Here is a 57,671-nt window from a genome sequence, read left to right on the forward strand (position 1 = left end):
TCGGCGGTTTGCAGCGCGTCGAATGCTGTCATCATAGACTGCCCGAGGATAATCGGCGAGCGTATCAACCCGACTGGCAAAAAGCGTTTCAAGCAGGCGCTCCAGGAGCACGACCTCGACTATATCTGCAATCAGGCTATCGAGCAGATAGACGCGGGTGCGGAGATACTCGACGTGAATGTCGGTCTGCCCGGTATCGACGAGCGCGAGATGATGATGAGCGCCGTCAGAGCCGTTCAGGGCATCTGCGATACGCCATTGCAGATAGATTCGTCCATCCCCGAGGTGCTCGATTCCGCGCTGAGGATATACAGCGGCAAGCCTATCGTCAACTCGGTCAACGGCGAGGAAAAGTCCCTCTCGACTATCCTGCCACTCGTTGCGAAGTACGGCGCGGCTGTCGTTGGTCTTTGTCTCGACGAGAACGGCATCCCGAAGACCGTTGAGGGCAGAGTGGCTATCGCCGAAAAGATCTGCAAGCGTGCCGACGCCCTCGGCATCCCGAGAAGCGACATCTGTATCGACTGCCTGACGCTTACCTGTTCGGCTGAGCAGGAAGCCGCCATGCAGACCATCGAAGCGTTGCGGATATGCAAGGAAAAACTCGGCGTGCGCACGGTTCTCGGTGTGTCGAACATCAGTTTTGGTCTGCCCCAGAGGGAGATCGTCAACCGCACATTCCTGACCATGGCGCTGACAAAGGGTCTCGATCTGCCGATCATGAACCCAAACATCGCGTCGATGACTTCGGCGGTCAGAGCCTACAGACTGCTCGCGAATATCGACAAGAACGCCAAGGAGTTCGTCGAGAATTACGGTGCCGACCCTGCGGCGGCAGCCGCACCTGTGGTCAAGCAGGAAGAGATGACTCTCGGCTATGCCATGAGTCACGGTCTGAAAAACGACGCGGCGCAGATCACCGCAAAGCTGCTCGAAACTATGGATTCGATGGACATCGTCAACAATATCCTCATCCCCGAGCTGGACAAGACAGGCGCGGAATTCGAGAAGGGCAAGATATTCCTGCCGCAGCTAATCATGACCGCAGGCGTTGCCCAGAGTTGCTTCGAGGTCATCAAGCAGAGTGTCCTGTCAAGCGGCGGAGGCGGAGTTTCCAAGGGCAAGATCGTGCTCTGCACGGTCAAGGGCGACGTTCACGACATCGGCAAGAACATCGTGAAGGTCATGCTCGAAAACTACGGTTTCACAGTCATTGACCTCGGCAAGGACGTCGATCCGCAGCTTGTTGTGGATGCGGCTATCGAGCACGATGTCAAGCTCGTCGGGCTGAGTGCGCTCATGACCACCACCCTCAAGGGCATGGAGGACACGATAAATCTGCTGCGTCAGCACCACGAGTGCAAGATCATGGTGGGCGGCGCTGTGCTGACTCCTGATTACGCCGAGCAGATCGGCGCGGACTACTACGCGAAGGATGCGAAGCAGTCCTGCGACATCGCAAAAGAGGTCTACGGCGATGAGTGATTTAATGGTAAAGCTCTGCGGCATGACCCGAGAAGAGGACATAGCGATAGTCAACCGACTCCGTCCCGAGCTTGTTGGCTTCGTGCTGTTTTTCCCGAAGAGCCGCAGGAATGTTACTGTTGAGAGGGCGGCGGAGCTGATCTCTCAGCTCGACGGTATCAAAGCTGTGGCTGTGACCGTTTCGCCGACTCCCGAACAGACAAAGGAAATATGCGGCGCAGGTTTTGACTACTTGCAGGTTCACGGCGAACTATCCAAAGAAACGTACAATTGCTGCACTATCCCGATCATCCGCGCGTTCAATGATCTCCCTGCGGACGAGCTTGACAGATGCTCGAAGCTCGATAAGGTATGGGCTTTTCTGTTCGACGCAGCCGAACCCGGAAGCGGCAGGGTCTGCGACTGGGACAAGCTGAAAACGCTCCCGAGATCGGGCAAGAAGCTGTTTCTCGCAGGCGGACTCTCACCCGATAACGTTTCGCGTGCTATCGAAGCCGTTCACCCTGACGGAGTGGATGTTAGTTCGGGCATTGAACGTCCCGAAGGCGGCAAGGATGAAGCTCTTGCCGAGAGATTCGTTAATAACGCCCGTTCTGTTAACGGGTAAAAAAACGGACTGCCGTTAAAAGCAGTCCGTTTTTTAGCACTCAAAATATCTCTGCCAACAGCTCCGCAAGCCCGAAAGAATATGTTATTTTCGGCTTTGCAGTCTCCGTTTCATGGTCTTTGCCGGATGATGCGGCTGTCACGAACTGCGGAAAGATCATGCAATACTCATCCGCCGACACATCCTTCGGATGCGAAAAGGACGAGAAGATAAGTGCGCCGATCATTGTCAGCATGAGAAAAAGTTTTGCAGTATCGAATTTGTCCATATTTTTGTACTCCTTTTACAGTGGTGTTACAGTGATTATTGACACTTTGCAATAAAATAAACACCAACTTTACCGATTTTTTTATGGATGAGGAAATAATGAGCGACAGCACTTGACATATAGCGGCGGATATTGTATAATTACTATGAATGATTGTCTATTTTGATAGTTAAAGAGGATGATAAAATGAAAAACAGGCTTCTTGCGGTATTCAGTGCCTGCCTGCTTGTTTCTGCACAGGCTGTTTCCGCTTCCGCCGACTGGAATGACTACGGTTATACCGATTACGACTATACCGAATACGACTATAACGACTACGGCACTGCCGATAACGGCTACTCCGACAACGGGAACTGGGATTACAATTCCATCACCATTGACCAGAATACGGACGACGACACAGGCTACTATACGGGTACCGAGTCCGCCGATTCAAGCTCTCAGGACGATGACGTCCCGCTGGTCGATCCCTTTAAGGACGCTCCTGTCACCGTTAAGCTGCTGCCCACCAAGATCGTTGACAAGAAATTCAGTGCCGAGCTTTTCATCGACGCGAATACCGACATCACCGCTGCCGACCTGACCATCAGCTACGACAGCAAGGTGCTGAAGCTCAACAAGTCCACCATCAGCAAGGAAGTCAAGGGCACTCTTGCAGCTGCCGAGACCGCTCCCGGAACGATCCAGCTCCAGTACACCAGCGACGGCAGTTCACAGTCGAATAATGACAGCAGCGAGGAAAGCACCGATTCGGACAGCAGTTCCAAGGCTGAGGAAAAAAAGCCGAGCTACCTGACGCTCGATTTCGAGATCACCGATGTCACCGAACGCTCGACTGTGCTTTACATCACCGTGAATTCTCTACGCGACCTCAGTTCGACCGAGGTCACCTACCGTGCAGACGGTACGATAATCCAGATCGAAGGCGCAGTACCCGTTGATGCTTCGGCCGATGAGTCGATGTATTCCGAGCTCAGGGTCGCAAGATCCGATTCGCTTATCGCTTACGATTCGATCGGTCTGACCAATGTAAAGCAGGTCACTGTTTCCGATACGAATGTTGCAACGGCCGACGAAAAGGGTCTTAAAACTCTTGCGGACGGTCTCACCAACATGACCGTTGAGTTCACAGACGGCACTGTGAAGTACTACAGGCTCGTAGTTTCCGAGACCGCTCCCGTGATAACGACTCAGGCTGCCGACGGCAACGCTCAGCCCGTGATCTCCAACGGACAGGTCGTTTCGGATCCTGCGGCGGCGGACAACGGTGCTGGCGGCATCACAAAGACCGAGACCAAGAGCAGCGCCAAGGTGAAGTATTTCATCATCTACATCGTCGCTCTTCTGGGTATAATCGCGATCTTTGCCGAGTTCTTCTTCTTCTTCGGCAACCCCTACAAGAAAGCCTTTGCGGTAATGAGAAAGCGCAAGAGCGAAAGGGAAGCCATGCAGGAAGCGCTCTACGGCGAGGAAAACGGCTTCTTCCCCGAGGAACAGCCCGAGGAAAACAGCGAGGAGTATTATGACGAGACTCAGCCCGAAGAGTATGAGGGCGAGCCGCAGGAGTATTCCGACAGCGAGTATCCCGAGGATGAGGACAATTACGACGAGCAGTACGAGGACGAACAGCCTGAAGAGTACGGCGAGGAAGAATACACCGACGAAAATTCCGACGAGACCGAAGAAAAGGATGCTCCCGAAACCGACGAATAAACAAAAAACAGAACCGACTTCGCATAAACGGCGGAGTCGGTTTTTATCTGGCGAATAGACCTGAAAACAGACAAGGCATCCATCTATTTGATGAATGCCTTGTTTTTTAATCAATGTCTATGCAAAGATCGTATTTCTGCTTATCCTCGGAATTGATCTCCTCGCCAAGCTGGAGCTCGATAAGCTGCAAGCCCTTTTTTCCCGCGATGACCGTGTGTTTGCATCCTGCGGGGATACTCAGCGTCAGTCCGGGGGTCACCTCGATCTTTTTGTCGTCGATAACAGCGATGCCGCTGCCGCTGATGATCGTCCACACCTCGTCGCGTTTCATATGGCTGTGGTAATACATCTGATGCCCCGGGTCCAGCGAGACTTTGACCGTCATGGATTCTTCCTCGACATCGAGCACGCGGTAGCTTCCCCAGCTCTTTTCCGCGAACATGATCTGCTGATCTATCGCATCCACGTAGGGTTTGATGAAGCTCGACTGCTCCATATCCGACACGAGTATGCCCTCGGGACTTGCCGCGATAACGGCGTTTTTCATGCCCATAGCAAGAATGGGCACGTCAAGCTCGTTGATAATATGGACGTTCTCACAGATGTCGTCGAGCCTTGCGTCGCCGACGGTTTTCTCTTCCATAGCCTCGGTGAGGGTGTTCCATGTGCCGAGATCCTTCCACTCGCCCGCAAAACGAAGCACAGCGATGTCATCCTCGTGTTCGACCACTGCATAGTCGAAGCTGATCTTTTTCAGCGAATCATACTTATCGAACAGATCGTAATAGTCGGTAAAATCAATAAGCTCGTGCGCTCTGTCAAGAACATATCTGAGCTTGTATGCAAAGACGCCGCCGTTCCAGAGTCCGCCCGCGTCGATGTATTTCTGCGCAGTTTTGGTGTCGGGCTTCTCCTTGAACTCGCTGACCTTGCTTATCTTGTCCTTTGTCACGGGCATGATGTAGCCGAATTTCTCAGAGGGATAAGTCGGGTCAATGCCCATCAGCGTGAGATTTGCGGTGTCATCCTGTGCAAGCTCCCAGAGCTTTTTCAGCGCCTCAAAATAGTCATCGTTTACATAAGGGTCAACGGGGCACACAACGACAGCTTCATCTTTTCCGATGCCCTGAACATAGTGCAGATATGCTGTAGCGAGCGCTATCGCCGGGAAAGTGTCGCGTCTGCAAGGCTCGACCGAAATGCCGACATCGTTGCCGAGCTGGTTGTGGATAGCCGATACCTGCGACTTGCTGGTAGCGATCGTAACAGTGGCATCCTTGTCAACAGTCTTTATCTGCCGATAGACCCTCTGCACCATAGATTCGTACCCGTCCGAGCTTTCCGAGCCCATAGGGATACTGTGTTCGGGTCGCCTGAAGATCTTTATAAATTGTTTGCTGCGGATATCGTTGGAAAGCGGCCAAAGCCTTTTCCCCGATCCGCCCGAAAGAAGAACTATATTCATATCTTACCTCTCAGCCATCATAGGATCGTTGAGTAAAGGCAACACCGCGCAACCACCGGCTTCGCTGGTGCGGCGCATCTGACGCACAATGGTTGTGCGGTATTGCCTAAATCCTCATCAGCCGATTTTTATTGTCCGAACTTGAGTTGTGTACAACTTCAGTACGGTAAGTTATCATTACTATTATAACACGTATTGAACGGGATATCTACTGTAATATGTTAATGATAATCTGTTTTTTTCTTATTTTACGACTTATTCAAAAAGTGATACTGCAAAACAAAGCAGACCGAGGGACAAAGCCTGCACGGTCTGCAAACAGTTAAAATTCAACTATTTTTCCATAACAAAAGGGAAGGGTCGGTCACTTTGCGGGTGCAGAAGCATTTCTTTCAAGGCTCTTTCCGAGTTCTTCAACATATCTCTCGCCAATCTCGCTGAGCGAACCGTGTTTTTTTCTGATGTAGCCGATCTCCATCACACTGTTGTGATTGTCGCTGTCCTCGCGGAAGGGAACAACGATATAATCTGTACCATTGAGCTCCTCGCAGAGTATCCCAGAGCAAAGGGTATAGCCGTTGAGCCCCTTCATCAGCTCGCCCATAGCGGCGCGGTCGGTGGCTTTTATCATGCGGGGGTAGGTGTTCTCGCTGAGTATCTCCTCGGCGAACATATAAGCGTTCTCGCCGTTCTGTACGAACGACAGGCAGGGATATGGTTCAAGCTCTTTGAGCCCGATAGATCTTTTCCCTGCAAGTGGATGCCCTTTCCACATATACACATAGGCGCGGCACTCGATCAGCCCGAAGAATTCGAGCTCATTCTCGTCGAGCAGTTTGGTAATGGGCTTTCGGTTGAAGTTCGAGATGTAGAGTACGCCTATCTCGCTCCTCAGATTCCCGACGTCTTCGATGATACGAAGCGTCTCGGTCTCGCGGATGGCGAATTCAAATTCGAGAGTGCCGAACTGCTTTACGGTCTCGATGAAAGCACTCACCGCGAAAGAATAATGCTGGGTCGAAACACTGAACTTACGTTTCATGTCGCGGTCGATGTATTTTTCGCACACGAGCTCGTACTGGCGGTAAAGCTGTCCGATGCTGTTCAGAAATTCCGCGCCCTCCACAGTCGGCACCGCGCCTTTATGAGTGCGCAGGAATATCTCGGTTCCGATCTCCTTTTCGAGCTCTCTGATAGCGCTGGTCAGGGTCGGCTGTGATGTTCCGAGCCTTTCGGCTGCCTTATTCATAGAACCGCACTCGGATATCGTTATGGCATAATTGATCTGCTGAAGCGTCATATTCATACTCCTTTGCTATGGATTGATTTGATTATATCATATATAAACCATTTTGTCAATCGGGAAGATTGTACATAGTTTTTTTCGATAGATATAAAAATCCTTTATAAAATGACCATAGTGTGATAGCGTTGTCTTATCATCGCAAAAACGCTCACGAAAACCGAACTTTCACAACGCTTACGAAACCCCGAAAACGCAGCAATATCCGCATTGGCAACGTTGTCACAAATTGAAGAGAAAGGCATTTTCAGCCGTCTGAAACCTTCTGAAATACCGCGTATTTACGGGTGGTTTTGTCATGCGGTTTATCGGATGTGCGAACGTTATCACAACTTTTCGTTGACGTTTTTATAATTTTGCGGTAAACTGTACACATCGAAAAAAACGTGAAACGAAAGTAACGATCACGATGTCGGAGATTGATCTGACATAACAAAAGAAGGAAGGTCACGAGAACGCAGACGACCTTGTAACAGACTTCAAAGAAGCGTTCAGAACATTACTAAAGATCTCATAACGCAAAAGGAGTAAAAGAGTATGAAAAAGAATAGTATCATGGCAGCTGCGGCTGCTGTAGTTATCGCGGTAGCATCCCTCGCGTCCTGCTCTGTAAGCGAGGCAAACAGCAGTGAGACTTCGGGCAGCAGCGGAAATAATAACACCAGCACTGCCGCAAAGGCCACCGACTACAAGTACGGCAAGATCGACATCCCGGGTAAGGACGGCGCTCTTTGCGGAGCTCCCATCTACATCGCATACGAAAACGGCTACTTCGCAGAAGAGGGCTTCGATGTGAACCTCATCTCTGCTGACTTTGAGACAAGAAAGATCGGTCTGAACAACGGCACTATCCCGATAGTAAACGGCGACTTCCAGTTCTTCCCCTCGATCGAGAACGGCATCAACGTAAAGGTCGTTGACGGTCTGCACGAGGGTTGTATCAAGTTCGCTGTAAAACCCGACTCGGACATCAAGACGGTCGAAGACCTGAAGGGCAAGAAGATCGGCGTTGACGAGATCGGCGGCACACCTCATCAGGTGGCTTCGCTGTGGCTCGAAAACGCAGGCATTTCCGCCGATCCTTCTAACGGTGAGGTAACATTCCTTCCGTACTCGGACGGCAACCTTGAATTCGAGGCTCTTGCAAACGGCGAGATCGACGTTGCGGCTCTCTGGGATCCGCTGGGTTCCATTCACGAAAAGGCGGGCGACGTGAAGATCATCTTCGACCTCGGCAAGGATCCCTACTTCGCAGATCACTTCTGCTGCTTCCTCTACGCTTCAAACAAGGTCCTCGAAGAGAACCCCGATGAAGTAGCGGCTCTGCTCAGAGCTTACAGAAAGGCTCAGGAATGGATCTACGAGAATCCCGAAGAGGCCGTTGACATAATCGTTAACAAGAATTACGCTTCCATCGAAGACAAGGAGCTCGCAGTTGACCTTGTAAAGAGCTACGGTTATCCGTCGGCTGACGAGCACAGCGGTGAGTGGGATTCTCACGTTGAGACTGACGTCAAGTACTTCGTTGACGGACTTGCAAAGATCGGTTACCTCAAGAGTGATCCCGATCAGTTTGCAAAAGACATCTATCAGAAGGTGGATGTAAACTAACACAAGAATAAGCCATTGATAAATCTTCTTTTTTGAAACGGGGCGGCGTAAGACCCGCCCCAAAACTTTTTGACGGAGGAAAGGTATGAGTGGAGAAATAGCGATCAGGGGCGGTATACAGACCCCTGTAAAGAAAGACACCCCCGGAGAAAAGCCTAAGACTGTATGGGGCTATCGGCACAACGGCTATTACGCGCTGAAAGTGCTGTTTACCATTTCTGGCTTTATCGCCGCGATAATCACAAACATTGTATTTCCGCAGAAAGCGGCAGTCGAGATAAAGACATACATCCTCAGCGGATTCGGTCTGAACATCAGCCTCAACATGAACGACGCTTACATTTTCGTGCTGACGGCGCTTATCCTTATTTATCTTATTTCGGGTATCAGATCGATCTCCGATAAGGCGAAGCGCAAGCTCTACTGCAAGAATGCGGCGTTCCGTTTCGCTCTGGGTATCGCACTGGCAGTCTGGGACATAGGCGGAACGAAGCTCCAGGTTTTCGCACAGCCCTTCTTCCCCGGACCTGCACAGGTCATCGAAGCGTACCTCTCGGACAGCACATATATCGTTCAGAACACGCTCTATTCGCTCAGACTTTATGCGGCAGGTTTCTCCTGCGGTGTACTTCTCGGCGTAGGCACGGGTATTCTCATCGGCTGGTTCCCGAAGGTATATTACTGGGTATTCCCGATACTGAAAATAACAGGCGTCGTTCCTGCGGTAGCATGGATGCCTTTCGCACTGACACTTCTGCCGACTTCTTTCACAGCGGCGGTGTTCCTCATCGTTATCTGCGCATGGTTCCAGATCGCGTTCCTGACAGCACAGGGAATTCAGTCCACCCCGAAGCAGAACTACGAAGCCGCACGGATCCTCGGCAGCTCGCAGCTTGACCTCATCTTCCATGTGGCTATCCCTCATGCGATGCCCGACATTTTCACGGGTATCACATCCGCAAACGCTATGGCTTTCACAACCCTCGTCATGAGCGAGATGCTCGGTCAGCCTGGCGGTCTCGGCTACTACATCAACCAGTCGAAGGTGTGGAGCGCATATTATAAGGTGCTGGCGGCTATCGTCATCATGGCAATACTTTTCTCGCTGATAAATCATTTCATCGGACTTGTGCAGAAGCGCACTCTCCGCTGGCAGGAAGGAGTGGTAAAAAAATGAGCAGTTCGATCAATATCAATAATGTAAACAGAATTTACACCGACGTTGACGGAAATAAGGTAAACGCGCTTTACGACGTTTCCCTCGACATCCGTCCCGGTGAGTTCATCTCGATAATCGGACCTTCGGGCTGCGGAAAGACCACTCTGCTACGTCTCATCGCCGGACTTGACAAACCGCAGTCGGGCGGTCTCACCATCGACGGCGACCGCATAACGGACGTTTCCCCCGAACGCGGATATGTTTTCCAGCAGGGCGGACTGTTCCCCTGGCTGACGGTCGAGGGCAATATCTCCTATGGTCTGAAAACACGCAGGGTCTACAAGCAGAAAAAGGACAGCGTCGGAAAGTACATCTCGATGGTGGGACTTGACGGCTTTGAGAAATCCTATCCGCACCAGATCTCGGGCGGTATGGCACAGCGCGTCGCCATCGCGAGAGCGCTCATCAACGAACCGAAGGCGCTCCTCCTCGACGAACCGATGGGAGCTCTCGACTCCTTCACCCGCGCAGATCTTCAGGATAAGCTTCTGGAGCTGTGGAAGGAGAACGGCATCACGATGATACTCGTCACCCACGACATCGACGAGGCGATATACCTCAGCGACCGCATCGTGATAATGACTCCTCGCCCCGGCAAGATCAGCAAGATAATCGATGTTGATCTGCCGCGTCCGCGTCACCGCGGCGGTGTGGATTTCCTCACCATGAGAAAAACTATACTCGAACTGTTCGAGCTTGCGCAGGCACTCCCTCAGCCTGAGTATGTTATCTGAAAAGAGTTAAAAAGGTATGAAAAAAGGAAATTTAGCGGGAATTGCAGAAGCGGCGGTATCTATTTTCCTGACAGTCGGCGCACTGACCATCTTCAAGGTCTGCGAGGGCGGAGTAAACGGAAAGTACATGACCTGCCACTGGGCGCAGAACGCCGTAGTGCTTGCAGGCATCGTGCTTTCAGTGCAGTCACTTCTGCGGATACTGATCCCAAACAAAGGCGTAAAGACGGGTCTGTCGCTGAGCATATTCCTGCTTGCGGCAGCGGTGATATTTATTCCGAACACAGCTATCAACCTCTGCATGATGGAAACGATGCGCTGCCATACGGTGTTCAAGCCCGCAGTCATCGTCACCTCTTCTGTGCTGACCGTCATTTCGGGTCTTGACGCTGTGATCGGACTGATAAGGACGGGAAAAGAATAATGAAGCTCAAATATCTGCCGTTCAAAAACCTCATCAGAAAACCATTCCGAACGGCAGCTCTCTTATTGATCGCAGCTTTCATGACTGCGGCAGTATTCGGCGGAACAGTCGCGGCGGCAAGTCTGAAAAACGGTCTCGACAGTCTCGAACAGCGTCTCGGCGCGGACATTATCGTAGTTCCCGAGGAAGCCGAAGCAAAGGCTGACCTTGAAAATATGCTGCTTTCGGGCACTCCAGGTTACTTCTACATGGACAAATCTGTCGAGGACAAGATAGCGGCGGTGGAAGGTGTCGAACTCACCTCGCCCCAGTACTTCCTCGTTTCCGCTAATGCGGAATGCTGCACTGTTCAGGTACAGGTCATCGGCTTCGATGAGAACAGTGATTTTTCAATCAAGCCGTGGCTGAAACAGTGCTACAGCGGTACCCTCGGCGACAACGAAGTGATCGTAGGTTCGTCCCTTTCCACAAGGGTAGGGCATACGCTCATGCTTTACGGTACCGAATGCAAGGCGGTCGGCAAGCTCGACGCAACAGGCACGGGCCTTGACACGGCCATCTACACAACCCCCGACACTGTCCGCAGGCTTATCCGTGCGTCTCAGGAAAAGGGGATAGGCGTGCTCGCCAAGCAGAGCCCCGATGATGTGATCTCCTCTGTCTACATCAAGGTCAAGGACGGTTACGACATCGCGGACGTTGCGGCGGACATCAACCTCAACATTGACGGCGTGCAGGCAGTCCGCACCCGTTCGATGATAACGGGAACAGCCGATAAACTCGCTGTGATCTCGGGAAGCATCAACGTTCTCATTATAGCAGTGTGGATCCTTGCGGCCGCCATCATGACGGCGGCATTCTCGGTGCTTGCAGGCGTACGCAGAAGGGAATTCGCAGTGCTCAGAGTCGTAGGACTTTCCCGCAGACAGCTCGGGAAGATCGTATTCAGTGAATCGGTCATCATCTGCGTTGTCGGCGGAGTTATAGGTATCGCGCTTTCCGCAGCGGCGGTGTTTGCCTTCGGCAACGCCATCGAGACCAACAGCGGACTGCCGTATCTGGCACCGTCGGCAGTTCAGTCGCTGAAATATCTTTTATTCGCGCTTGCGGCTGTGCTCGTGACGGGTTCGGTGTCGTCGGGATGGTCGGCTTACAGACTGAGCCACGTTGACACGGGAAATATTCTCAGAGAGGGTGATTGATATGCAGATCTCCGCAAAAGGAGTAAGCAAGAGCTATACCAAACATAACCGCAGCATCTCCGCATTGAATCCCACCGATATCGAGATACAGAGCGGCAAGCTCACGGTTATATTCGGGCGTTCGGGCAGCGGAAAAACTACGCTGCTGAACATCCTCTCGGGACTTCTGAACCCGACTGAGGGAAGCGTCAGCTACGACGACAAGGACATCTACAGTCTGACCGACAGCGAGCTTTCACAGCTCCGCGGCAGGGAAATTGGATACATCCCCCAGGGGCAGAGCGGACTTTCTGTGCTCACGGTCAAGGAAAACGTACTGCTGCCGACAGCGGTCGCAGGCAAGAACAACGCACAGCAGAGAGCGGACGAACTGCTCCATCTGGTGGGACTTGACGAGTTTTCACAGGCGTACCCGAATGAGCTTTCGGGCGGCGAGCTCCGTAGGCTCGCGATCGCAAGAGCACTGATAAATTCGCCGCAGGTGGTTTTTGCGGACGAACCGACCAACGACCTCGACGACGAGAACACACGTCTTGTGTTCGGACTTCTGAAAAAAGCCGCGGCGGACGGTGCGGCAGTCGTGGCAGTCACGCACGACAAAGCTGCGTCGGAATTCGCGGACATCGAGTACCGCATGGACGGCGGAAATCTGACACAGACAGAAACGGAGGAACAGTAATGGCAAATGCGGCTGATGAAGTCCTGATAAGTCAGGCGAGCCTCGATGACATCAGGGAACTTCACGAAATAGAAAAACACGCTTTTTCCGCTGAAAAGGCGGCGACCTTCGAGGCGTTCGAGTATCGGATCACGAACTTTCCACAGTGGTTTTTCAAGGCGGAATCAAACGGAAAGATTGTCGGTCTTATCGACGGCAGCAGTTCGGATCAGCCCTACATAACCGACAAGCTCTACGAAAATGGCGGCGGTTACGACGACAGCGGCGAGAATCTGCTGATCTACGGTCTGGCAGTCGCCCCCGAAAGCCGAGGAAACGGCATCGCTCACAAGCTGATGAGCCATCTGCTTACCGAAGCGAAAAAGGCAGGCAAGAAACACGTTTCTCTCACCTGTAAGGAATCGCTGATCGGGTTTTACGAGGGCATGGGCTACTCGAATCACGGACTGTCCGAGTCGGTGCTCGGAGATGTGGTCAGCTACGATATGGAACTCTATCTTTAAGTCGAAATATATAAAAAACCGCAGGTTTGTAAAGACCTGCGGTTTTTGCTGTTTCAAATTTACAAAGACTTGTTGCGGATCCTGCTGATAGTCCGCTCGAACTCGCCGCTGTCCAGCCACTCGGCGAGGAAATACTGTTCAAGCATCGGCACCGTGCAGGAATAGAACCCAACAGTCCTGTCGTAGAGCGGCAGCAGCTTTTTCGGAAGTATCATGTAACCTGCGCGGATGGAAGGCGCTATCGTCTTTGAGAACGTGTTGATGTAAATGACGTTGCCATCGGTGCTCTGTGCGAACAGCGTCTGCGGAGTTTTTCCGTTTAGAGAGTACTCCGAATCGTAGTCGTCCTCGATGATGACTGCACCTCTTGCACCTGCCCAGCGAAGGTACTCCGAACGCCGTTCCGACGAAGCCGTGATACCGCTCGGGAAGCTGTTGAAAGGTGTGACGTGCAGAATATCCGCATCCGTCCGCCGCAGTTCATCGACCCGAATGCCTTCTTTGTCCATCGCGAGCATATCGCAGACAGCGCCGTTAACGGTGTAGACCTCCCGTATCTTCTCATAGGAGGGCGACTCAAGCGCGACTTTCTTATCTCTGCCCAGCATCTGGATGCATATCCCGTACAGATACTCTGCACCCGAACCGATGATTATCTGTTCGGGTGAGACAGAGATATTGCGGCATCTCGAAAGATACCGCGATATTGCCGAACGCAGTTCGGTACATCCTATATTCGGGGATTTCATCAGTATCCTTTCGCCGTGGTCGAGGATGACTTTTCGCATCATTCCCGCGAAAACCGAGAACGGCACCTCATCGCAGCTGACAGCGTCGGTCTCGGTGCTGTCGGAGGATTTTTCACGGTCAGCGGAAACGGGGAAGAAACTGTCGGGAGAATACTTCACGTAGCATCCGCTTCTCGGACGCATCTCGCAGTAGCCCTCGTCGCACAGCATCTGATACGCATGATCGACCGTGATGACGCTCACAAGGCAGTCTTTAGCCAGCTCGCGTTTTGAAGGCAGTTTTGAGCCGCTGATGAACGCCCCTGCTATTATCCGCTTCCGCAGTTCGCTGTAGATCTGCAAATACGCGGGACTGTCCGAGCCGCGGTCGATACTGATGTACATTTCCCCATCTCCTTTCCTGTCGTGTTTATCTCAGTCCTTATCTTCGATGAGGCTGAAAAAGTGTTCGTAAATCGTCGGGTCGTCTGTCAGCTCAGGGTGAAAGGCAGCCGCAAGCTGTCTGCCCTGTCTGACCGCAACTATCTTACCGTCGTGGACTGAAAGGACTTCCGCACCTCCCCGCGCTTCGGTAACATAAGGCGCACGGATGAACCGCATCTCGGTCTCTGTGTCCGCAAATTTCTCCCTGCACGAGAAGCTGCCCAGCTGCCGACCGTAGGCGTTGCGCCTTACGGTGATGTCCATCGTCCCGAAGCAGGGCTCCTCGCCGCCGTCTATCCCTGACGCAAGAAGTATCATCCCTGCGCAGGTGCCGAGAACGGGAAGTCCGTCGGCTATAGCGTCTCTCAGCGGCGTATACAGCCCCGACCTGTGCAGGAGCTTTTTCATCACGGTGCTTTCGCCGCCCGGAAGGATGAGCCCGTCGAAACTGCCCGAAATGTCCTTCAGACTGCGTATCTCGAAGGCTTCCGCTCCGAGCCGTTCGACAGCCGCGATATGCTCCGCGAATGCCCCTTGCAGTGCAAGAACGCCAATACGCATATCAGATGCCCCTTTCCTCCATGATGATCTTGATCTCATTCTCATTGATGCCGACCATAGCTTCACCGAGGTTTTCGGACAGCTCTGCCAGCTGCTTTGCATCGTTGTAGTTCGTAACTGCGCGGACGATAGCTTCAGCACGCTTCTTCGGGTCGCCCGACTTGAAGATACCCGAACCGACGAACACGCCCTCAGCTCCAAGCTGCATCATGAGCGCCGCGTCGGCAGGTGTTGCAACGCCGCCTGCTGCGAAATTGACTACGGGCAGTCTGCCGCTGTCGTGTACCTGCTTTACCAGGTCGTAAGGCACGCCGAGCTGCTTTGCTTCCTCATAAAGTTCATCCTCATGCAGGGAAACTACGTGACGAATCTGGGAATTCATCTTTCTCATGTGGCGGACAGCCTGCACGATGTCGCCCGTTCCGGGTTCGCCCTTTGTACGTATCATCGAAGCGCCCTCAGCGATCCTGCGGAGTGCCTCGCCAAGGTCTCTCGCACCGCATACGAAAGGAACCTTGAACTGTGTTTTGTCCACATGATAAACATCATCGGCAGGGGAGAGCACTTCGCTCTCGTCGATGTAGTCTATCTCGATCGCTTCGAGTATCTGTGCCTCGGCAAAATGTCCGATACGGCACTTCGCCATAACAGGGATCGAAACAGCCTCCTGTATCGAACGGATCATAGCAGGGTCGCTCATTCTCGAAACGCCGCCCGCAGCGCGGATATCGGCAGGGATCCTTTCGAGAGCCATAACAGCGCAGGCACCTGCCTCCTGTGCTATCTTCGCCTGTTCGGGGGTCGTAACGTCCATGATGACGCCGCCTTTCAACATCTGGGCGAGTTCCTTGTTGAGCTGATATCTGTCTTTCATAATGATTACCTCTTTCTTTTCAGAAGTCCGCGTGTCTGCAACTTTTTTGCTGTGCGGCTTCAATTTTTTATCATTATAACAGATATTCTCACGATTGCATATAACCAGTTTGAGATTATTTTATAATACCAGATAACCTATCTGATATGTAAGGCTTCTGCTGTCCTTGCTATTATTTTATCATTCCTGCGGTTCAGTGTCAAGATTATTTCGGTGAATATTTATTATTTGGCAAATACTATCATATTAGTAGGAATAAACACTGTTATTTCTCGGAAATTTACTGGAATATCTATGAAAATCACGTAATACCGTACTGACAACGTTGCCACATATTTTATGAAATACCGTTTTAAAGCAGTAAACAACAGGTGGATTTACCGATAATTTATGCTTTATCCGTTCTATGCTAACACAAATTTAATCATAATGGAAAGGTTTAGGGGAACAGAGCCACATTTGTGACAACGTTATCTGAATTTCTACTTGACAAATAGGGATTCAGATGCTATAAATAATAACATTATATACACATAATGAGTATAAATACAGATTATATCATCCAAAGGAGAGAAGTACTATGAAAAAAGAGCTTCGTGACGCGATCTACGAAAAATACATTCTGCCGACCAAAGAAAAACGCGAAAGAAAGATCGGCATCGAGATAGAAATGCCTGTCGTCAGGCTTGACGGCAGACCCGTTGACGAGAGAGCCGTTCTTGACGCAGCGCTTGTTTTCGGCGAGCGTTTCGGGTTTGAGCCCGTGGGTCATGACGCGGACGGAAACGTATCTTCGATGCTCAAAAGCTCGACAGGGGATGATCTTTCGTTCGACTGCTCCTACTCAAATCTCGAATTTTCCCTCGGTACAGGCAGCGACCTTTTCGAGATAAAGGCTCGTTTCGACACCTATTTCGCGGCGATAAACGAACTTCTCCTGAAATGCGGCCATACCCTCACAGGCATGGGCATCAACCCGAATTACAGGATAAATTCCAACAGGCCGATTCCCAGCGAGCGCTATCATATGCTCTATCGTTACCTGAGAAAATCCGCAGAATACAAAAGCACATCCGACGGCAGACTTCTGCACGGAAGGTCGGATTTCGGCTTCTTCACCAGCGCTTCACAGGTTCAGCTCGATGTCGGTTACGACGAACTTACAGACGTACTGAACGTGTTCGGAAAGCTCGAACCATATAAAATGCTTCTGTTTGCAAACTCCTTCTGCGACGAGTTCCCCCAGTATCTCTGTTCGAGAAATTTCCTGTGGGAGAACAGTATGCAGGGCTACGACCCACACAATGTCGGACTGTTCGACACGGAGATAGATGATGCCGAAGATATCGTGGAGTACATCGCATCGCAGTCGATGTACAGCGTTATGCGCGACGGAAAATGGCTTGATTTCACCCCGATGAAACTGACCGAATATTTCGATGCCGAGTACGTGAATGCCGAATACTGGGACGGCAAAGAGATCAGATGCACCAGGATAATTCCCGAACCGGCCGACCTGAAATATCACCGCAGCTACAAGTTTGAAGACCTGACGTTCAGAGGAACGGTGGAGTTCCGCAGCGGCTGCACCCAGCCTATCGCCGACAGCATGACCATCGCCGCATTCCACGTCGGTCTGATCGAAAGGCTCGGGGAGCTCAAGGAACTGCTTCTCGGCGACAGGGTGATCTATCATCACGGCTACAGCGCTTCGGAGCTTCAGCGGATGCTCTCTAAAAGGGAGCTGCCGTCCTTTGCCGACAGAACCGCCGTCAGGTCGCAGCTTATCAGGATACTCGACATAGCCGCAAGCGGTCTTGAAGCGAGAGGCAGCGGCGAAGAAAAGCTGTTAGCACCCCTTTACGAACGCGCACAGAAACTCGAAAGCCCTGCACAGCGTATGCTTTCGGGGATCGAAAACAGCAAGAGCCTTGCATACTACATCGAAGAATACGCAAGACTCTGATCTTTACTTATTTTTTATCTGTCTAAATCATACTAAGCCTGTAGAAAGAATATGCTATAAGGCAGTATCAGAAAGCACATTCATCCAATGACATACCGACTCCGAGTTCACCGCCGAGCGAATAAAGCTCGGCGGTCGTTTCGTCATAGATCACAAGACCGTTTTTCTCGGCATCGTCAAAGCTGAGATATTCCTTCTCGCCCGGAATGAAAATGCGCTCCTCGCCTGCCTGCGGCGAATCGAGCATCCTCGCCGCAAAGCTGTCCGCCGCCGCGCCAAAAACCGACGGGTCGATGAACCGCGACACATCTATCGCGATGAAAAACTGCCCGATGCTGTCAAGCGAAGGAGAAGAAGCGGTGTTTTCGGGCGTGATATTGCTGCCGCTGAGTATCCCTGTCAGAAGTTCGATAATGAACGCGAGCCCGTAACCTTTGTAGCCGCCGTAGGGCAGCAGCGCACCGTTGTCGATAGCAGCAGATGGGTCGTCGGTAGGTCTGCCGCTGCCATCAACTGCCCAGCCGAGAGGTATCTTCCTGCCTTCTTTCCGAGCGAAAAACAGCTTGTTATAGGCCGCCTGACTGGTCGCCGCATCGAATATGATCGGTCTGCCCGAAGCAGACGGAAATGCCGCACAGATCGGGTTCGTCCCGATCTCTTTTTTATATCCGTCAAAAGGCGCAACAAGCGGCGGAGTGTTCGTGAATGCGAACCCGATCAGCCCCTGTTCGGCGGCTTCGGCAGCGTAATAAGCTGCCATCCCGAAGTGCGTCGCGTTCTTCACGGATACAGCGGCGATACCCGATTTCTTCGCCTTGTCGATAGCCTTTCTCACGGCAAGTCTTCCAATGGGAGCGCCTGCACCGCGGTCGGCGTCGATGATGGCGGTCGTGTCGTCCTCCCTGACGATCCTGACCTTCGGGGAAATGTTGTAAACACCGCGCTTATACAGCCCCACGTAGTTGCCTACCTGCACAAGCCCGTGCGAACGGACACCGCGCATCTCTGCGGACACAAGATTATCGGCGACTGTTTCGGCATAAGCCTGCGAAAGCCCGACTTTGAGAAAAATTTCCGTGATATAGCCGCGAAGTCTGTTGTGTTCTGCTCTGAAACTCATATCTGTCCCTCCTGTAAATAATACACTGTTCCGATATGTCTGATATGATATTTATGTATTATATCACAGCGCTTCCGAAAAATCAATAGATGCGTACTGCAAAAACCATTCACAGAAAACGTTGTCACCAGACGGGTAAGATCGTGCCGGTCAAGGGCAACGACCATAGCGAATCTTACGATATATCGTAAGATAACGTTATCGCAAAAGCGGAACTCGGTGAATATCCGTTAACAGTTTCACAAAAAATGCGTTGATTCTCCGAAATACAAGACGCATTTTTTTCATGATATGTTTAACAGTTGAGCTGTCAGAGAACACGGGTATGATAACGTTTTCTTCTTTTTGTGTTGACGAAGTGCATTTTTCATGGTATAAATAATATCAATAAATGAAGTAAACGGTTATAAGCATCACGTATAATGCATGATAGATTTTATCTATTACGAAAGGAAAATAGAAATGAGTCTGATAAACATTCCTATTAAATACGAAAATGAGATAAGTCTGGAACAGTCGGGGGAGTTGTTAAGACCGCTCGGCAAAAAGGCTTTGATAATCGCAGGACGGACTGCTTTTGAAAAGGCAGGCGCGAAGCTCGAAACGGCGCTTAAAGACGCAGGTATCGAATACCGAATCGAGATATGGGGCGGTTACCCCACTCAGCAGAAGGCCGCAGAGTTCGGGAAGCTCGCGCAGGAGTACGGCGCGGACTTCGTGATCGGAGCAGGCGGCGGACGGATCCTTGACCTCGCAAAGGCGGCTTCGGAGAACGCATCGCTCGACGTTGTGACAGTCCCGACCATCCCCGCGACCTGCGCGGCTTGGTCAACGCTCTCGGTTCTCTACACCGACGAGGGCAAGCAGGACGTATACGTTTTCAGAAAGCGCTCGCCCGTGCTGATACTCGCCGACAAAAAGCTGCTGCTTGAAGCTCCCGAACGCTACCTCATCGCAGGCGCGGCGGACAGCATCGCCAAGTGGTACGAGCTCAACACCAATTTCAACGCCAACAAAAACGACTTCGCGCTGCGGCTCCAGCTGGCGGTCAGCAAGCTGATTCTGGAGTTCAACGAGACCGAGTTCATCGACGCCTATATAAAAGGAGAGACTAACGAACAGCTGCTCTCCAACACCATAGACTCGAACATTCTTCTGGCGGGTCTTTCGGGAAGCATCGAGGGAAAGGTCGCTTACGGCGGACTGGCACACCACTTCTACAACCAGTCCACGCAGATCGACAATCCGAACAAGCGGCTCCACGGCGAGGTGGTCATCTTCGGACTGAACGTTCAGTTCGCGGCAGAGGGCAAACCCGACGGCGAGATACGCGAATATCTCAGCAGGCTGAAAAAGCTCTGACTTCCCGTAACGCTTGCGGAACTTGGGCTCGACAGCGCTCAGGCGGTCGCAGAGATCGCACGCCGAATGTCGGCGCGGATAACCGACTACGCAGGCAGCGGCAACACCCTCGCACCCGAGCTGCTTGAAGCGGCTATCTTAAAGGTCGATTCACTCGGAAAGGAGCTGTCTTGATATGAAGGGACTAAGCAAGCGTTCTGCGCTCTTCACCGAGTCGAGGATACGCGAGATGACGATACTCGCGAACCAATACAGCGCGATAAACCTCTCGCAGGGGTTCCCCGAGTTTGACCCGCCCGAGTCGCTGAAAAAAGCGCTCGAAGCGCAGGCAAAGACTACTCATCACCAGTACGCACCAAACTGGGGCATCGACGATCTGAGGGCGGCGATCGCTGAAAAGCAGTCGAAGCGGTTCGGTCGGGAGATCGACCCGGTGCATGAGGTGCTCGTGACGGTCGGCTCGACGGAGGGCATGATAAGCACGATGATGTCGGTCCTCGACCCCGGGGATAAGGTGGCGATCTTCTCCCCCTACTACAACAGCTACGCACTCAACGCCGCGATCGTGGGCGCTGAACCGATCTTCGTGCCGCTCAAAGGCAAGAACTTTGACTTCGACGAAAAGGAGCTGGAGGACGCGTTCAGGCAGGGCGCAAAGGCGCTCATCCTCTGCAACCCGTCCAATCCCTGCGGCAAGGTCTACACCCTCGCCGAGCTCGAAACGATAGCAGGGTTAGTAAAAAAATACGACGCTTACGTCTTTACCGACGAGGTGTATGAGCATATCATCTTCGGGGAGAACAAGCATATCAGCCTTGCATCTCTGCCCGGGATGTTCGAGAGGACGGTAACCTGTACCTCGCTTTCAAAGACCTACTCGGTGACGGGCTGGAGACTCGGATATGTGACGGCGCCCTTCGAGATACTCGAACAGATCCGCAAGTTCCACGATGTTTTCACCGTCTGCGCACCGACACCGCTCCAGTACGCGGCGGTCAACGCGCTTCGCTTCGGCGACGAGTACTACGCGGAGCTCAAAGAAGTCTACTCCGCGAAAAAGGAGCGGTTCATCAAGGCTCTCGACAGTCTTGACATCGCCCACAATGAACCGCAGGGCACATACTTCGTCCTGACGGATATCTCAAAATACGGCTACAGCAGCGACCTCGAATTTGCGAAGCTGCTGGTAAAGGACTATGGCATCGCAGGTGTGCCGGGCTTCTGCTTCTTTGCGAAAAAGGAGAACAGATACATCCGTTTCCACTTCGCTAAGAACGACGACACGCTCGACGAAGTGGCACGGCGCTTTGAACGGCTCGAAAATGACAGGATACACGGACGTATCCCGCCCGAGCAGAAAGGATAGAAACTATGGCTACTATAGAATTCAAAAACGTAGACTTCAAATACAGCAATAATTCGACGGAAAATATCCTGAACAACGTCAGCTTCACCATCAAGGAAGGCGAATTTGTCTCGATAATCGGCGGCAGCGGCTGCGGAAAGAGCACGACCCTCAGTCTTCTCTCGGGACTGAACCACGCAAGCGGCGGCAGCGTCACCATCGGCGGCAAGGCTGTCACGGGTCCCGGAAAGGACAGGGGAGTGGTGTTCCAGCACTACGCACTGTTCCCGTGGATGAGGGCAAAGCGCAACGTTGAGTTCGGCATCAGGCAGGTACTCAAAGCCGACAAAAAGACCATCTCCGAGAAAGCGGAGAAGTACTTGAAGCTCGTTGGTCTTGAGGGTTCGGAGCATCTGTTCCCACACCAGCTTTCGGGCGGTATGCAGCAGAGAGTCGCCATCGCGAGACTGCTGGCTATGGAGCCCGACATCCTGCTGATGGATGAGCCCTTCGGCGCTATCGACGCGAAAAACCGTGTTGCTTTGCAGGAGCTGCTGCTCAACCTGCTCGACAGCGAGGATGAGAAAAAGTCGGTGGTGTTCGTGACCCACGACATCGACGAGGCGATTCTCCTCTCCGACCGCATACTGTTCATGCGCGACCACGAGATATACCGCGACCTGAAAGTACCCTTCGAGCGTCCCCGCAGCCGCGAGGAGATCACCGCTTCGGACACCTACCATGAGTTCAGACGCGAGCTGTTCGACCTGTTCTACGACAACGACATCCCGAGACAGGATAAGGAGCCCGAACAACAGAAATCTCCTGTACTGAACTTCGGCTTCGGCAGCCCGATCGGAGCTGTCGGCTGATGAAGAAGATTTTCGACAGGATATATAAACTGCTACCCCACGTACTTCTTGCAGGACTGCTTGTGAGCACGGCTGTTCAGGCGCAGTTCCCGAAAGACACAGTCGGGTATATCACGCTGGCGGCATTGATGCTGGCTGTCGAAGCGGCGCTCATCATCAGGCGGAGAAAGTGGTCGGCATACGGCATCACATCTATCGTCTACGGACTGGTGCTGATCTGGTCGCTTTACCCCGTCATCAACGGCAGAGAGAGCTTTCTGTTCCCGCCGCCCCAGCGCATTTCGGCGATTTTCGTCAGCGATGTGCTGGTGTTTGTCAAGTCGATATTCTCGTCGCTGTGGCTGCTGGTGCTGTCCTTCGTTGTGGCGATGGTCCTCGGGATAGGCTTTGGACTGCTCTGCGGAAAAAATAAGCGCCTGCAAAACGTAGTAATGCCCATCGCAAGAGTACTTTCACCCGTACCTGCGCTGATCTACGCCCCGTATGTGGTGGCAGTCATGCCTAACTTTACGGCGGCGGCGCTGTTCATCATCACGAGCGGACTGTTCTGGCCGGTACTCATCAACGTTATCGTGACGTTACAGCGTTTCGACCCTAAGCTGAAAGACGCGACCGAGGTAATGGATCTCGGCCTGTTCAGCACCATCGCGCATATCTACCTGCCGTACTGTATGCCGTCACTGTTCAACACACTTGCGATGCAGATCTCGAATGCGTTCCTGCTTCTGATCGGCGCAGAGCTGATGGGAATGGACAGCGGACTCGGCTGGTATGTTAAGTACAATTCCGATTTCTCGGATTATGTGAGAGTCATAGCGGGATTCATAGTGATAGGAGCAATTATCGCACTGGTGAATTCTGGGCTCGAAAGAGTAAGAGCGAAGGTTCTTCTCTGGCAGCAGAGCAACTGACCCAAACTGCTTTGCAAATATGAAAAATGTCAACATTAAAGGTGGAGACACCACCTGAAAATACCGAAAGGAAAGTAAGATCATGAAGAGAAAGAATGTTTTGAAGTTTATTTCAGCAGCGGCAGCGAGCGTGCTGCTCATGACCTCATGCGGCTCGTCGGCAGGAAAAGCAGGCGAGACTCACGAGACCACGGATGACGGTCTCACTAAGGTCAGCATCGTTGCAGGCACCGCAGGCGGCGCAAGTGTACTGTCTGTTGTGGCGGCATACGGTGAGTTCGACAAGGAGTACGGACTTGAGTTCGAGCTCCAGACTATCGACACCGCGGCCGACACCCTCGCTGCTACCGAATCTGGCAAGGTGGAGATCGCAGGTTACAGCTCGGCGGCTCCGCTGTCCTACATCGCTGAGGGTCACGACCTTCGCATCATCGGCGGTCTGATGCTCAACTACGAGACGATAATCACCACCACCGAAAACAAGGAAGAGTGGGAAGGCGATATCACCAAAGTCGTTGAGGGCAAGACCATCGGCGTTAACCGCACAAACAGCGGCGATATCGCTCTCCGCGGATGGCTCGTGAACCACGGCGTTGACCTCTCGAAGGTCACCTACAAGGAGCTCGACAGCCCCGCTACAGTCGTTGAGGCTGTAAAGAAGGGCACTGTCGATGCAGGCATCATCAACGGCGGTTACTACCGTCCTGCTGAGGAACAGGGACTTGTCAACGTGAGGTTCATCAAGGATATCATCGGCTCGGATTTCATCTGCTGCCGTCAGATCGTCAGCCCCGAGAACGCCGAGAAGAACCACGACCTCTACGTCAACGTCGAGAAGGCGCTCATCAAGGCTTATGAGCTCTACCAGACCGACCCGAAAAAGACCCTCGAACTTGCAAAGAAATACATCGTTACCGACGAGGACGAGCTGAACTTCATTCTCTACGATTGCGGCGACCTCTACCTCAGCCCCGACCCAAACATCCAGGGCATTTACGACTACTTCAACGGCATGAAGGCTTCGGGCTACATCGACCCCGACAGCGACGTTGACATCACAAAGTACGTCGATACCTCCATCTACAAGGAGGCTCTCGACCAGCTCCTCGCTGAGGATCCCGACAACGCACAGCTCCAGAGACTCAAGTCCGAGTTCAAGGAGACTGCCGAAAAAGCATAAAGTACGGTGAGTTTCTTGACTGAAAAACGTATCAAACCAAGTTATTTCCTTGTTCACATACTGTTTCTGCTGCTGATGGGTGCGGTGTTCGCGCTCCCCGACAAGGTGGAAGTGCCGAGCCATATCCCGTTCGCGGCAGCAGCGGCAGTGATAGAAGTTATCGTGCTGATCCTGCACAAGCGTGAAAACGCACGCGATATCGGGTGCGTGGTGTTCGGGTTCTTCATCGTGTGGGAGCTGTTCACCTCAAAGCTCGTGGCACAGGCGAACTACCTTGTGCCGTCCCCCGAGAACGTGCTGGACATCTACATCACCGACCGCGAGCTGATACTCAAAAACATCGCGACCTCGACAGGATTTCTGACAGCGGGTTTCATCACCGCGGTGGCGTCGGGACTGATACTTGGCATCATCGTCGGCTGGTACAAGGGACTGCGCGAGATATTTATGCCGATAGTCAAGGTCATAACGCCTATCCCGCCGCTGATCTACTCGGCGTACCTGGTGGCGCTGCTTCCGAGCTTCCGAGACGCGTCGGTGGCGATAATCTTTCTCGGCGTGTTCTGGGGAATGTTCCTGAGCGTCATCTACACTGTCAGCTCGATAGACCGCAAGCTGCTTGACTCTGCGGTGGTGCTGAACCTTTCGCAGCCGTCGATATTCATCCATGTGCTGCTGCCGTACAGCCTGCCGAGCGTGCTTTCAAGGCTCAGCAATTCGATATCGGTGGCGTTCATGGTGCTCATCTCAGCCGAGATGCTGGGCGGCAGCTCTGGAATGGGCTGGTACATCAAGTACTCCACCATCTACGGTGAGTATGACAAGACCATCAGCGGCATCATCCTCATAGCCGTTTACGTGACCGTGCTGAATTTCCTGATAAACAGGCTCAGAAAAGTGCTTGTAGTCTGGGAGAACGTCGGCAGCTGACGGATGAATAAAATTATTGAACTCCTTTCTAAACATATGCATTATACGAAGAAGACTCTGTATCGTTTCGGTGCAGGGTCTTCTTTGTGTTATGTTAAATTCGGTTTTGCTTGCCATGCTTAACAATATGGCTAAACTAATAAAAGATAATATTCACAATACAGCCACACAATAAACCAAGCAGGGATAAGGCGTTACCAAAGGCTTTATCCGCATTTTTGCGAAATACTGTTATAATAAACAAATCATCTTCCGATATTTATAATGACAAAACATAATAGGTTATTGACAAATTCTGTATTATTTGTTATAATATTTACAGCTATTACATTATTATAATGTACAAGGAGGGAACGCAGGATGTGTAAACCTTTACCGCACGAAAGAAAAGGCGTATGGAATTATCTGCGCTTCTTTTTCGGTTTCTATAAAAATCCGCCCCACGTTGAAGAACATCTGAAAAACGCAGATGTCAACAGCATGATGTGGCTGAGTTCGATCACCGTTTGTCTGGAGATATTCTTTATCATCCGTTTTATCAATAAATATATGCTCACGGGCGTTTTTACAACAGCGCGTGAATTCATTCAGTACTCCTACGGATACTGGATACTTCTTACCTCAAGTCTGCTGATCTTTTTCTATTCTTTGCTGTACCGAAAGGGCAGGCTTAGGCGGCTGAAAAAACTTAGCCGTCCGTTCGCACTGATCTACACACTCATCGGCATCTATTTCGGTGTCATAACTTCCATAAGTGACCTGCACAAAGGACGCATGATACTTTGCTTCCTGTCAATGTTCATGTTTCTTGCGATGGTGTTTATCTGCCGCCCGTTTATTTCGATACTTCTGATATCGTTTTTCAGCTTCGGCTTCGTTTATATTATCAATCATTACGCGGTCGATGTCAACGGTGCACCGTACCATATGGATGCTGGAGATCAGCTGAATTACTTTACATTCGTCATATGTCTGCTCATAGTGGCGCTGAGCATTTATTTTCAGAGGTATAAGGATGCCACAAAAGCTTACGGTCTCAGATTGGCGGCGATAACCGACGACCTGACGAAGATTCCGAATATGCAGCGTTTTTCACAGCTTGCGAAGGGCTATGTAAAGCAGAGCCTGCAAGCAGGGAAAAAGCCCTATTACCTGGTTTTCGACGTGAGAAATTTCATGACCTTCAACGACTGCTTCGGGTACGACGGCGGTAACGATCTGCTCAGGACAATGGCAATCCTCGTCGAGGAAAACTTTTCCGACGGACTTTATGCGAGACAGTCGGACGACTATTTCATAGTTCTGACCGATGCCGAAAACTACGCGGAACGCGCTCAGAAGGTCCGCAGTTCTCTGAAAGAGACCTATCAGAGCGAGACATATCTTGACGTGATCGTAGGCGCCTACTACGCTTCAAGCGACAATATCGACCCCATGCACGCCGCCGATCTCGCCAGATATGCCCTCGGAAAGATCAAGAACAACAACGCTCTGTTTATCAAAGAGTACGACGAGCAGATGGGCAGGGAACACCGCCTTCGCCAGTATGTGCTCAACAACATCGACAAGGCTGTCAGCAGCGGCTACATCAAAGTCTACTATCAACCCGTTATCTGGTCGGCTGACGGCGGCTTGTGCGGATGCGAAGCACTTGCGCGGTGGGACGATCCCGAGATGGGATTCCTTTCTCCCTATCAGTTCATACCCGTTCTCGAAGACAGCCGCCAGATACACAAACTCGACAGGTGCGTTTACGAGATCGTATTCAGGAATATGCGTTCGATGATAGATCAGGGGCTCCCCGTGCTGCCCACCTCGCTGAACTTCTCTCAGCTGGATTTTGAGCTGATGGATGTCATCGGCGAGCTCGAAGCGCTGACCGAGAAATACGACGTCCCCCGCAAATACATCCATATCGAGATCACCGAGAGCGCCCTTTCCGAGGACGTGAACCGTATGCAGAACGCCATGCTCGTGCTCCACAATAAGGGCTACATGATCTGGCTCGACGACTTCGGCTCGGGCTATTCCTCGATGAACGTTCTGAAGGATTTCCGCTTCGACCTGCTGAAGATAGACATGGAATTCCTGCGGAATTTCAGCGGAAACGAAAATGCCTATAAGATCATCCGAAATATCATCATCCTCGCAGGTCAGCTGAATATGGCGACCCTGACCGAAGGTGTTGAAAATCAGGAGGCTGTGGATTTCCTGAGAGAAGCAGGCTGCGACCGTCTGCAAGGATTTTTCTACGGCAAGCCCATGCCTTACGAAGAGATACTTGCCAAGATCGCCGACGGGACATACCACATCCACACGGAAGGATCCTGAACAGATGGTGCGGCAGACCGTAAAAGGAGATGCCTGATGAAAACATTTCTGACCGATGACTGCAAACTGAAAAGGATACGCTACGAGAGCAGCGGCGGTTCGATGAACTTCCACTCCGATTTCGAGCTTGAAGCGGATGCCGATGAGGTCATACGTACTGCCTATTGGTGCGATCATTATTACAGCGTCGCCGAACAGGATGCAGACCGAAAGATGCTTGCCGAGATCGACAACAGCTTCCGTACCGACACCGCTCCCGACGAGATCACCGTCAGGGAGCACATCCCCATGGACAAGGCTCTCTGGGATGCGCTTTCGGAGGAGTTCGGATACCTCAGAGCTCAGCTTCGGGAATTCGAAAAAACAAAGCCTGCGCTCCCTTCTGCCGAGATGTTCGTGCTTGACGGCGGCGACTACACAAGGCTTTATCTGACGTGGGAAAAGGACGGCGAAGAAATAACAGCGCAGTACTACTGTCCCTCGGGTAAGAGATGGTCGGCTGTCATAGCCATCCTTCACGAAATGGTGCATCCTGTCGGCCGTGATCTTCACAGGATCGGCGAAACACAGATGACCGAGATGTTCCTGAAAGCGCCGAAGTATTCTTACCAGATAACCCCTGTCAGCGGTGATGTCAACTATTATTTCTTCGTACACGGAGATAAGTCGCCGATCAGCAGGATATCCCGTGAACAGTGGCTGTCAGTCCGCGAATTCCTGAACGGCACAGACCTTTCGTGTTTCGGGGCAGGGAAGTATGAGGATAAATACTTCCTGCGGCTGAATTATAACGACGGCATCAATAAAAAACTTCGGATAAACAAGAAAACAGCGGAAATGCTCCGCGAGTTCTTGCTAGAATGCATTGAGAAATGGCTATAACCACATCAAAACCTCCCCGCAGTCTTACGAACGGGGAGGTCTTTTTTGGCAAAGTGTTTTCTATTCTATATAAGAGGTATTGCTATTTATGGTTTGGCTTCTTAGCTTTTTGAAAGGTGATGCTTGTTTTATTTTATTGCTGCGAAAGCGTCGTCAAGCGCTTCGATAAGATCCTTGACATTTTCTGTGCCGATCGAGAGGCGTATGGTGTTCGGCTTGATCCCCTGATCGAGGAGTTCTTCGGGGCGCAGCTGAGAATGTGTGGTGGACGCAGGATGGATAACGAGTGATTTAACGTCAGCCACATTTGCAAGAAGTGAGAAAATTCCGAGGTTATCTATGAACTTCTTAGCCTCAGCTTCGCCGCCCTTCACCTCAAAGGTGAATATCGAACCGCCGCCGTTGGGGAAGTATTTCTTGTAAGTCTCATGGCTCGGTTCGGTCTCAAGCGAAGGATGATGCACCGCTTCGACCTGCGGATGTGAGCTCAGATATTTTACTATCTCAAGCGCGTTGGAAACGTGACGCTCGACCCTGAGCGACAGAGTTTCGAGTCCCTGTAAGAAAATGAACGCATGGAACGGTGAGATCGACGAACCCGTATCTCTCAGCAGTATAGCACGGACGAATGTGATGTACGCCGCCGCTCCTGCCGCTTCGGTGAAACTGATACCGTGATAGCTCGGGTTCGGTGCAGATATCCACGGGTATCTTCCCGAGGCTTTCCAGTTGAACTTGCCGCTGTCGATTATCACACCTCCAATGGCTGTTCCATGTCCACCGATGAATTTGGTCGCACTGTGTACAACGATATCAGCACCATGCTCGATAGGTCTTACAAGGAACGGTGTCGCAAAAGTGCTGTCCACTACGAGCGGAATGCCGTGAGCATGAGCAACTGCCGCGACCTTTTCGATGTCGATGACATTCGAGTTCGGATTACCGAGCGTTTCAATGAATATCGCCTTGGTCTTATCATTTATTGCCTTCTCAAACGCGCCGTCCTCGTAGGGGTCTACGAATGTAGTCGAGATGCCGTATCTCGGAAGCGTGTGTGCGAGAAGATTGTATGTACCGCCGTAGATGGTCTTGGATGCAACGATGTTCTCGCCCTGTTCCGCAAGAGCTTCGATCGCGTAGGTTATAGCTGCCGCACCCGACGATAGCGCCAGAGCCGCCACACCGCCTTCAAGAGCGGCGATACGTTTTTCAAAGACATCCTGAGTTGAGTTTGTGACTCTACCGTAGATATTTCCCTCATCGCGGAGTCCGAAGCGTTCAGCAGCGTGCTGTGAGTCGCGGAACACGTAAGATGTAGTCGCGTATATCGGTACTGCTCTTGCGTCCGAAGCGGGGTCGGGCTGTTCCTGACCAACATGAAGCTGCAAGGTCTCAAATCTGTATTTTTTCTCTGACATATTCTTTCCCTCCAAATATATGATATTCTCAGATGTGATGTTAGAGTCACATTCGGTTGATCGCCTTAACGATCGAGCCGAGAAGAAGAGAGTGTATGTTCTTCATTGGGTTCAGCTCCTTTGCTTTTCTGTGATTATATTATAGCACCGCCTGAGTTATTTGTCCAATTCAAATAAATTAGATTTGGTTATAGGCAATACCTATCGCATCAAGGAGCGTTCAGGGAGGGAAGTGTATACGAAAGAAAAACCTGTAAACCGAAGTTTACAGGTCTTGATGGCAGGGGCAACAAGGATCGAACTCGTGACACGCGGTTTTGGAGACCGCTGCTCTACCAGCTGAGCTATACCCCTATATTCTTTTTTACTCTTTTGAGTTGTCCTCGCTGAGTACTTTAATAGTATAGCACAACAAAAAGACTTTGTCAAGCACTTTTCAATATATTTCAAACAAAAACTTTATTAACGTAATATACATCTTTTGCGCCGAAAATCAAAGGACATCGGCAGTGCATTACCGATGTCCCTGCATAATCTTTGCTTACGTACCGTACATTTTCGATTTGAGCTTCTTCTTGTTTTTATACATCAGCGAATCCGCTCTTTCAAAAACATCCTGCACCCTAATATCCACGTCGGGCTCGAAATCGGAAATACCGCACGCCAGTGTGACATAACCGTTCTTCATCTGTTCGTTCTGAATGGATGTGAATCTGTGCATCAGCTCGGCACGGTGCTCAAAATCCCTGTCCCTGACGATTACAGCGAACTCGTCGCCGCCTATTCTGAACACTGGACTGTGAGAGAACACATCGCATATGATCTTGCATCCGCTTTTGATGTAATCATCGCCAGCCTTGTGACCGAGGTTATCATTGACCTCTTTCAGCCCGTTGATGTCGCAGATAACCACTGCAAACGCCTTTATCTTCTGTTGCTCGATGTTCTCGTCAAGCTCCATCTCAGTCTGTGCGTAGGCGCGTTTGTTCTTGACCCCTGTGAGAGCGTCACGGTTCGCCATATCGACGGCGTTGCGGTAATCGAGCTCCATGCGCTTTGCCTTGTCAACGTTCGCCACCGCGACGATGATGTGGTCGGAATCCTCATTCGGACGCACCGCATAAAGCGAAACGTACTGCGGCGCACCGTCCAGCATCAGCCTGTAATTCAGGAAGGTCTTGCCCGAACCTGCCACTATGTTGTTCAGCAGATTTTCTTTTTTCATTCCTTCCAGCATCATCGGCAGGTCTTCGGGATAGATGTCCCTCTTCATATTCTCCGTCGACTCCGCGAAGAAATCCTTTCCAGTTGTGCCGACTTTAAGACGGGTGTATTTTTCACTGGCACTGTACTCCGAGTACTCGTTTGTGATGAGGTTTACGTGGTAGATGACCTCATACTGCAAAGCAAGCGCCATGGAAATATCGCTGAAAGTCCTGCTCTCCCTCTGCATCGACTGGGCTTTTCTTGTCTCGGAATCGACGTTGAACACGCCCATGATGATGTGCTTTGTGTCGTTTTTCGGCTTTATGATTATCAGGTTCATGTACTGATATTTATTTTCGAGAAGCTGACGGTAGGTGAGCGTGACCGCCTTCTTTTCCTCAAGCTCGTAAAGAACATTTTTCTTTTTCAGGCTGTTAAGCATCCTGTTTACATCATACTTATGGATGTATTTCTTTATATCATTGACACAATCACCGAAGAAATCCTCGCCGTGCTTGGTCGTGCCGAGCTTGGCGTAATTGTCGCTGGCACAATACTGAGTATACGCATCGTTCTCGATATTGATGTAGTAGATGACCTCATATCTGCTTGCGAGAGCACCTGCGATCTGGCTGTAGGTCTCTTTGATGTGTTCCTCGCGCATCTGGTCGTCGATATTTCTGACGCTGACAACGATATGCCTGTTGTCGCACTGATTTCTGAAAGCGAGCAGGTTCATATACTGAGTTTTTCCGTCAAGGACGTGCCTGTATGTCAGCGACACCGACCCCGACTCGTTCAGCGACCGTATCAGAACATCGCGGTCGATCTTATTCAGCAGATCTTCGCGGTCATCGGGATGAAGAATGTTCCTGACATCATTTTGAGCCATCTTGAAGAAATCATCGCCGCCGTGGTCGAGACCGAGCTTAGCGAAATTCTCGCTAGAACTGTACTCGGTGTAATGCCCCGTGACAATGTCAACATGATAAATGACCTCAAACAGACTCGCGAGGGAACCTGCGATCTGGGAGTAGGTCTTTCTCTCCGAGTCGTTCTCGATCTCTCTGCGCTTCTGGTCGTCGATATCCTGAATGCCGATGATTATACTGCGGTCATTCGCGCGGATAGTTTTCAGGAAGAAGTACCTCGGTGCGCCGCCGATGTTCAGGCGGTAAGTCATCGAGAAGGATCTGCCGTTGTTCAGCGCAGCGGTCATCGCGTCTTTCCCGAAGGCATCGAGGAAAAACTCTTGATCTTCATGCCAGACCTGTTCGCGGCAGTTTCTTCTTACGTCCGTAAAAAAGTTGTCACCGCGCTTAACGGGCACAAGTTCATCTTTCGTACCCTCGTGCGAGTATTCGATATAGCTGTCATCTTCCGCGTTTATCACGAAAAGACGGCTGTAGTCATTCGCAAGCGCGAGCGCAAGATCAGAGAAGGTGATCGGCTCTTGCCTGTGATCGTTCATATTATCAGCTCCTTATTTCAAAACAGACGGGAAGTGGGCCTTTGCACTTCACATCATAGAAATAACCATTATATATTATACCATAAATCCCCCTGTTTTTCAAGAGTTTTTGTTCAAAGAAGATGAAGTTTTTTTAGCATCCGAGACCTTCATCTCACAGTCATCATTACCTCGAAAAGCATGACATCGGGGGTGACAATATGTCCGCAAACCGCAAAAAAAAGATCCTGACAGATCATAAAAAATCTGTCAGGATCAGATCAAACTGCGTATTTAAGCCGTTTCAGATCACTTCATAGCCTCTTCAACAGCAACTGCGCAAGCAACGGTAGCACCAACCATCGGGTTGTTGCCCATGCAATGTCAAAAAAATTTACCGTTACAAGGAGTGACTTGCAATGACGAGAAAAGCCCGTAACTACGCCATTATAACGCATTGCCGAGAATTTATCAAAATCTATTTTGACGGCGTTTTACTCACAAAAATTTATTTTTGGGTGACAAATGGGTGACAAAAATGCTTGACTTTTTCGGGTGTGGCGCGCTATAATAAATGAGGGTGATCTTATGGCAGATATCAACGCTCGCAAGCGCGGAAAGAAATGGGAATACTACTTTGAGATAGCCAAAATGGACGGCAAGCGAAAGCGTATCAGCAAGGGCGGTTTCAATACAAAGGCAGAAGCGGTCAGCGAAGGTGTCAAGGCTATGCACGAATACCAGACCGCAGGCACAGTGAATACGCCTTCCGAGCTTTCCATGCACGACTACCTCAACTACTGGATCGAGATGTACTGTATCCCGAATCTGAAACCAACGACTGTTGCTAACTATAAAAAGTATATCAGGCTTCACATATCTCCGAAGATCGGCAAGTATCGTCTTGCTACGATCACGGCGGAACGGCTCCAGAAGCTGATCAACGATATGGTCGCTAACGGTTACAGCAAAAATACCGTCATCGGCATCAAGGGTGTGCTGTCAAGCAGCCTGAACTATGCTGTACAGCCGCTTCACTATCTGAAAACCTCGCCTATGGCGTATGTGAAGATACCCAAAGGCTCACGTACCAATTACCGTTCGTCACAGTATAAGCGTGAGGTCATCGAAAAGGATATTATAGACGAGATATTTGTGCGTTTTCCGAAAGGCAGTTCCACCTATCTTCCGCTGATGTTCGCTTATCACTGCGGTATGCGTCTTGGCGAAGCCTTTGCGATCACATGGGATAACGTGAACTTCGCTGACAGGACGGTCACGATCAATAAACAGCTTCAATGGGACTTGGAAAAGAAGTTCTGGTATCTGACTCCGCCGAAGTACAATTCAAGCAGAACGATAGATATAGATGAAACCATCGTGGAACTGCTGAAAGAATTGCAGGAAAAGCAGATACGGGCAAAGGAATACTACGCCGATGAATACTCACTGATATACTACGATGAGGAACTCGGCATCAACGAAAGCACAGGCAACGTGATAGATTTTGTAAATGTATATGAAAACGGCGGCTTCATTCAGCCGAGAACAATACAGCACACAAGTCAGGTCATACACAAGTTCTATCCTGCGTTCACATTCCATTCCCTGCGCCACACACACTGTACCCGTCTGCTCGAAGCTGGGCTTCCTATTAAATATGTACAGGAGAGATTAGGTCACAAAAACATCAGCGTTACAATGGACATCTACAATCATCTGACGCAGAGCCAGGCAGAACTGAGCAAGAGAGCGCTGGAAGATGTGTTCAAATAATCATAAAAGAGGATAGCACCTTTTCATGATGCTATCCTCAGTTTTTATGCCGTTGCGGTGAATTTCTCCACGTTCTTCGGGTCGGAAAGGTCATAGCCTTCGTATTCGGACAGAAACTTCATCAGAGCTTCGTGCCGAACCTTATATGAGCCCAGCTTCAGCACAGGCAGAAGCCCCGTATTGATGAGCTGATAAACATAGGACGGGTTTGTGTGAAGTATCTGCGATACCTCTTTGACTGTGTAAAGAACTATCTCCATTCTTTTTCCTCCTTTATTTTTCGGAACATATACAACTTGATAAAATGGCGTGTTCCCGTGTAAACAACGCAAATACGCTGTTTTGAGCGTGTAACCGCGGCGTGTTGGGGATGGTGCAGCGTGTGTGCTACACGCCTTTTCTGCGTTCACACGCCTAACCTACACGGCAGAAAGCCCGCAATTACGTGCTTTACACGCTTACACGCCTTAATAACCACTCGACTTAAACTTTAACGCAATGCCCTTGAAGCCTCGGACATGACTGCTCCCACTCGGAATATTGAGATCATACTTGATATGATACGCCGCTTCATTCTGCCTGAGCCATGATACAAAAGTTTCACGTTTCAGGGCTGTGAGGGCATTGTCCTCGCACCAATGGTAATAACTGTCATACAGCGCCGATGATGCGACCCGCAGATTTTCCCCATACTGCACTCTGTCCGTATCTTCCAGAAATTCGGTAATATTGCAGTTATCCTGCATAGTCTCCATGACGTTCTGCCTTGCCTTGTCGGAGATCGTGAAGCGGTAATTGTTGGCAAGAAGTCTCAGAAGCCCGTCATACATCCAGCAGAAGATCTTCTCTTTCTCAGCACAGAACTTCTCGGCGATGTAGGGGTCTATGATTCGTCTTTCGGGCGGCGGCAAGGTGGTGAGGATTATCATTCGCCGTGAAAAGCCCTTGCTCTTGTCATACAGCGTTTTGGGACTGCCGTTGCCGAAACACAGGAGCCTTGTGTACAGGAGCGCCTGTTCGCTCTGTTTGCCTTTCGCTTCAACGTCAATAGGCGTTTCGGCGGTGACAAGGTTTTTGATGTAACCCGTTGAGGACAGCGCCTGCATCTGCATATCATCATCGACCATCAGCAGGCGGTCTTTCAGGTTATAGCGGAAAAAGCGGTCGTTCTCGATTCGGTGGACATTGCCCGTCAGCATATTGTCCATGAAGATCTCACGAAGAACGATGCCGATACGTGACTTGCCCTCACCGCCCTGACCTATGAGGAACATCATCTTCTGCCCTTTGGTGGACGGTATCAGCAGATAGCCGAGATACTCCTGCAAAGTGGTCACATCTTCGGGGGTGAGAAGCTCCAGCAGGAAAGTGAGGAACCTTTCGGGATAGTACGCACCATTGCGAATATTCGGGTCATAGCACACGTTCAGGCGGTTGGTGCAGAATTCCCTGTGAGGATAGAAATTGCCTTTGAGGTCCAGCTTGCCGTTCTGAACATGGATAAAGTTCATGTCGGGCGGTATCGGTTCGCTGTATGTATAGAGCCTGAGAGCGTCCATGATCTGCACGACCTTTTTTGAAAGCCCTATCCACACGCCCCGACGGAGCATACGGTAGACCTCGTTGCCGAGTGCGTTCTCGTCCACAAGTCCGTCATAATCGAAGAACCGTCCGCCGATGCATTTCATAGGGTGCTTTTGCGTGAACAGCTTGCAGAATTTCAGCTCGTTGACCGTAGTTTTATCGAGCATCCAGTCGGGCAGCTCACGTTCCTGCTTTTTCTTTTCAGGCGGAGCTTCGGGAAGGGGTGTATCATCGGGTGGCATTGCAGCAATATCCTGTTCTATCTCGGCTTCAACTTCTGACCGCAGCCTTTCAAGTTCCTGCTCGTCATTCTCCCCATTCTTCGACACATCGTTTGTATTCTCTCTCAATCCTGTCTACCTCCAGTTTAACTTCTGCCTGTTGCTCCTTGTCGAAACGGTTGAACGCTTCAAGCATATACTCCGCATAGCCGATATTTTGCAAAGCGTACACGAAACGCCTGTCCAGCCGTGCGGAGCTAAGGCGATCCTCATCGGGAGTTTTCGGAGCATAACGCATTTTGTACTTGTCCAGCAAGGTAAAGTACCTCAGCAGAACATCATACATATGCTCCACCCTTGCTTTCTCTGCCTTACGCTCGGCGATCTCCCTGCGCCTGCGTGCCACTGCTTCCATATCGGGCGGCTTGTCCAAGTCCAGACCAAGGGCAAAATCACTGTTGATCTGCTTCACGGCTTCTATCGCCCTCAGCCCGAAAAGCTCCTGCACCAGCTTTATCACATCGCCGTGTGCCTGACAGCCGAAGCAGTAGTAATGGTCGTCATACAGCTTGCAGGACGGGTGACGCTCCCTGTGGAATGGGCAGAGCGCCATGTTTGCTCGGTGTACCTCTACACCGTAACTGCGAGCTGCCGTCGGCACATCGACAAGCTCTTTTATATCGTCGAAAATAGTCATTTCGTGACCTCCTGATACTTGAATTTGATATAGTTTTGTGCTATAATTATATTGGAATATTATAGGAAGGAGCTGCCGTATGAACTGTGATATCAAAACCGTGATCGCCATTCTGTATAAACAGCTCGTATCATCGTCTGTCAACACCTATCAGGCATTGGTGGATATGCTGTTCAAGTCCTATTTTAACGATCCGACCAGTCCGGAATATGACCGTTCAGAACCGTCAAAGCTGAATAAAGGCACTCGCACCTTATCCTCTAATATCACGGATTTTTATGTGCGAAAGGATAAGTCTGTACTGCTCGGTGATATTAAAGGTATGCTGAAATATATCCTCGACAAGCCGCAGCTCCACGTTTCGTTCTTTGACCTTATCATCAATGATCCGCTTATATCCAAACCATTTAAGAAGCAGTTCGGCTTGAATTATTCCCGTGAGTATTCCGATGACGAACATCTTGCAGAAGTATTCTATACTGCTGTGACCATAGCCGCATATCGTCCGTATTATAAAGTTGATAAGTATTGGTATGCAGATTATTATTTTGACCCGAACAGCAATACAGAAGGTCTGTTTTCCAAAGCCAAACCTAAAGCTCCGCCTAAGCATTTCACCGGACGTGAAATAGAACTTGACGAGCTGCACTCATTGATGCAGAACGAAGGCAAGGTGTTCGTAACAGGCGTTGCAGGTGTCGGCAAAAGCGAGCTTGTCCGCACTTATGCGCAAAAGTATGCTTCGGAGTATGCCCATATCGGATATTATAATTACAACGAATATCGTAACGGCATAGCTGATATTATAGCGAATGTCCTGCCGAATATGGCATTTATCCGCAGCGATATAGAAGCTCTCTATGTGGAAAATCTTGAACTCCTGTCGGCATTTGGTAAAAATCTTCTGCTCATCATCGACAACTATAATGTCCCTGCCGACCATGACTCCAAACTGCCTGATCTTCTTGAATTGGAATGTGACGTTATTTTTATTTCCTATTCTCACTATGACGATGATTTTATGGTATATGATCTGACGGAGTTCAGGACATTCCGTGAATCGTATGATCTGATAAAGCAATTTTACCCGTTTGATGAGAATGATCCTGATATAAAATTCAAAATGCACCGTCTTGCATTGATAACAGATAAATATCCGTTTTCATTGGAGCTATGCGCCCGTTCCATGAAAAGAGGAACAGACACGCCTGACACCTGTGCAGATGCCCTTGTAGGAGGAATCAAGAATATGAAAGCAAGAATCCCCGCTAATAAAGACCGTAAGCCTAAGACCGACACACACTATCGTCACATTGAAAGCCTGTTCAGAAAGGCAGACCTCACTGTTACCGATAAATATGTTCTGTCATATATGCGTTTCATGCCCGAATCGGGTGTTCCGAAAATGTTGTTTCAGAAATTGACAAGGCTTATTGATTTCACAGAGATAGACAAGCTGATCGACCTCGGCTTTATCCATGATAACTCTGACGGTACGATCTCCATAACTTCTATTGTACGCAAGCTCGTTGAAGCCGATTATAAGATCAACCCCGAAGAAATGCTTGCGTTCGGTGAGACTTTGTTCTCTACGGATACAAGCGAAGCTCCCAAAGAAGTACTTGCTGAGATTGCTGATAGAATTTCACCCTTGAAATATCTAACGATGATCGAAAGTGATGTTTTTGTTGCATATCATCTGCTGTTTCAGTTTTACTTCAAGATCGAAAGCAATTTCAGCACAGATATGGCTATGAGCTGCTTGGCTATGAACTATAACAAGAACATTTTCAAACACCGCCTGCTGTACCAGGCAGACAAGGCTCAGTTTTTTGAGCGTTTCAAGGACAGCGAAAACTTTGATCTTATCAAGCAGACTCTTGAAAAAACCGAGACCAATCCCCGCTGGCACGCTCATGAGGACGGCAAGGAGCCGCCCTCGGATCCGCTTGTCAGATCATTCATTGTTTCGGAGGAAGATGATGCTGAGATTTTCGGTTTGAATGACGAGTGATCAAATAAAATCAAACAACCTCAGCAGCACATCTATCAGCACAGCAACAGGTGCAGCGTAGTACAGAAGATCGCCAATCGTTCTGACGGTGCAGAAACGCTTCACCGACTTGCTGATCTCTTTTGAAGCCATGTCTGCGGTTATTGTTAGCGTTTTTATGTACTTGATGTAGGCAATCATCTCCTTTTCCATATCATCACAGGTGTCGTAGAGATACTTCTGTACCTCTCTGAACGCCACCGTCTGCTCCTCTTTGAACTGATGATAGATGTCCCTCGTAACTTCAACGGTCGATGCCTTTACGCTTTTTGCGTACTGCTCTTGCAGGCTCAGGTTCTGCATCTGATGTTCGGACAACCTTTGTATTTCGGCGCTTATAGCTGTCGAATAGTTCTTCAAAAGTTGGCACATCTTTAGCGTTGCCGTTACCAGAAGGAGAACCCTCTCGTCCCTCTGAGCGTCCATCGAGGATACTCCGATCTCCTCCGCCATTTCCCGAACTCTCGTTTCTATTGCGTTCAGTTCCGGAAGCGGTGTTTCCTGCTTGTGCGGTTTCTGAGATTCCATTACTGCTGCCCCCTGTCTCTGTGCTTTGTGTGATTGTTCGTACTCCCTGTGGATACGCTCCGCTTCTTTTATCATCTGTTCCCGTGTAAAGACCGCTGTTTGCTGTTTGGATTCTGTCTGCGGTTTGGGTGGTGTCGGCGGTGAGGGCTTCGGCTCTTTCGACTTCTTGTCCTCGCCAAATCTTGGTAAGCTCATATTTGATTCCTTTCACTGTGTACTTGTCACCCAGCTTACTGCCCCTGACCGAGACGAGTTTACCGTTTTTGTCGGTGTATTCGGGGTGACGGTATGATATGGTGTTGCCCTTTACACGGCACTCAACATGATAATGCTTCATCAGGGCAGCTACCACATCTTCTAAGGTTTTGTTATTTGGGTCGGCACACTCAATTTTGATAACCTCTCTCAGCTCGTTCTTAAAGGTTTCCTTGCCCTTAGCTTTCATCTGCTTTTCAGCAAAGGTCTCCTTATCACGATCCGGATTATCGTTGAAATAATCCTTGCGGACGGAGTTTACAAGACCTCGCTTCATGCACTGCTCTCCAAAGAATTCGCACATATCATAAAGGTCTCGCTGATTGCGGCGATATGCTCTGCCGATCTCAATATGACAGTTGCCTACAAGAAAATGGACGTGCTTATGCGGTTTATCGGTATGAACAGCGAACAGCACTTCATATCCCTGAAAATGTTTATCTGCAAACTCCTTTGCGATACGAAACACTTCATCATAGGTAAGTTTATCGTTATCATCGGGAGAAAAAGATATGGACATCTTGAAAGCAAGATTAGCCTTGCCATCGGGACGTTTTCCGAACAGGCTTCTTGTCATGAGGACATCACGGGCGTAGTTATCACGGTCGCAATTGATGCTCCAATAGAGGTTGGGTGCAGTCTTTACTACTCCGTCCCGTATCTGTTCAGGCAGTCTGCCTAAAATATAGTCAGCAGCCTTTTGAAGCTGAACGGCTGTTTTGCAGGGCTGATAATCGACATTGACGTTACCGAACATTATTTACTGCCCTTGATGCTGAACTTCGGGTTGCTGATAAAATCAGAGAGCTGCCCCATGACCTTATCATTGGTACGGCGGATAGCTCCAATCTCGGCACGAACCTTATCGTCCTGCCCGATGTTGGAGAAGTAGGCAAGCTGATTGAGGTTTGTGCCTATCTTCCTGATCTCATGGATAAGAGGGGTGATGCTCTCCTCAATGGAGTAGATACGTACCTCGCTGTCCCTGATAGCCTGCATAAGATAGTCGGTCTTGCTCAGACCACTGGCTTCATGCTTGGTGTTCCATAGCTGAAGCTCCTCGTCTGTCAGCTTCAGACTGATAGAGTGATAGCGTTTGCGATTAACCATTGTCGCTCCTTTCTGCCGCTGTGCGGCTCTTGGGGGAAGGTCTCGGAGGTGGAACGTCTCTGAGCAGGTAGCCGATGTGTCACTACATCGGTCCTACCTGCCCGGCGCAAATCCGAGCCGGACACCGCCTTGTTACTACAAGGCTTTCGACCTCCGTGTCGAATTTAAGCCTCGCCCAACTGGCGTTAGGCGCTCGATCCTGCAAATTCCTCTGTGATATTTGCAGGATTTCTTTTTTGAATAAAATGCTATCAGGCATTTTTGCATTATTTCTCCGATTCTTCCCTTGTCTATTGGTTTGTTGCTGTTGTTGTAATACTCCGCTATATATTTGGCGGTAATGCTGTTTGAAGTAATATCAACCGCCGATAAAATCGAAATCAATGCCGGAATAATCGTCCTCGTCAGAGGTTTTCAAGCCCTCCGTGGCGCTCGGATTGCCGTCCTCGGCATATCCTCTTGTGTCCTTCGTTCCTAAGGGGACAGCCTGCATAGGGTAGCCCCTGTTCAGGCTAAGCATCAGGCTTGCAAGAAACTTCGGCATTTCGGCAATAAAAGCCTTGCCCACCTCCGAAACGATCTGCTCCACAAAACGCTCCTCGCGCTGACGGGTCTCAAAGTACGGATCATCAGCAAGTCTCCCCATACGGTCAAAGTAGTCATTGACCGCAGTAATGGCAGCCACATTCGTGGACTTGATCTTGTCCTTGTCGTAGTTGTGGAGGTAGTCCCACGCCTTAGCGTGTTCGGGGTTCTCCATATTGAAGCGGAAGCAAGTCGTTCTTACACATTCTCTGTCCTTGCCCATATCACTTGCCCTCCTTCCTGAGCTGTGCGGCGGCGAAGAACTCATAGCCCTTAGCCGATGCACAAATGTCTCCGATGATAGTCACTCTATCCTTGTCATAGCTCCCGAAGTTTTCAATCAGCTTTCCGCCGCCGCCCGTGATGTAAAGGCGCATCATCTTCGGGTCGTACTCATACTTGCGGAGCAGAGCGAAAATGCTCTCGGCGTACTCGGCAATTGCCTGACGGAGAACATCTGCATATTCGCTGTCAATGTCAGCCTTGCCATAGCGGATCATAGACTGGATAATGGTCTCGTCAACGGTCACGCCCAGCTTGTTCATCATTGCATTGGACGCAGCCTTCACGCACTGGTTCACACCCATTTTCTCAGTGTAAGTCTTGGTGTTGATGACCTTGCGGTTGCTGACAAAAATGATGTTGACTGTTCCGTTGCCTATATCAGCGATCATGCTCAGACCTGTCATCTCGTTCAGTTTCTCCACCACGGCGGCATAGCCCTGCGGATAAACATAGCACCCGATGATGCGAACAGAGTAGAGCTTGTCCTCATACTTGAAGTCCACGCTCTCCCTCTGGAGCATATACTGACGGAAGCTCTCACGCTGTCTGCCTACCCAGGTGATCGGCAGTCCCACGGCAAGGTACACTTTAGCCGAAGTGATGCCCTCCTGGTTCAGCTCACGGGCAATGCCCATAAGAGTGAACAGGTAGTTGTCCTCGTCCTGCCACTTGTCGGCAAGATACTCCTTGTGTCCCTCACCGATCTGGTAGTAGCTCCCCTCAAAGAAAAGAGTGTTCTTTGTAAAGGTAGGTGCCGCATCGAGCTTGGTGATGCCTGTTGGCGTTACTGTGTTTGCGGTCTTGATATTCCCATAACCGTGGTCGATACCTACGATCTGGAAGTCGTTATAGTGTTTCATTGGTATTCCTCCAATCTTTTTATTTAGCTTTAAGGATAGCTGTGTGCTGTCCGTCTGCTGTAATTTCAGTATAGCAGATATTTCGGTTCTTGTGGTTGGCAGGATGTTGGCGAGGTGTTGGCAGGAAAACAGTTATAAAAATAGAAGCACTGATGGTACAAGTCTAAGCGCATCAAAATCAACAAATTATTCCTTGTAAAATTGTGCATCCATACAATTATTGGTTTTAGGTTATAAATTACCAAGAAATCTATTGACATAACGATCAGCTTGTGCTATGATATAGTTACAGCAAAGGTTACGAATTACCTAAGATTATTAGGAGGGATCAAATTGAAATCTACAGTTGATATGATTCGAGAAATTTCTTATGAGCTGAGCGAGGCTTATCGTGGAAAAATAGCGTATAATGGTGGCGCTGTTATTTCTACAGCTTATGCTTTGAGCATAATTGGGAAAACGCCGACAGTCTCCACTGATTCGTTGGAGACATTCATTAAAAGCTCTAATGTATCCCCCGATGTTTCTGAGGTTCTTTCCAGAAACTTGAATGGCTTATGGGAAAAAGTTCTGAGTTTCATTGGCAGATTTGATGCGGACGTATTAAAAGAAGTGGTTCTCTATGATAATTCATTCTTTGAAATGAGCACCCCGGTATCTTTAGCAAATCTTGCAAGCAGCATACTTGAGATTAAGGAACATGACAAGGTACTTGATATCTGTTCGGGAAGCGCAACCTTTCCAATATATGCTTTGCAAGATACAAAAGTAAGTGAATATACCGGAGTTGAGATCAATTTCAACTCAAATGACGTGGCAATTCTCAGAGGAGCACTCCTCGGTGATAACTATTCCTTTGTGATCAATAATGCACTGACATATAAGTACCCTGAAAGCTATGATAAGATCTTTTCCAATTATCCTTTCGGTCTCAGAGGATCCGATCTTGATGAGTGCCGTCATGAATTGCAGGACTACTTTGGACTTGATAGTTCTTATATCTCAAGATGCTCATCTGACTGGCTGTTCAATGCGATCATCATTCGCTCACTGAAAGAAACTGGCAAAGCAGTGGCAATCATGACAAACGGTGCTGCGTTTAACAAGCCCGATATGTATATGCGTCAGTATTTTGCAGAGAACGGTTATATTGAAGCAGTTATCAATCTTCCCTCTGCCTTATTCATCGAAACTGCTATCCCAACCACTATGATAGTATTCAGTCATAACAACACTACGATCCGACTTGTGAATGCAGAAAACAGCTTTTCTAAGGAAAGCAGAAGACTCAATACACTTTCTGAAGATAATATCCGATTTATACTTGACTGTCTCCAAAACGGCGGGGATAACACGATAGATGTTTCTACGGCAGATATGCGAGAGCATGATTATAATCTCATGGCTTCACATTATCTTGAAAAGCCCGTTGTTGAAAACGGAGTATGTTTCGGAGATATCATCAAAAATATTGCAAGAGGGTCACAGGTAAAACCCGAATTACTGGAATCTATTAAATCTGTAATGCCTTCCAATTACAGGTTCATTTCCCTTGCGAATGTGTCGAACGGTTCTATAGATATCGAAGAAGGACAGCAGTATATTACAGAGCTGCCGAAGGCTCTTGAAAAATTTGTTATTCCTGATAATTCTATTGTTCTTTCCAAAATGGCATCTCCTACTTTCCGCTCCGCCGTTGTAAATTCCGATAATAATCATTCTATTATCGCAACAGGAAATCTCTACATTATTGAGATAGACGAACGCAAAGCTGATCCGTATTACATTCAGGCATTCTTTGACAGTATCGCAGGCGAAGCTGCACTGAGTTATGCTTCGGGTGGCACAGCCGTTAAAACAATCTCAGTAGAAGCAGTAAAGAATATCATGATACCGCTGCCGTCGCTTGAAGAACAGAAGGTTATAGCTCAGAAGTATCAGGCAGCACTTGATGAATATGCTGTGCTGAAACGAAAAATGAAAAAAGTATTGGAGAGAAAGAGAACACTGCTGGACAGCGAGGGGTGATCATCGTGTTGGATACAGAACGTCTTGAAGAAATAATAGACGCAGTCACCGAAAAGATTTACCTCGCCAACAGAACAGGAGAACTCGACCAACTGCTTAATGATTGGGGCTTTGGTGATCTGATACAGAATGAATGCTCCAGCAATGATTATTATGATACGCATAAAGACGGCAAAATCGTCGTTCTCGGCAGTTCGCAGGTAAAAGAACATGATCTGCTCGGCATCATAAAAAGCCTCGGTCTTGATAAAGACAGGTTTGAGTTTTGCCTTGACTATAAGGCGATAGAAACCTTTCAGTTCTCGAAAATGCAGTATAACCCCAATTACAGGCTTGTTATTGTCGGCCCGATGCCGCATAGCACAACCGGAAAAGGAGAAAGCCGCAGCACGATCTCAGAATTGGAGAATGGCAACGGCTATCCCAAAGTAATAAGGCTTGGCTCTAATGAGCTAAAGATCACGAAGACGAATTTCAAGCAGGCTCTGCAAGAGCAGCAGAATGCCCATTATATATAAGGAGTGAGAGTATGTCGATCAATTCTTTACAGAAGCAGACAAACATCAATATTCAGGAGAAAGCAAATCTCATATGGGAGATCGCTACACATCTTGTGGGACTGTTCAAGCCGCACGAATACGGCAAAGTCATTCTGCCGATGACGGTGCTGAAGCGTTTCGATGATGCTCTTGCGCCGACAAAACAGGCAGTCGTTGAAATGGGCGAAAAGCTCGCAGGCATGAAAGTTGAGGGTGAAGCCCGTGACGGCGTTCTCTGCAAGACTTCCGGATATTCCTTCTATAATACAAGCAAGTTCGATTTCAATAAACTGGTATCAGACCCCGATAATATCGAATCGAATTTCGAGAACTATCTGCAGGGCTTTTCCTCAAACGTCAAGGACATTATTTCAAACTTCAAGTTCACCGATCAGGTGCGAACAATGGCTGACGGCAATGTTCTGTTCGTGGTGATACAGGAGTTTATCTCCGCTAAGGGCGATATGGCACCCGACAAGATCACCTCTACCGATATGGGTTACATTTTCGAGGAACTTATCAGGAAATTCTCCGAGAGCTATGACGAGCAAGCCGGAGCGCACTTCACAAGCCGTGATATTATCTACCTTATGACAGAGCTGCTTATCGCTCCCGAAAAGGACGATATCAAGGCGAACGGCTGCACAAAGACCGCATACGATATGGCTATGGGTACCTCTCAGATGCTCGGTTGTCTGACGGAGCGCCTGACCGACATCAGCGAAGATGCCGACCTCACCTGTTTCGGAGAGGAGTTCAATCCTGAGACATACGCTATCGCAAAGGCTGATATGCTTATCAAGGGCGGCAACGCTTCGGGCATGATGTACGGCGATACGCTCAACGATGATAAATTCAGCGGCTACGAGTTTGACTACATCATTTCCAATCCGCCTTTCGGTATCGATTGGAAGCGTGAAAAGACAGAAGTCGAAGCCGAAGCTAAGAAAGGCTATGACGGACGATTCGGTCCGGGACTGCCTGCCATTTCCGACGGTCAGATGCTCTTTATGCTCAACGGTGTCAAGAAGCTGAAAGAGGGCAGCGGACGTATGGCGATCATTCAGAACGGCTCGTCCCTGTTCACTGGCGATGCAGGCAGCGGTGCTTCGGAGATACGCCGTTACGTTATCACGGAAGATATGGTCGAAGCGATCATTCAGATGCCGACAGACCTGTTTTACAACACGGGCATTTCCACCTATATCTGGGTGCTGACAAAGGGCAAGCCTGCACACCGTCTGGGAAAAGTTCAGCTCATTGACGCTTCAAAATGCTTTGTGAAGCGCCGCAAGAACATCGGCAACAAGCGTGTTGACCTTGATGACAAGTGCATTGAGCTTATCATGAAAGCCTACATGGAGTTTGAAAATGAAGTCTATACCGACGGCGAGCTTGTTGTGGAGTCAAAGACCTTCGACAATGATTTCTTCGGCTTTACAAAGGTGACTGTCGAGACAGCACAGGCAGATGAAAACGGCAAGGCTATCCTGAAAAAGGGCAAGCCGCAGGCTGTCAAGGGCGCAAGCGGCAGCGAGATCATTCCGCTTTCGGAGGATATTGACGAGTATATCGCAAAGAACGTCCTGCCGTACAATCCGCTGGCATTCGCTGACCGCAAGAAAGACAAGGTAGGCTATGAGATACCGTTCACAAGGCTTTTTTACAAATTTACCGCCCCGCAGTCCTTGGAGGATATCTTTGCGGATATCAAAGCACTGGAGGAGGAAGAAACAACACTGATGAAGGAGCTGTTTGGTAATGCGTGAGATGAAAGATAGCGGAGTGGCTTGGATTGGGGAGATACCCGAAACATGGTCTATAAATAAAATGAAGTATATCGGAACATATATAAATGGATACGCTTTTAAGCCAGATGATTGGGGAAATACAGGATTACCTATTATTCGCATTCAGGATTTAACAGGAAGCAATAATAATCCTAATTACTTCAATGGAAATATAGATCAGAAATACTATGTGAAAAATGGAGATATTCTTGTATCTTGGGCTGCAACATTAGATGCCTTTGAATGGAACAAGGGTGAAGGCTGGCTTAATCAGCATATATTCAAAGCTATTCCACAAAAGGATATTGTATCAAAACCTTATTATATTTGGCTATTAAAAGTAGCGATGTCTTACATGAATGATGATAATAAACATGGAATAATGATGCAACACATCACATTACCTGTTTTTAACAATTTTTCTATTGCAATTCCTCCTCTCGAAGACCAACAAAAAATCGCCGCCCACCTCGACCGCAAATGCACCCAGATAGACGCTCTCATCTCCAACGCACAGCAGCAGATCGAAAAGCTGAAAGCCTACAAGCAGAGCGTTATCACCGAGACTGTCACAAAGGGGCTTGATCCTGATGTGGCTATGAAGGATAGCGGGTATGATTTTATAGGCATGATTCCGGCTTCATGGGAGATTTGCAAGCTCAGACATATCGGTACACCTCAAAATGGCATCAGCAAGGGCGGAGAGTTTTTTGGAACAGGATTTCCTTTTGTGAGTTATGGTGATATCTATAAAAACTTCACATTGCCTGAAGCAGTTGACGGCTTAGTAAATACAACTGAAACAGAAAGAAAGCAATATTCCGTGGAGCGTGGAGATATCTTCTTCACAAGGACATCTGAAACCATTGAGGAAGTTGGTTTTTCGTGTGTGTGTGAAAAGACCATTCCTGATGCAACCTTTGCAGGATTCGTAATAAGAGTACGTCCGTTTAATGATAAACTGCTAACAGGATTTGCGAAATATTATTTCAGAAGTAGTCACCATAGATTCTATCTTGTCAAAGAAATGAATCTCGTAACAAGAGCAAGCCTGAGTCAGGGACTATTAAAAAGTATGCCCGTTTTAGTCCCAACAAAAGAAGAACAACAAGAAATCTCCGACTACCTCGACCACAAATGCTCCCAGATAGACAAGCTCATCGCCCTCAAACAGCAGAAGATCGAGAAGTTACAGCAGTATAAAAAATCCCTGATATATGAATATGTGACAGGCAAAAAAGGAGTATAATGATAATGGAAAAAGAATTTGGAAAATATACAGCTTTTGAAACTCTTTTAAGGATTAACAGCAACGAATGTAAGTATCATCCTTATAAGTGGTATCCGCACTCAATTGATAGTTTTAAAGCCTCGATTATTCTTGATTATAATGTAGAAGGGGCTGAAGCACTTTCAAAAAACTTAGCTTATAATTTGCAATATATACAATATCTTGAACTATGCTTCAAAGAACTTAAATTGTCGGATGTTTTATATACCATGCTTGTAAAAAATTATGTGATAACCGGAATGTCAATATTAGAAGGTATATTCACTAATCTTTTAAAATCAAAGAATCTATACTCAACAACAGACATTGAAAAAATATATGAATTCACATCAGGAATAAAAAATGTATCAGAAAACTGTTTTTTTGACGGGGAAAACAGAAAAATCGAACCAGAAGAACAAAAGCAGCAGCTTGAGATAAAATCGACAGTATATAAAAAAACAGAACGACATTATGAAGAAATGCATTTGCATAAAATGATTGAGGTAATAGAAAAGCATCGTAAAGACAATCCAAAGGTACTCGATGTTAGTCACACCATTTATACGCCATTGAAGAGTCTGAAAGAATTGAGAAATAGAGTTCACCTTCAGATTTCTCAACATAATACTGACCATGATTATAATGCTTTCTCATATATAGAAAAACAAGAGATGGGGTTTATTCTTTATCAAATATTAACCTCAGAAGGGATTTCACGAAATCCTGCAACTTTTGAATTCTTAGAAGTGAATTGTATAAAAGAAAATGACGAAAACCAGTAATGTCATAATGAATAAATATCAAAAAGTGGGTGATTGTAATATGGATACAAAAGAAAAGCGCTTTGAACAGGATATCGAGACTTTCTTCCTCTCCGATGATGGCGGATACGTTTCGCTGAAAAGCAGTCAGTTCGATGTTGACAAGTGCATCTGTATGGACGTGCTGTGCAGGTTCATCGAAAAGACACAGCCGAAAGCGTGGGCGAAATACCTCAAATACTACGGCGAGAACGCACAGGAAAAGCTCTATTTCCGCCTTGAAAAGTGCATCAGCGAACAGGGCTTGATCTACGTTCTCCGCCACGGTATCGAAGACCTCGGCATCAAGCTGAAAGTCTGCTACTTCAAGCCCGAAACCGCCCTCAATGATATAGATGTGGAGCATTATGAAGCGAATATCCTCGGCTGTACAAGGCAGTTCCGCTATTCTCCCCACAACACCAATACCATTGATATGGTGCTGTCGGTGAACGGTATCCCCGTTGTTTCGATAGAGCTGAAAAATCAGCTCACCGGACAGGACTATCAGTGTGCGATCAGGCAGTATAAGAACGACCGCAGCAGCAAGGAGTTCTGTTTCCGCCTTGACCACCGCTTCCTTGTGTATTTCGCAGTTGACCTCTATGAAGCGTGGATGACAACACAGCTCAAAGACGGAAACACCTATTTTATGCCGTTCAATCAGGGTTCAAACGGCGCAGGTGTCAGCGGCGGCGCGGGCAACCCCGACTATCCCGACGGCTATGCAACGCACTACCTGTGGGAAGAAGTGTTGCAGCGTGATTCCCTCATGGATATTCTTTACAGGTTCGTTTCCCATGTCAAGGAAAAAGATGAGGAGACAGGCAAGCTGAAAGAAAAGCTCCTGTTTCCCCGTTATCATCAGTATGATGTAGTGCGGAAAGTCCTTGCCGATGTCAAGGAGAACGGTTCGGGCAAAAACTACCTGATTCAGCACAGCGCTGGTTCGGGCAAGTCAAACTCTATTGCGTGGATCGCCTATCGTCTTGCGTCCGTCCACGATGCAAACGACGAGGGAATATTCGATTCCGTTATCGTAGTCACAAACCGTGTAGTCCTCGACGGACAGTTACAGGATACGATCAACAGCTTTGAGCATAAGGTCGGTCTCGTTGAAGCGATCGACGATAAGAAAAATTCACACAGCCTTGCAGAAGCGATCAACGATGGAAAGAAGATCATCATCAGCACCGTGCAGAAGTTCCTGTTTGGCTACAAGGATATGGACAGCTATAAGGGTAAGAAGTTTGCTATCATCATTGATGAAGCACATCAGGGACAGAGCGGCGAAAGTGCCAGAATGCTCCGCAGAAGCCTTATCGACATTGGTGTAGCAGTAAAGGAATACGCAGAGGAACAGGAGATCGACGTGGAAGATGTTGACCTCACCGATGAATTTATCAACAGCGTAGTAGGTCAGGGCAGACACGCAAACCAGTCTTTCTTCGCATTCACCGCAACACCGAAAGGTCCGACGATAGAGGTGTTTGGAACTGAGTATATCGGCGCTGACGGTACACCAACAAAATTGCCGTTCCATGTATATTCTATGAAGCAAGCAATTGAAGAAGGTTTTATTCTTGACGTGTTACAGGACTATACCACGATCCGTGAAGCATTCAAGCTCGTGAAGGTTTCCGAGGACAATCCTGAGCTGATAGAGGGTGCGGCATCGAAAGCGCTGTTCAAGTATTATAAGAAGCACGGCTATACGATCACACAGAAAACAGAAATGCTCATGGCGAATTTCCTTGCAAACGGCAGATTCCAGATCGGCGGCAAGGGCAAAGCAATGGTCGTTGCCGACAGCAGAGCCAACGCAGTACGTTATTACCTTGCAATCAAGCAGTACCTGAAAGATCACCCGCAGGAATCGGCAGGCTGTGATGTTATGATCGCATTTTCAGGCGAGATCACGCTGGAAGAAATGCCAATGGAGAAGCCGTTTACCGAAGCCACTATGAACCTTGACGAAAACGGAAAGTGCATCACAACCGATAAAAAGTTCAGAAAAGTGTTCCACAGCAGTCAGTATAATATCCTCGTTGTAGCCAATAAGTATCAGACAGGTTTTGACGAACCGCTGCTTCATTCCATGTATGTAGATAAAAAGCTGAAAAGCGTAGCAGCCGTGCAGACACTTTCCCGTCTAAACCGTACTTGCTTCGGAAAGGCAAGCACCTTTGTCCTTGACTTTGAAAATACCGAGGAAAACATCAAAAAAGCATTTCAGCCGTTCTATGAGGAGTCTTCTATGGAAGGCGCAACAGACCTGAATGTGGTGTATGACCTCAGAAACAAGTTGAACGAGTATATGCTGTTCAATTATGATGATGTCGAGAAGTTCAACGACTTTATGTCAAAGCAGACAGGGAAAGGGCAGAATGCAGCAGCACTCGGCAAGCTCGCAGGAATGTTCCGTCCTGTGATTGACAGATACAGAGATCTTTCCGAGGACGATCAGTATGCAGTCCGTGACTATCTCCGCAAGTTTACAAGAACTTATGCGTATATCACCCAGATCGTCAGACTGCACGACAAAGACCTGTTTGCTGAATATCTGTACACTTCCAATCTTCTGAGACTGCTTCCGAAATCAGGAAAGGATATCGTTGATATAGATGACAAAGTCAGACTGGAATATGCTAACCTGAAAGAAACGCATACCGGAGCGATCATACTCGATGAAAAGAAAGTTGTATGGGTTCCCGGCGGAGCAACTGCTCCCAAGAAGCCCAACAAGAAAAAGGACACTTTACAGAGTATCATAGATAAGGTCAACGAACGATTTGACGGTCAGTTCACCGATGCAGACAGGGTTATTATCGAAGGTATCTATCGTATGTTTATGGACGATAAAGACGTTAAGAAATTCAAGAAATACGCCAGCGACAACAGCACAGAAATGTTCGTCAATTCCCTGTTCCCGGAGAAATTCAAGGAGATCGTTACACAGTGTTTTCTTGATAACAACGAATCATTCCAGAAGCTGTTCAACGATCCTGAGTTTTATCAAAAAGTGCAGGATGTTATGGCAAAAGAGTTGTATAAGTCGTTGAGAAAAGATTCATAAGATTTAAGAGCCGTATGTGAGTTAAGCTCCTAACGGCTCTTATAGGATAAAATGTAAATCTGTAACAGAGAGGAGAAAAATATAATGGATGCACCTTTACGCATAGACGAGCAGATAATGAACAGTGACAGAGTTATTTGCCGTCATATTGATAGCATAGAAAAATCTACAATTGGAGAAATATCTCAGGACATTCTTTCGCATCTTCGCCATTTTGTCGAACATATTATGCTGAAGATTTATGCCAATGGAGAGGATATCGAAGATTCACATGAAAATGTTCAAAAAGCAGTAAAGTATGTTAAAAGCCAGATGAAATTGAAGCATATTGCACGTTTTCATCGTTTCTTGCAGGTATCTGTATCTCATAGAACTTTAGCAGAAGAAAATGCTAATCGATTGATGCTCAAATATTATGAATATCTTCTGAGAATAAAGAATTATCTTCAGGACAATTATTCTATGGAAGTCCTCCATAACCTTGAAAAGTTTCCTATTGAAATAGATGATAGTTATAAAGAATACTATGAGAAGATTTCTGAGAAAATTGAATTATACCATACTCCTATAAGAGAAGGATTTCGATTTGACCGGTTTTATATCCAATCAATAAAGCCATTTTTTGTAAACGGGAAAATATACTATGAAGTTGCGTTCATACCGGCAAATGATAAAGCAAGCAAAACAGATCGGATCATTGCGTTTACAGACATTGAATTATCCGATTATTACGCTGTCAGATTTGCTATAGCCAATAATTCAATTGAAATTTTTGGAAAAACCATGCCCATACGAGTTATTGTCAATTGGGAAGTGAATATTCGTCCTTGTGAATTCTATAATTTTGCAAAACTGATTTACAAGAATGCCCCTAAGTTATCTAAAGCCGAACAGAAGCATTTATCACAATATTTAACTGATACCGGAGCCAATTTATCCGAGCTCCTTGATATTTCAGATGAAGCCTTTGCTAATTTACGCGGTAAAATCGTTCCAAATTCAAGTTCCACATTTTTCTTTGATATTCTGGATTATTGCAGAGAGCTTTTACGAAATCAAAGCCCAGGAGCTAATATCCTTAAGTATCTATTATTTCATATGACAAATAGGATAATAAAAGCACAATACAAGGAGCAATGGAAATGGGATTATTATAATGGTTGTTGGGAATACATAGGTCAAAACTCTTTGCTTTCTGATCTTTATTTAGCAAATGAATGTATACCTTTTGATAATATGCCATTTTGTTCTGCTCTTAGAAAACACGTTCCGAGCATTTCTGATATATTTGATTGCTTTGAGATATCAGGACGAGAACATGAGATTATTGCTTGGTTTATCAGGCATAATACAGAACAAAAAGGTATTCTTTTCACAAAATTAGAAAAGAGTGATGACGGGAAATATAAATTATTGGATTTTGAAGATGTTGAAAGCCTTGTAAATGTTTATAACAGCCGACTTTATAAGAATCGTACTCAACAAGCACGAAAGCTTATCATAAAAAATGATTTTATTTTTATAGAAAGCTATAAAGAAGATACGGTTTCTATAATTCAAACTGTAAAAAGCCTGACCACTAATGGAATTCCTAATCACGCTAACACAGCGAAGCATTGGATAGATACTCAAGATAATAGCGATCTGTCAGATGAGAAAAAAGATGCCTTAATCAATTTGTTTGATAAATCGAAAGTGGCTTTGATTTATGGTGCAGCAGGAACTGGAAAAACGACATTGATCAATTATATTTCAACATTTTTCAAGGACTACTCTCGGTTGTACTTAGCTCACACAAATCCAGCGGTAAACAATTTGAAAAGAAAAGTGAGCGCATCATCAAAATGCAATTTTATGACTATCACCAAATTTAATAATCCGTATGCTAAAGATGTAAAAAGAGATTATGATATTCTCATAATAGATGAGTGTAGTACTGTAAGTAATAAAAGTATGAGAAAGGTTCTTGAACTTGCTCAGTACAAGCTTTTAATTTTGGTAGGAGATATATACCAGATCGAGGCTATCGAATTTGGAAATTGGTTTAATGCAGTAAGATTCTTTATTCCTCCAACATCAGTATGCGAATTAAAAAAACCATTTAGAACAGAAAGTAAGCAATTATTAGACCTATGGGATAATGTCAGAAAAATGCAGGGTAATAATGAGGATAGTGATGTTCTTGACAGATTACAAGCAGGTGAGTTTTCGGCAGAACTGGATACTTCAATATTCACTTCTGCAGCAGAAAATGAAATTATACTTTGCTTAAACTATGGAGGACTTTACGGTATTAATAATATCAATCATTTCATGCAAGAAAACAATAACGGTAAAGAGATTTATCGTGGCATACAAAGATACAAAGTCGGTGATCCTATTCTATTCAACGATGCTGCCGATTCGTTTTTTAGCAGTGATGAAGACGAAGTTCCTGTTATTCATAATAATATGAAAGCTAAAATCGTAGATTTCGCTGTTTTAAATGAAGGTCAGGCAAATGAGTCGATTCAATTTGATGTCGAACTTGATAAACCTCTTATAGAATTAAATATGGATAATCGTAACTTCAACATCATAGGAACGAACCAGGAGGGAAACTCGATTATTCGGTTTGAAGTCTTTAAGAATAAAAGCACTGACGAGGACGATGACGAAACTTCAAGGGCTACGGTTCCGTTTCAAATAGCTTATGCTGTCTCAATCCATAAAGCACAAGGTTTGGAATATGACTCTGTTAAAATAGTTATAACCGATGAAATAGATGAACTTATAACTCACAGCATATTCTATACTGCAATTACTCGTGCTAAGAAAAGACTGAAGATTTATTGGTCTAAATCTGTTGAACAGAAAATACTTGAAAGAATCAAGCCTATTGATAACCGTCAGGATATCGCATTATTGAAAAGCGAAATAGTCTGAGGTGATTTTAGGAGGGCGAGCTGCCGTTACTGACACCTCGCCCTCTTAGATTATTTGTCAGCATCACTGCACTCGTCAAGTCCGTGAAGTAGCTGAATGTATACGCACTCCGCACGTTCATGTTCCTCGCCGTCCGTAGACATCATAAGTTCAAGGAAATATGCCCTCGCTTCCTCATAGTCCGTCCAGACCTCACGTCTGCCGTTGCAAATGGTAGTGACCTTGCGTGACTTCGGCATTGCCAATTCTGAGATTTTCAACATAGCTGTGACCTCCATAAGTTTTATTGTAGATACATTATATACCACAGCAAACCAGGAGTCCAGCTCTGCGGCAAATCTGTAACTATTCTTGTGAAATGCGCAGCAATACCGACACTTTCCCCAGTGCATAATAACGTGAGTGATAGTATCGCTTACCTGTGGCATACTATCAATAACAGATCATCAAATCAAATCCATCGGTTTCTGAATAACATTTCACTGAATTTTTATTCAGAAACTTGACAATGGCAAAGCGCTGTGGTATAATATCATTATACTGAAAAAACATTCAGAGAAAATATTTTCAGAAAAGATGTGATACTATGTTTATCGGCAGAGAAAAAGAACTCCGGCAGTTAAATGCCGAGCTTTCCTCATGGAAACGCAGGACAGCGGTGCTGGTCTACGGCAAACGCAGAGTTGGAAAATCCACGCTTTTGAGCGAAGCTGCAAAGAGCTTTGAGGGTGTCGTCATCAACCATATGTGCGTGACAAGCACCTTTGAGGGCAATATGGAGCTGATCTATCAGAGCGTTTCGGAGGGGCTCGGACTGCCGAATATCCGATTCGGCTCTCTCTTTGAGATGATGGACTACCTGAAAACACTGGACAAAAAGATACTGCTCATCATTGACGAATACCCCTATCTGAAACAGACCAAAAAGAAAAACGAAGTGGATTCCTATATGCAGGCGGTCATTGACAAACTGCCCGAAAATGTCAAGCTGGTGCTCTGCGGTTCGTATATCACAGTGATGAAGGAACTGCTCGAAGAGGGCAATCCGCTGTTCGGCAGGTTCTCGCTGATACAGCATATCCGTGATTTCGATTACCTTGACGCAGCGAAATTCTATCCCGATCTTTCTGTTCGTGACAAGGTCGCTTTCTATGCGGCGTTCGGGGGAAGTCCCTATGTTCTGGAAAATCTTGACACAAGTCTGCCCCTCCGTGAGAATATCGAACGTCTGCTGCTGCCCGAAACAGGTCTGGTGCGGTCACACATCGAGAATGTCATGCTCAGGGAAATACAAAAGTCATTTGATGCACGGATACTGGAAATACTCGGCAACGGCAAGAAGCGTTACAGCGAGATACGGGACAAAATAGCGAACAGCGAGACAGGTCTGCTCGATAAGCAGTTGAAGATACTTCTCGACATGGAGACTATCCAAAAAACCGAACCCATCAACCGCCGAAATGACAAGAAAAAGCAGTTTTACGAGATCGTGGATAATCTGATGCGGTTCTATTTCACGTTTATTTTCGGCAAGGCGGGGACGATCGCCCGTATTGGTGAGGAGCAGTTCTACAACCGAAATATTGATGCTGTGCTGGAGCAATTCGTCAGCAGACGACTTGAAGGCATCGCTCTGCAATACTTCCACAGAGCTGCTATTCTCGGTAAATACCCTGATATTGACGATTTCGGCAGCTATTGGTACGATGACCCTGCCACCAAGACCAACGGCGAGTTTGACTGCGTGATACGGCGTGGGGAGCAGTATGATTTCTACGAATGCAAATACTTCGATCGCCCCATGACGCTTGAAGAATGCCGTCAGGAAAAGGAACAGCTTGACAGCATCAAGGGCATCACCGTGTCGGGTGTGGGATTTGTCTGCACGGGAGGATTTGATTTTGAGGGTGCTGAGGGATTCACACTCATTGACGGAAAAACACTTTACTTCAACGAATGAAAAAAGCCGCCGCTCAGGACGAACCTGAACGGCGGTTTATGATTCTTGTCATCCGATTTTGTCATCCGTCTTGTCATCCACTTAGAATTTAGGGTGACAAATGGGTGACAAATCGCATTTTCGAGCTATTTGGCAAATTTTGTTAAATTTCTGAAATTGCAGAAATGCCGTATTTTAGCCCTTCATAGCCTCTTCAACAGCAACTGCGCAAGCAACTGTTGCACCAACCATCGGGTTGTTGCCCATACCGATAAGTCCCATCATCTCAACGTGAGCCGGAACAGAGGACGAGCCTGCAAACTGAGCGTCAGAGTGCATTCTGCCCATAGTATCGGTCATACCGTAGGAAGCAGGGCCAGCAGCCATGTTGTCGGGGTGGAGGGTTCTGCCGGTGCCGCCGCCGGAAGCAACAGAGAAGTACTTCTTGCCAGCGTCGGTGCGCTCCTTCTTGTAGGTACCTGCAACGGGGTGCTGGAATCTGGTCGGGTTGGTGGAGTTACCGGTGATGGAAACGTCAACGTTCTCCTTCCACA

Annotated in this window: 48 protein-coding genes and 1 tRNA gene (2 of these 49 cut by a window edge); 29 read left to right on the forward strand and 20 right to left on the reverse strand. The window is 48.2% G+C overall.

What is annotated here, in order from left to right; genetic code table 11:
• Positions 1-1,485 carry the 3' portion of a homocysteine S-methyltransferase family protein gene (locus tag BT142_RS12425; RefSeq protein WP_072418518.1) on the forward strand. It extends 888 nt beyond the left edge of the window, so 1,485 of the gene's 2,373 nt are visible here — the last part of the coding sequence; its start codon lies off the left edge, out of view; its stop codon occupies positions 1,483-1,485.
• A complete protein-coding gene (locus tag BT142_RS12430; protein WP_084659464.1) occupies positions 1,478-2,092 on the forward strand; it encodes a phosphoribosylanthranilate isomerase in 615 nt (204 codons plus the stop codon). The genes BT142_RS12425 and BT142_RS12430 overlap by 8 nt, the downstream gene beginning before the upstream one ends.
• 40 nt (positions 2,093-2,132) lie before the next feature.
• Here the strand turns inward: BT142_RS12430 and BT142_RS12435 are convergent, their stop codons facing one another.
• The gene (locus BT142_RS12435; protein WP_072418520.1) at positions 2,133-2,360 is read right to left on the reverse strand and encodes a hypothetical protein; all 228 of its coding nucleotides are present in this window, start codon (positions 2,358-2,360) and stop codon (positions 2,133-2,135) included.
• 186 nt (positions 2,361-2,546) lie between these two features.
• Between BT142_RS12435 and BT142_RS12440 the strand changes: the two genes are divergently transcribed.
• On the forward strand, positions 2,547-4,073 hold the full coding sequence (locus tag BT142_RS12440) for a hypothetical protein (RefSeq protein WP_072418521.1): 1,527 nt from the start codon (positions 2,547-2,549) through the stop codon (positions 4,071-4,073).
• A 106-nt stretch (positions 4,074-4,179) separates the two neighbouring features.
• On the opposite strand, the gene BT142_RS12445 is transcribed toward BT142_RS12440, so the two are convergent.
• Positions 4,180-5,538: a sugar phosphate nucleotidyltransferase gene (locus tag BT142_RS12445; protein WP_072418522.1), complete on the reverse strand. Its 1,359-nt coding sequence runs from the start codon at positions 5,536-5,538 to the stop codon at positions 4,180-4,182.
• Positions 5,539-5,902: 364 nt separating this feature from the next.
• Positions 5,903-6,838 (reverse strand): LysR family transcriptional regulator, encoded by a 936-nt coding sequence (locus tag BT142_RS12450; RefSeq protein WP_072418523.1) that lies wholly within the window; start codon positions 6,836-6,838, stop codon positions 5,903-5,905.
• Between the two features lie 540 nt (positions 6,839-7,378).
• Between BT142_RS12450 and BT142_RS12455 the strand changes: the two genes are divergently transcribed.
• The 7 genes from BT142_RS12455 (at position 7,379) to BT142_RS12485 (ending at position 13,213) form a co-directional block, all read left to right on the forward strand.
• Positions 7,379-8,452 (forward strand): ABC transporter substrate-binding protein, encoded by a 1,074-nt coding sequence (locus tag BT142_RS12455; protein WP_175444943.1) that lies wholly within the window; start codon positions 7,379-7,381, stop codon positions 8,450-8,452.
• An 85-nt stretch (positions 8,453-8,537) separates the two neighbouring features.
• Complete coding sequence (locus BT142_RS12460) at positions 8,538-9,629, forward strand: ABC transporter permease (RefSeq protein ID WP_072418524.1); 1,092 nt, start codon at positions 8,538-8,540, stop codon at positions 9,627-9,629.
• Positions 9,626-10,405, forward strand: coding sequence for an ABC transporter ATP-binding protein (locus tag BT142_RS12465; RefSeq protein WP_072418525.1), 780 nt, complete (start codon positions 9,626-9,628; stop codon positions 10,403-10,405). Before BT142_RS12460 ends, BT142_RS12465 begins: the two co-directional genes overlap by 4 nt.
• A gap of 16 nt (positions 10,406-10,421) precedes the next feature.
• Positions 10,422-10,829 carry a DUF4418 family protein gene (locus BT142_RS12470; RefSeq protein WP_072418526.1) on the forward strand — a complete coding sequence of 136 codons (408 nt, stop codon included), beginning with the start codon at positions 10,422-10,424 and terminating at the stop codon, positions 10,827-10,829.
• Positions 10,829-12,031, forward strand: coding sequence for an ABC transporter permease (locus tag BT142_RS12475; RefSeq protein ID WP_072418527.1), 1,203 nt, complete (start codon positions 10,829-10,831; stop codon positions 12,029-12,031). The genes BT142_RS12470 and BT142_RS12475 overlap by 1 nt, the downstream gene beginning before the upstream one ends.
• 1 nt (position 12,032) lies before the next feature.
• Complete coding sequence (locus BT142_RS12480; RefSeq protein ID WP_072418528.1) at positions 12,033-12,710, forward strand: ABC transporter ATP-binding protein; 678 nt, start codon at positions 12,033-12,035, stop codon at positions 12,708-12,710.
• A complete protein-coding gene (locus BT142_RS12485; RefSeq protein WP_072418529.1) occupies positions 12,710-13,213 on the forward strand; it encodes a GNAT family N-acetyltransferase in 504 nt (167 codons plus the stop codon). The genes BT142_RS12480 and BT142_RS12485 overlap by 1 nt, the downstream gene beginning before the upstream one ends.
• Before the next feature lie 59 nt (positions 13,214-13,272).
• Here the strand turns inward: BT142_RS12485 and BT142_RS12490 are convergent, their stop codons facing one another.
• The 3 genes from BT142_RS12490 to pdxS are packed head-to-tail and all read right to left on the reverse strand — an operon-like array spanning position 13,273 to position 15,823.
• On the reverse strand, positions 13,273-14,346 hold the full coding sequence (locus BT142_RS12490; protein ID WP_072418530.1) for a MocR-like pyridoxine biosynthesis transcription factor PdxR: 1,074 nt from the start codon (positions 14,344-14,346) through the stop codon (positions 13,273-13,275).
• Positions 14,347-14,376: 30 nt separating this feature from the next.
• A complete protein-coding gene (gene pdxT, locus BT142_RS12495) occupies positions 14,377-14,946 on the reverse strand; it encodes a pyridoxal 5'-phosphate synthase glutaminase subunit PdxT (protein WP_072418531.1) in 570 nt (189 codons plus the stop codon).
• A gap of 1 nt (position 14,947) precedes the next feature.
• Complete coding sequence (gene pdxS, locus BT142_RS12500) at positions 14,948-15,823, reverse strand: pyridoxal 5'-phosphate synthase lyase subunit PdxS (RefSeq protein ID WP_347497674.1); 876 nt, start codon at positions 15,821-15,823, stop codon at positions 14,948-14,950.
• 577 nt (positions 15,824-16,400) lie between these two features.
• On the opposite strand from pdxS, the gene BT142_RS12505 reads away from it, so the two are divergent.
• On the forward strand, positions 16,401-17,786 hold the full coding sequence (locus tag BT142_RS12505; protein ID WP_072418533.1) for a glutamate-cysteine ligase family protein: 1,386 nt from the start codon (positions 16,401-16,403) through the stop codon (positions 17,784-17,786).
• 67 nt (positions 17,787-17,853) lie between these two features.
• On the opposite strand, the gene BT142_RS12510 is transcribed toward BT142_RS12505, so the two are convergent.
• Positions 17,854-18,906: an Ldh family oxidoreductase gene (locus BT142_RS12510; protein ID WP_072418534.1), complete on the reverse strand. Its 1,053-nt coding sequence runs from the start codon at positions 18,904-18,906 to the stop codon at positions 17,854-17,856.
• 462 nt (positions 18,907-19,368) lie between these two features.
• On the opposite strand from BT142_RS12510, the gene BT142_RS12515 reads away from it, so the two are divergent.
• From BT142_RS12515 to BT142_RS12550, 8 genes are all read left to right on the forward strand, one after another.
• Positions 19,369-20,268 (forward strand): iron-containing alcohol dehydrogenase, encoded by a 900-nt coding sequence (locus tag BT142_RS12515; RefSeq protein WP_072418535.1) that lies wholly within the window; start codon positions 19,369-19,371, stop codon positions 20,266-20,268.
• A gap of 175 nt (positions 20,269-20,443) precedes the next feature.
• Positions 20,444-21,634, forward strand: a complete 1,191-nt coding sequence (locus BT142_RS12520; RefSeq protein ID WP_072418536.1) for a pyridoxal phosphate-dependent aminotransferase — start codon at positions 20,444-20,446, stop codon at positions 21,632-21,634.
• Between the two features lie 5 nt (positions 21,635-21,639).
• The gene (locus BT142_RS12525; protein WP_072418537.1) at positions 21,640-22,485 is read left to right on the forward strand and encodes an ABC transporter ATP-binding protein; all 846 of its coding nucleotides are present in this window, start codon (positions 21,640-21,642) and stop codon (positions 22,483-22,485) included.
• Positions 22,485-23,396, forward strand: coding sequence for an ABC transporter permease (locus BT142_RS12530; protein WP_072418538.1), 912 nt, complete (start codon positions 22,485-22,487; stop codon positions 23,394-23,396). Before BT142_RS12525 ends, BT142_RS12530 begins: the two co-directional genes overlap by 1 nt.
• Before the next feature lie 82 nt (positions 23,397-23,478).
• Complete coding sequence (locus tag BT142_RS12535; RefSeq protein ID WP_072418539.1) at positions 23,479-24,576, forward strand: ABC transporter substrate-binding protein; 1,098 nt, start codon at positions 23,479-23,481, stop codon at positions 24,574-24,576.
• Positions 24,577-24,591: 15 nt separating this feature from the next.
• Positions 24,592-25,506 (forward strand): ABC transporter permease, encoded by a 915-nt coding sequence (locus tag BT142_RS12540; RefSeq protein WP_072418540.1) that lies wholly within the window; start codon positions 24,592-24,594, stop codon positions 25,504-25,506.
• Between the two features lie 360 nt (positions 25,507-25,866).
• Positions 25,867-27,837 carry a bifunctional diguanylate cyclase/phosphodiesterase gene (locus BT142_RS12545; protein ID WP_072418541.1) on the forward strand — a complete coding sequence of 657 codons (1,971 nt, stop codon included), beginning with the start codon at positions 25,867-25,869 and terminating at the stop codon, positions 27,835-27,837.
• Between the two features lie 36 nt (positions 27,838-27,873).
• Positions 27,874-28,719 carry a hypothetical protein gene (locus tag BT142_RS12550; RefSeq protein ID WP_072418542.1) on the forward strand — a complete coding sequence of 282 codons (846 nt, stop codon included), beginning with the start codon at positions 27,874-27,876 and terminating at the stop codon, positions 28,717-28,719.
• A gap of 128 nt (positions 28,720-28,847) precedes the next feature.
• Here the strand turns inward: BT142_RS12550 and BT142_RS12555 are convergent, their stop codons facing one another.
• The 3 genes from BT142_RS12555 to BT142_RS12565 all read right to left on the reverse strand — a co-directional run bounded on the left by BT142_RS12555 (position 28,848) and on the right by BT142_RS12565 (position 32,814).
• Positions 28,848-30,137, reverse strand: coding sequence for an O-acetylhomoserine aminocarboxypropyltransferase/cysteine synthase family protein (locus tag BT142_RS12555; protein ID WP_072418543.1), 1,290 nt, complete (start codon positions 30,135-30,137; stop codon positions 28,848-28,850).
• A 278-nt stretch (positions 30,138-30,415) separates the two neighbouring features.
• Positions 30,416-30,491: transfer RNA gene (locus BT142_RS12560), tRNA-Trp, on the reverse strand.
• Positions 30,492-30,678: 187 nt separating this feature from the next.
• The gene (locus BT142_RS12565; RefSeq protein WP_072418544.1) at positions 30,679-32,814 is read right to left on the reverse strand and encodes a GGDEF domain-containing protein; all 2,136 of its coding nucleotides are present in this window, start codon (positions 32,812-32,814) and stop codon (positions 30,679-30,681) included.
• A 567-nt stretch (positions 32,815-33,381) separates the two neighbouring features.
• Here BT142_RS12565 and BT142_RS12570 point away from each other — a divergent pair.
• Positions 33,382-34,569, forward strand: coding sequence for a tyrosine-type recombinase/integrase (locus tag BT142_RS12570; protein WP_072418545.1), 1,188 nt, complete (start codon positions 33,382-33,384; stop codon positions 34,567-34,569).
• A gap of 44 nt (positions 34,570-34,613) precedes the next feature.
• Here BT142_RS12570 and BT142_RS12575 read toward each other — a convergent pair whose 3' ends face one another.
• From BT142_RS12575 to BT142_RS12585, 3 genes are all read right to left on the reverse strand, one after another.
• On the reverse strand, positions 34,614-34,829 hold the full coding sequence (locus tag BT142_RS12575; RefSeq protein WP_072418546.1) for a helix-turn-helix domain-containing protein: 216 nt from the start codon (positions 34,827-34,829) through the stop codon (positions 34,614-34,616).
• A gap of 207 nt (positions 34,830-35,036) precedes the next feature.
• Positions 35,037-36,503, reverse strand: a complete 1,467-nt coding sequence (locus BT142_RS12580) for a DNA primase family protein (RefSeq protein WP_084659466.1) — start codon at positions 36,501-36,503, stop codon at positions 35,037-35,039.
• Positions 36,460-37,071 carry a CHC2 zinc finger domain-containing protein gene (locus tag BT142_RS12585; RefSeq protein WP_072418547.1) on the reverse strand — a complete coding sequence of 204 codons (612 nt, stop codon included), beginning with the start codon at positions 37,069-37,071 and terminating at the stop codon, positions 36,460-36,462. The genes BT142_RS12580 and BT142_RS12585 overlap by 44 nt, the downstream gene beginning before the upstream one ends.
• A 79-nt stretch (positions 37,072-37,150) precedes the next feature.
• Between BT142_RS12585 and BT142_RS12590 the strand changes: the two genes are divergently transcribed.
• Entirely contained in the window at positions 37,151-39,085 is a 1,935-nt protein-coding gene (locus BT142_RS12590) for an ATP-binding protein (protein WP_072418548.1), read from the forward strand.
• Here the strand turns inward: BT142_RS12590 and BT142_RS12595 are convergent, their stop codons facing one another.
• From BT142_RS12595 to BT142_RS12615, 5 genes are all read right to left on the reverse strand, one after another.
• Positions 39,086-39,427 (reverse strand): hypothetical protein, encoded by a 342-nt coding sequence (locus tag BT142_RS12595; protein WP_072418549.1) that lies wholly within the window; start codon positions 39,425-39,427, stop codon positions 39,086-39,088.
• A complete protein-coding gene (locus BT142_RS12600; protein WP_072418550.1) occupies positions 39,369-40,664 on the reverse strand; it encodes a relaxase/mobilization nuclease domain-containing protein in 1,296 nt (431 codons plus the stop codon). Before BT142_RS12600 ends, BT142_RS12595 begins: the two co-directional genes overlap by 59 nt.
• Positions 40,664-41,017, reverse strand: a complete 354-nt coding sequence (locus tag BT142_RS12605) for a plasmid mobilization protein (protein WP_072418551.1) — start codon at positions 41,015-41,017, stop codon at positions 40,664-40,666. Before BT142_RS12605 ends, BT142_RS12600 begins: the two co-directional genes overlap by 1 nt.
• A 358-nt stretch (positions 41,018-41,375) precedes the next feature.
• Positions 41,376-41,825, reverse strand: coding sequence for a hypothetical protein (locus BT142_RS12610; RefSeq protein ID WP_072418552.1), 450 nt, complete (start codon positions 41,823-41,825; stop codon positions 41,376-41,378).
• A 1-nt stretch (position 41,826) separates the two neighbouring features.
• Positions 41,827-42,747: a ParM/StbA family protein gene (locus BT142_RS12615; protein WP_072418553.1), complete on the reverse strand. Its 921-nt coding sequence runs from the start codon at positions 42,745-42,747 to the stop codon at positions 41,827-41,829.
• Positions 42,748-43,080: 333 nt separating this feature from the next.
• Between BT142_RS12615 and BT142_RS12620 the strand changes: the two genes are divergently transcribed.
• The 7 genes from BT142_RS12620 (at position 43,081) to BT142_RS19610 (ending at position 55,178) form a co-directional block, all read left to right on the forward strand.
• The gene (locus BT142_RS12620) at positions 43,081-44,775 is read left to right on the forward strand and encodes an N-6 DNA methylase (protein ID WP_072418554.1); all 1,695 of its coding nucleotides are present in this window, start codon (positions 43,081-43,083) and stop codon (positions 44,773-44,775) included.
• 5 nt (positions 44,776-44,780) lie between these two features.
• Positions 44,781-45,293: a hypothetical protein gene (locus tag BT142_RS12625; RefSeq protein ID WP_139182232.1), complete on the forward strand. Its 513-nt coding sequence runs from the start codon at positions 44,781-44,783 to the stop codon at positions 45,291-45,293.
• An 11-nt stretch (positions 45,294-45,304) separates the two neighbouring features.
• Positions 45,305-47,083 carry a type I restriction-modification system subunit M gene (locus BT142_RS12630; protein ID WP_072418555.1) on the forward strand — a complete coding sequence of 593 codons (1,779 nt, stop codon included), beginning with the start codon at positions 45,305-45,307 and terminating at the stop codon, positions 47,081-47,083.
• On the forward strand, positions 47,076-48,353 hold the full coding sequence (locus tag BT142_RS12635; protein WP_072418556.1) for a restriction endonuclease subunit S: 1,278 nt from the start codon (positions 47,076-47,078) through the stop codon (positions 48,351-48,353). Before BT142_RS12630 ends, BT142_RS12635 begins: the two co-directional genes overlap by 8 nt.
• Positions 48,354-48,358: 5 nt before the next feature.
• Positions 48,359-49,159: a hypothetical protein gene (locus BT142_RS12640; RefSeq protein WP_072418557.1), complete on the forward strand. Its 801-nt coding sequence runs from the start codon at positions 48,359-48,361 to the stop codon at positions 49,157-49,159.
• Between the two features lie 40 nt (positions 49,160-49,199).
• The gene (locus tag BT142_RS12645) at positions 49,200-52,253 is read left to right on the forward strand and encodes a type I restriction endonuclease subunit R (RefSeq protein WP_072418558.1); all 3,054 of its coding nucleotides are present in this window, start codon (positions 49,200-49,202) and stop codon (positions 52,251-52,253) included.
• An 84-nt stretch (positions 52,254-52,337) separates the two neighbouring features.
• Positions 52,338-55,178 (forward strand): ATP-dependent DNA helicase, encoded by a 2,841-nt coding sequence (locus BT142_RS19610; protein WP_072418559.1) that lies wholly within the window; start codon positions 52,338-52,340, stop codon positions 55,176-55,178.
• Positions 55,179-55,228: 50 nt separating this feature from the next.
• Here the strand turns inward: BT142_RS19610 and BT142_RS12655 are convergent, their stop codons facing one another.
• Positions 55,229-55,441, reverse strand: coding sequence for a hypothetical protein (locus BT142_RS12655; protein WP_072418560.1), 213 nt, complete (start codon positions 55,439-55,441; stop codon positions 55,229-55,231).
• Between the two features lie 323 nt (positions 55,442-55,764).
• Here BT142_RS12655 and BT142_RS12660 point away from each other — a divergent pair, with 323 nt between their 5' ends.
• Complete coding sequence (locus BT142_RS12660; RefSeq protein WP_072418561.1) at positions 55,765-57,138, forward strand: AAA family ATPase; 1,374 nt, start codon at positions 55,765-55,767, stop codon at positions 57,136-57,138.
• Positions 57,139-57,312: 174 nt separating this feature from the next.
• Here the strand turns inward: BT142_RS12660 and BT142_RS12665 are convergent, their stop codons facing one another.
• Positions 57,313-57,671, reverse strand: the 3' end of a protein-coding gene (locus BT142_RS12665; RefSeq protein ID WP_072418562.1) for a GGGtGRT protein. The gene runs 643 nt beyond the window's last position; the window shows 359 of its 1,002 coding nt (coding positions 644-1,002); the start codon falls outside the window, past its right edge — the gene reads right to left on this strand; the stop codon is at positions 57,313-57,315.

The organism is Ruminococcus sp. YE71 (assembly GCF_900119155.1).
Lineage (GTDB): Bacteria > Bacillota > Clostridia > Oscillospirales > Ruminococcaceae > YE71.

Bases quoted from the DNA above. Each gene is read 5' to 3' on its own strand.
- BT142_RS12430 (WP_084659464.1), top strand. From the start codon at position 1,478: ATGAGTGATTTAATGGTAAAGCTCTGCGGCATGACCCGAGAAGAGGAC.
- BT142_RS12435 (WP_072418520.1), bottom strand. From the start codon at position 2,360: ATGGACAAATTCGATACTGCAAAACTTTTTCTCATGCTGACAATGATC.
- BT142_RS12440 (WP_072418521.1), top strand. From the start codon at position 2,547: ATGAAAAACAGGCTTCTTGCGGTATTCAGTGCCTGCCTGCTTGTTTCT.
- BT142_RS12445 (WP_072418522.1), bottom strand. From the start codon at position 5,538: ATGAATATAGTTCTTCTTTCGGGCGGATCGGGGAAAAGGCTTTGGCCG.
- BT142_RS12450 (WP_072418523.1), bottom strand. From the start codon at position 6,838: ATGACGCTTCAGCAGATCAATTATGCCATAACGATATCCGAGTGCGGT.
- BT142_RS12455 (WP_175444943.1), top strand. From the start codon at position 7,379: ATGAAAAAGAATAGTATCATGGCAGCTGCGGCTGCTGTAGTTATCGCG.
- BT142_RS12460 (WP_072418524.1), top strand. From the start codon at position 8,538: ATGAGTGGAGAAATAGCGATCAGGGGCGGTATACAGACCCCTGTAAAG.
- BT142_RS12465 (WP_072418525.1), top strand. From the start codon at position 9,626: ATGAGCAGTTCGATCAATATCAATAATGTAAACAGAATTTACACCGAC.
- BT142_RS12470 (WP_072418526.1), top strand. From the start codon at position 10,422: ATGAAAAAAGGAAATTTAGCGGGAATTGCAGAAGCGGCGGTATCTATT.
- BT142_RS12475 (WP_072418527.1), top strand. From the start codon at position 10,829: ATGAAGCTCAAATATCTGCCGTTCAAAAACCTCATCAGAAAACCATTC.
- BT142_RS12480 (WP_072418528.1), top strand. From the start codon at position 12,033: ATGCAGATCTCCGCAAAAGGAGTAAGCAAGAGCTATACCAAACATAAC.
- BT142_RS12485 (WP_072418529.1), top strand. From the start codon at position 12,710: ATGGCAAATGCGGCTGATGAAGTCCTGATAAGTCAGGCGAGCCTCGAT.
- BT142_RS12490 (WP_072418530.1), bottom strand. From the start codon at position 14,346: ATGTACATCAGTATCGACCGCGGCTCGGACAGTCCCGCGTATTTGCAG.
- pdxT (WP_072418531.1), bottom strand. From the start codon at position 14,946: ATGCGTATTGGCGTTCTTGCACTGCAAGGGGCATTCGCGGAGCATATC.
- BT142_RS12505 (WP_072418533.1), top strand. From the start codon at position 16,401: ATGAAAAAAGAGCTTCGTGACGCGATCTACGAAAAATACATTCTGCCG.
- BT142_RS12510 (WP_072418534.1), bottom strand. From the start codon at position 18,906: ATGAGTTTCAGAGCAGAACACAACAGACTTCGCGGCTATATCACGGAA.
- BT142_RS12515 (WP_072418535.1), top strand. From the start codon at position 19,369: ATGAGTCTGATAAACATTCCTATTAAATACGAAAATGAGATAAGTCTG.
- BT142_RS12520 (WP_072418536.1), top strand. From the start codon at position 20,444: ATGAAGGGACTAAGCAAGCGTTCTGCGCTCTTCACCGAGTCGAGGATA.
- BT142_RS12525 (WP_072418537.1), top strand. From the start codon at position 21,640: ATGGCTACTATAGAATTCAAAAACGTAGACTTCAAATACAGCAATAAT.
- BT142_RS12530 (WP_072418538.1), top strand. From the start codon at position 22,485: ATGAAGAAGATTTTCGACAGGATATATAAACTGCTACCCCACGTACTT.
- BT142_RS12535 (WP_072418539.1), top strand. From the start codon at position 23,479: ATGAAGAGAAAGAATGTTTTGAAGTTTATTTCAGCAGCGGCAGCGAGC.
- BT142_RS12545 (WP_072418541.1), top strand. From the start codon at position 25,867: ATGTGTAAACCTTTACCGCACGAAAGAAAAGGCGTATGGAATTATCTG.
- BT142_RS12550 (WP_072418542.1), top strand. From the start codon at position 27,874: ATGAAAACATTTCTGACCGATGACTGCAAACTGAAAAGGATACGCTAC.
- BT142_RS12555 (WP_072418543.1), bottom strand. From the start codon at position 30,137: ATGTCAGAGAAAAAATACAGATTTGAGACCTTGCAGCTTCATGTTGGT.
- BT142_RS12565 (WP_072418544.1), bottom strand. From the start codon at position 32,814: ATGAACGATCACAGGCAAGAGCCGATCACCTTCTCTGATCTTGCGCTC.
- BT142_RS12570 (WP_072418545.1), top strand. From the start codon at position 33,382: ATGGCAGATATCAACGCTCGCAAGCGCGGAAAGAAATGGGAATACTAC.
- BT142_RS12575 (WP_072418546.1), bottom strand. From the start codon at position 34,829: ATGGAGATAGTTCTTTACACAGTCAAAGAGGTATCGCAGATACTTCAC.
- BT142_RS12585 (WP_072418547.1), bottom strand. From the start codon at position 37,071: ATGACTATTTTCGACGATATAAAAGAGCTTGTCGATGTGCCGACGGCA.
- BT142_RS12590 (WP_072418548.1), top strand. From the start codon at position 37,151: ATGAACTGTGATATCAAAACCGTGATCGCCATTCTGTATAAACAGCTC.
- BT142_RS12595 (WP_072418549.1), bottom strand. From the start codon at position 39,427: ATGCAGAACCTGAGCCTGCAAGAGCAGTACGCAAAAAGCGTAAAGGCA.
- BT142_RS12600 (WP_072418550.1), bottom strand. From the start codon at position 40,664: ATGTTCGGTAACGTCAATGTCGATTATCAGCCCTGCAAAACAGCCGTT.
- BT142_RS12605 (WP_072418551.1), bottom strand. From the start codon at position 41,017: ATGGTTAATCGCAAACGCTATCACTCTATCAGTCTGAAGCTGACAGAC.
- BT142_RS12610 (WP_072418552.1), bottom strand. From the start codon at position 41,825: ATGGGCAAGGACAGAGAATGTGTAAGAACGACTTGCTTCCGCTTCAAT.
- BT142_RS12615 (WP_072418553.1), bottom strand. From the start codon at position 42,747: ATGAAACACTATAACGACTTCCAGATCGTAGGTATCGACCACGGTTAT.
- BT142_RS12630 (WP_072418555.1), top strand. From the start codon at position 45,305: ATGTCGATCAATTCTTTACAGAAGCAGACAAACATCAATATTCAGGAG.
- BT142_RS12635 (WP_072418556.1), top strand. From the start codon at position 47,076: ATGCGTGAGATGAAAGATAGCGGAGTGGCTTGGATTGGGGAGATACCC.
- BT142_RS12640 (WP_072418557.1), top strand. From the start codon at position 48,359: ATGGAAAAAGAATTTGGAAAATATACAGCTTTTGAAACTCTTTTAAGG.
- BT142_RS12645 (WP_072418558.1), top strand. From the start codon at position 49,200: ATGGATACAAAAGAAAAGCGCTTTGAACAGGATATCGAGACTTTCTTC.
- BT142_RS19610 (WP_072418559.1), top strand. From the start codon at position 52,338: ATGGATGCACCTTTACGCATAGACGAGCAGATAATGAACAGTGACAGA.
- BT142_RS12655 (WP_072418560.1), bottom strand. From the start codon at position 55,441: ATGTTGAAAATCTCAGAATTGGCAATGCCGAAGTCACGCAAGGTCACT.
- BT142_RS12660 (WP_072418561.1), top strand. From the start codon at position 55,765: ATGTTTATCGGCAGAGAAAAAGAACTCCGGCAGTTAAATGCCGAGCTT.